Source organism: Pseudarthrobacter sp. B907 (genome assembly GCF_040137805.1).
GTDB lineage: Bacteria > Actinomycetota > Actinomycetes > Actinomycetales > Micrococcaceae > Arthrobacter.
Map to the genome: position 1 here is coordinate 56,371 of NZ_JBEEQE010000008.1, position 56,555 is coordinate 112,925.

The following is a 56,555-nucleotide window of genomic DNA, read 5'->3' on the forward strand; positions in this document are numbered from 1 at the left end:
ATCGGCCTGACCGAGGCCGCATACGGCCTCGGCGCCGGCATCTTCTTCCTGGGCTACGCCCTGCTGGAAATCCCCAGCAACGGCGGCAGGTACCGCTACGGCGCCCGGAAGTGGATCGCCCGCATCCTCATCAGCTGGGGCATCTTTGCCACGGCGATGTTCCTGGTCAACGGCGAGACCACCTTCTACGTCATCCGCTTCCTGCTCGGTGCGGCCGAGGCGGGCTTCTTCCCGGCCATCCTGTTCTACCTGACCCTCTGGTTCCCGGCAGCGCAGCGCGTGACCGTCCTGGGCATCTTCATCCTCGCGCAGCCGATCTCCAACGCCCTCGGCGCGCCGGTGTCCGGCTTGCTCCTGGGCCTGGAAGGGGTCGCTGGCCTGCACGGATGGCAGTGGCTCTACATCATCGAGGGCATCCCCGCGATCGTGCTGGGCCTCGTCACGCCGTTCGTCATGACCGACCGGCCGGAGCACGCCAAGTGGCTCAAGCCCGAGGAACGCGACTGGCTCGCGAGCACCATGAGCAAGGAGCTCGCCGACAAGCAGAAGTCCGGCAACCATAATTTCCTCGCCGGCCTCAAGGATCCCCGCACCCTGGCGTACTCGGCCCTGTACTTCGGCCTGGTCTGCGGCATCTACGGCCTGGGCCTGTGGATGCCCACCATCGTCAAGGCGCTCGGTAAGTTCGACACCACGCAGGTGGGCTTCATCGTCTTCATCCCCTACGCCATCGCCGCCGTGTTCGTCTACTACTGGAGCAAGCGATCGGACCGCACCGGCAACCGGGTCTGGCACGCCAGCGTCAGCATGGTGATTGCCGCCGTCGGCCTGCTCGGCGCAGGCTACCTGCTGCCGGTCAACGCCATCCTCGCCATGGTTTTCCTGACGCTCGCGGCGATGGGCATCTACTCGGCGATCGCGCCGTTCCTGGCCATGCCGTCCGCAGCGCTGACCGGCGCCGCAGCCGCGGCCGGCCTGGCCATGGTGAACTCACTGGGCAACCTCGGCGGCTTTGTCGCCCCGTACATCGTCGGCATCCTCAAGGACACCACCGGCAACAGCCAGAGCGGCCTGACGTTCCTCGCGGCCTGCCTCGCGATCACCGCGGTCGCCACCTACCTCTACGCCCGCAAACGTCCGGAGGGCGTCTCCGCTCCCGCAGCAACCGCCCCCGCCCCAGCAGACAGCCACTAGGAAGCACTTATGACAACCCAGAGCACATTCCCCGCCGAACGCACCGTCGTCCTGACCGGCGCCGCCTCGGCCCGCGGCATCGGCCGGGCCGCGGCCGACCGCCTGGCCCGCGACGGCTGGTCAATCGCGATCCTTGACATCAACGCCGAGGACGCTAAGGCCGCCGCAGCCGAAATCGGTTCAAACCGGGCCGTGAAGGCGATCGGCGTCGGGGCCGACGTCTCGGACGAGGCCTCGGTGGACCGGGCCATCACCGAGGTCGAGGAGTCGCTTCCGCCGATCGTCGGCCTGGCCAACCTGGCGGGCATCAGCTCACCCACGCCATTTATGGAGACGTCCGTCGCCGAGTGGGACAAGGTCTTCGCCATCAACATGCGTGGCACGTTCATCGTCTCTCAGCGGGTCCTTAAGGGCATGATCGAACGGCGGGTCGGCCGGATCGTCAGCGTGTCCTCGATCTCCGCACAGCGCGGCGGCGGAACGTTCTCCAAAGTCGCCTACAGCGCCTCGAAGGCCGGGATCCTCGGATTCACCCGTGCCCTGGCACGCGAAGTCGGCGAATTCGGCATCACCGTCAACGCGGTGGCCCCGGGGCCGATCGACACCGACATCATGGGAGGCACGCTCAGCGATGAGCGCAAAGCCGCGATGTCCGAGGGCATCATGATGGGCCGAGTCGGCACCCGCGACGAGGTCGCGGCCCTGATGTCCTTCCTGCTCAGCGAGGACGCCGGCTACATCACGGCTGCCACCTACGACATCAACGGCGGCCTGCAAGTCTCCTGACCACGGGCCCTTGAAACCATCGCGGGGTCACGTCCGGCCCATTCCACCCTGTGGGATGGACCGGAAGTGACCCCGCGTTGTTCGTCTAAGGACGAGGGCGGTCCTAGACTTTCGCGCCGGCCAGCAGCTCCTCGAGCCGCTCGTAGGCCTCGGTCAATCCGCCCTCCATCCCGGACTGCGCCATACCGTCACGGGCCTCCATGCTGGGGTAGACCGCGTGGGCGCTGAGCCGGGTGCGGCCGCCGCCAAGGTCCTGGAAGGTGATGGCCTCGATGCTGACCACGTCCGGATAGCCGCCGTATTCGAACGTCTGGATGGCGAAATTGTTCTCCCGGACGGTATGGAAGACGCCGCTGAAACGGTGGGCGACGCCGTCGGGCCCGGTGTGCGTGTACCGGTAGCTGCCGCCGGTGCGGAAGTCGTAGTGGTCCACCTCCATGGTGAGGCGCCGCGGGCCGAGCCACTGGGCGACAAGGTCGGGTTCCTTGTGGGCGCGGAAGACCTCGGCGACGGGAAAGTCGAAGTCCCGCTCGAAGTCGATGAAGGGCAAGCCTTCCGGAACCGTGAGTTTCAGGGCGTTGCTCATGATGAGTCCTTTGCCTGGGTGCCGCGTGCAGCGGCCTGGAATTGGAGCACGGCGTCGAGGCTGCGGAACTGCTCTTCGCGGACCAACCGGTACTGGTCGATCCATGCGGTGAGTGCTTCGAGCCGTGCGGGGTTCAGATGGACGGGCCGGCGCTGGGCGTCCCGCGTGCGCGTGACGAGGCCCGCCTGCTCGAGGACCTGGATGTGCTTCGAGACCGCCTGCTTGGTGATCGCGAAGGGTTCCGCCAATTCGTTGACAGTGGCCGGGCCCCGGCTGAGCCGGGCGATAATGCGGCGGCGGACGGGGTCGGCCAGCGCCAGGAAGGCGGAGTCGAGGTGTTCGTCGTCGTCGGCCACGGGGTCCCGTATCACTAGTTACTCAACCTGTAGGTTGATCAATGTGTTGGTTGTTTAAGCGTACGCCGACGCCCAGCAGGCGGCAAGGGCCCTAGTGCCGGCAGGGCCCGCAGCGGCACTGCGCCACGGTTAACTTTCGTTGAACGTCCGGCCAATGGGGCGGAAAAATCGGCATTCTGGCGGGCCAGCGTGGAGATACTGGAATGCATGACTAACTTTACCCGTCGTCAAGTACTGCGCTCCGCGGGGGTCGCCGCCGTCGCCGGCGCCCTGGCCACCAGCACCCCCGCTGGCGCCTTTTCAGCCCCCGCCGCCGGCCCGTTCGGCCATGGCATCGCCTCCGGCGATCCGATGCCCGGCAGCGTGCTGCTGTGGACCCGCGTCACTCCAGCGCCGGATGCCCTGCCCGGCAGCGGCGTAGGGCCTGACGTTTCCGTTGGCTGGGAAGTGGCGGCCGACGCCGGCTTCAAGAAGGTCGTGGCCCGGGGTAAGGCCGGCACCGGCGCGGCGCGGGACCACACGGTCAAGGTCATCGCGGACCGGCTCACCCCCGGTACGAGCTACTGGTACCGCTTCACCCTGGGTGCGGCCGTATCCCCGGTGGGCCGCACCAGGACGGCGCCGGCCGCCGGCGCCGCCGTGGACCGCTTGAAGTTCGGTGTGGTGTCCTGCGCCAACTGGCAGGCCGGCTACTTCTCCTCCTACCGCCACCTGGCCGCCCGGGGCGACCTCGACGCCGTCCTCCACCTGGGGGACTACCTCTACGAATACGCGCCCGGCGACTACCAGGCCCGCGACGTTGTGGTCCGCCCCCACGACCCCGCGTTCGAAATGACCCAGCTGGCGCACTACCGGCGCCGCCACGCCCAATACAAAACCGACCCCGACCTCCAGTCCCTGCACGCGTCCGTCCCCTTCATCGTGACCTGGGACGACCACGAGTCGGCCAACGACGCCTGGAAGGGCGGCGCCGAAAACCACACTCCGGGCGCCGAGGGCACCTGGAGTGAGCGCTTCGCCGCCGCGCACCAGGCCTACGCCGAGTGGATGCCGGTGCGCTACGAGCCGGGCGGCCAGATCTACCGCCGGCTGGACTTCGGCTCGCTGGCCAGCCTGTCCATGCTCGACCTGCGCACCTACCGCGACCAGCAGGCCGCCAACGGGGCGGACTCCTCGATCAGCAGCCCGGCCCGGACCATCACCGGCGCCGCCCAGATGAACTGGCTGCTGGGCAACCTCAACTCCGCGGGCCCGCAGTGGAAGCTGGTCGGCAACCCCGTGATGATCGCGCCGGTCCGGGTTCCCTCCACCCTGAGCACCGCAGAGCTGGCCGGCGTGCAAAAACTGATGGGCGGGACGAGCATCAGCGGCGTTCCGTACAACGTTGACCAGTGGGACGGCTACGAGGCCGACCGCAACCGCGTGGTGCGCCACCTGCGGGACAACAGCGTCAAGGACACGGTGTTCCTCACCGGCGACATCCACTCCGGCTGGGCGTGCGACGTCCCGGCAGATCCGGCCACCTACCCGGCCACCGGCGATTCGGTCGCGGCGGAACTGGTCTGCACCTCTGTCACGAGCGACAACCTCGATGACATCCTCAATGTCCCGCCCCGCACCGGATCCGTCGGCGTCGAAAACGCCATCAAGGCGGCCAATCCGCACGTGAAGTACTTGGACTTCGACTCGCACGGCTATTCCGTCCTGGATGTGACCCCCGCCGGCGTCCGGATGGACTGGTACGTCCTCGCCGAGCGCACCGCCGCCGGATCCGGATCGACCCTGTCCACGTCCTTCAATGTCCAAACCAACACGGGCAAGGTCACGCCCGCCCAGGGAGGTCTCGCATGAGCCGTCTGTCCAACAACCTGCCGACGCCGGGCCGCCGGCAGTTCCTGCAACTCGCCGCCGCGGGCGGCGCCGCCGTCGTGCTGTCCGCCGCGCCCGGGGCCGCCTGGGCCGCTCCCGCTGCCGGACGCACCCGGAGCTACGTCCTTGTGGTGGACGGCTGCCGGCCGGACGAAATCACGCCCGCCCTGACCCCGCGGCTGGCGGCCCTGCGGGCGGCCGGCACCAACTTCCCGTCGGCGCGCTCGCTGCCCGTTATGGAGACCATCCCGAACCACGTCATGATGATGACCGGGGTGCGCCCGGACCGCTCGGGCGTGCCGGCCAACGCCATTTTTGACCGCGCCGAGGGCACGGTGCGGGACCTCGACCGTCCCACCGACCTGCACTTTCCCACCCTCCTGGAGCGGCTGCAGGAACGCGGGCTCACCACCGGCTCGGTGCTGAGCAAAAAGTACCTCTACGGCATCTTCGGCACCCGCGCCAGCTACCGCTGGGAACCCCAGCCGCTGCTGCCCGTCACCGGGCACGCGCCCGACGCCGCCACGATGGACGCACTGCTCGCCATGGTGTCCGGGCCGGACCCGGACTTCGTCTTCACCAACCTGGGCGACATCGACCGCGTGGGGCACTCCGACCTCTCCGGAACCACGCTGCGGGCCGCGCGGGAAGCCGCCCTCGCGGACACCGATGTGCAGGTGGGGCGTTTCATTGACCACCTCAAGAGCGCCGGCAAGTGGGACTCCAGTGTGGTCATGGTGCTCGCCGACCACTCGATGGACTGGTCCCTGCCCAGCAACGTCATCTCGATCGACCTGATCCTGCAGTCCCGGCCGGAGCTGCGGTCCAAGGTCAAGATCGCCCAGAACGGCGGGGCGGACCTGCTCTACTGGACCGGGTCCGACGCCGACCGCGCGGCCGGCCTGGCCGCCGTCGAGCAGCTGGTCGCGGCGCACGAAGGCGTCCTGTCGGTCAACAAGCCGGCGGACCTGCGGCTTGGGGCAGAAGCGGGCGACCTGGTGGCCTACTGCCGCGCGGGCTGGCGGTTCTCCGACCCGTATGTGGCCTCCAACCCGATCCCGGGCAACCACGGCCACCCCGCTACCGAGCCGATCCCGTTCTTTGTGTCCGGCGGCAGCCCTGCCGTGGTCAAGCAGTCCGTATCCTCGGAACCCGCACGCACCGCGGATGTTGCGCCCACCATCGGCCGGCTCTACGGGCTCAAGTCGCCGTCCGGGGGCTACGACGGCACGGCGCGGACTTCGGCCCTGACCGTCTAGCCCCGACCCCGGGCCCCGCGTGGCGCCGGAGGCCAGCTTTCGAGCTGCCTCCGGCGCCTTTGCTGCGTTAAAGCGCCGGAGCCAGGTCTCCTGGGTTCAGACTCCCGCGTTCACACTCCCGCGTGCAGCCGGGGGAGCGCGTCCACCAGGGGAGCGAGCTCCGGAACCTCCTGGGCCTCGGCAAGGGCGCGCTCCAGGGTGGCATCATGGACGGGCCGGGCCTGCTCCAGCAGGGCGATGCCGCTGGGCGTGAGCTCGGTGTAGATCCCGCGCCGGTCGTCTGCGCAGAGGATCCGGGTCAGCAGCGCGCGTTCCTCCAGCCGGTTCACCAGCCTGGTAGTGGCGCTAGCGCTCAGGGCCGTGGCCCGGGCCAGCTGCTGCATTCGCATGTGCCAGCCGTCCTGCCGGCTCAGCGCGTCCAGCACAGTGTACTCCACCACCGAGAGCTGCGCCTCGGCCTGGAGGGAACGCTCCAGCTCCGCCTCAATCAGGCCATGCAGCGCCGCGAGCGTCCGCCACCCTTGCGCCCGGACCTCGACGGCGTCGTCCTTGATGCCCATCAGTTGTGCTCCTTCCAGCTCGGGCATCCGCGTCCCGGCCAGCCGGGAGCGTGAGCCCACCAAGTAGTTGCTTGCGCGCTATAGTTGCGTGTGCAACAATAAATAACGCGTCTGCAACTATTAGCTTACGCCTCGCAAATCTCCCCGTACAGTTTTGAAGGAGTCCCCATGCCCATCGGCCTGATTGCACTCGCCCTCGGCGGGTTCGGAATCGGACTCACCGAGTTCGTCATCATGGGCCTCTTGCCCGAGGTGGCCGCAGACTTCCGCGTCACCGAAGCCACCGCCGGCTGGCTGATTTCCGGCTACGCGCTCGCCGTCGTCGTCGGGGCGCTGGTCCTGACCGCCGCGGTGACGCGTTTTGAGCGCAAGCCGGTGCTGGTGGTGCTGATGGTGCTGTTTATCGCCGGCAACTTCGTCTCCGCGATCGCCCCCGACTACGCCCTGATGATGGCGGGCAGGATCATTGCCGCACTGGCCCACGGCGCGTTCTTCGGGATCGGTGCGGTGGTGGCCGCCAGCATGGTCGCCCCCACCAAAAAAGCCGGCGCCATCGCCATCATGTTCACCGGGCTGACCGCGGCCAACGTCCTGGGCGTGCCGTTCGGCACCATGCTCGGCCAGGCCGCGGGCTGGCGCTCCACGTTCTGGGCCATCACCGGCATCGGCGTGCTGGCACTCGTCGGCATTCTGGCCCTGGTGCCGAAGACCGGCGCGGGGGAGGCGACGGGTTCTGCCGCCGGCGGATTGCGCGGCGAACTCCGCGCCTTCCGCTCCGGCCAGGTCTGGCTGTCGATCTTCGTGACCATCCTGGGCTACGGCGGGATGTTCGGCGCCTTTACCTACGTCGCCTACACCCTGACCGAGGTCACCGGCTTCTCCGCGGCCACCGTGCCGTGGCTGCTCATCATCTTCGGCGTGGGCCTGTTCATCGGCAACACCGTCGGCGGCAAGGCCGCGGACTGCAACGTTGACCGCACCCTGCTCGTGGTGCTCGCTGCCCTCGTGCTGGTGCTGGTCGTCTTCGCCCTCACCTCGGCCAGCCAGCCGATGACCATCGCGTCCATGGTGCTGCTGGGCGGCTTTGGCTTCGCCACCGTGCCCGGGCTCCAGATGCGCGTGATGAAGTACGCCGACGGAGCGCCCACCCTCGCCTCCGGCGCGAACATCGGCGCCTTCAACGTGGGCAACGCGCTCGGTGCCTGGATGGGCGGCGTGACCATCACCGCCGGGCTCGGCTACACCTCGCCGATCTGGGCCGGCGCCGGCATCACCCTGCTGGGCCTGGGCGTGATGGCCTTCGCCGCCATGGCCGCCAAAAAAGGCGCCCCGCGCGGCACTACCCCCGACGACGCCCGGCGGCCTGCGCCGTCCGCCGCGGGGCCGGAAGCCGCCCGGACGGACGCCGAGCTGCAGCGTCTCTAACGCGCGGCCGTACGGTTCCGGCAGACCTCCACAAAGGCCCGGAACGGCGCCAGCCGCTCCGCAGCGGGCAGCTCCTGTGCCTCCGGATGCCACTGGACGGAGGCGACCCAGCGGGCCGGATCTTCCAGCGCCTCCACGGTCCCGTCGCCGGCCACCGCGCTCACCACGAGCCCGTCGGCCACCCGGGCAACGGCCTGGTGGTGGCCCGAGGCGATCTTGACGGTGACCGCGGCCGCGGTGCCACCGGAGTCCCGGTAGAGCCCGGCCACCTTCGACCCGGCGGCAATCCCGACCTCGTGCCAGGCCCAGGGCCCGGCGTCGTGCAGGGGTGCGGGTTCCCGGTGCGCCACGGTGCCCGGGTCCATGTCCTGGACCAGGGATCCGCCGTAGAGCACGTTCAGCAGCTGGTGCCCGCGGCAGATGCCCAGCACCGGCAACCCGGCGTCGACGGACTGCCGGGCGACGGCCAAGTCCAGGGCGTCCTGGCCGTGGTTGACGTCGTAGCAGGCCTCGCCGGGTTCCTCGCCGTACAGCCGCGGGTCCAGGTCCCCGCCGCCGGGGAGCACGACGCCGTCGAGCCCGGCCAGGTCCTCGGCGGAGGTGAGCAGCACGGGGTCGGCGCCGCCGTCGCGGAGCAGGTCGACGATGTAATCGAAGAGCCCGTTGGCCTCGCCCACCCGAGGGTCGGGATCTTCGGAACTGCTGAGCCGGACCGGAACGCCGATGCGGGGGCGGCCGCTGACGGGCCGGGCTGGAGTCTGCATGACTCATTTTGCACCACGACGTCCGCGTCCTCTCGCAGGACTAGGATTGCCGGATGAACAACAGGTATCTCGTGTCCCGCAGCCGCTTCATCGCGGCCGCCCCGGAAGCCGTCTTCGAGGTGCTCGCCACCCCGGCGCTGCACAGCGTGATCGACGGCTCGGACACCGTCAAGGGCGCCCAGCCCCGCGGCCCGGAACGGCTGGGCCCGGGCGCGAAGTTCGGCATGGACATGAAGGTCGGCGTCGACTACAAGATCCTCAACACGGTCAGTGAGTTCGAGGAAGGCCGGCGCATTGCCTGGCGCCACTTTTACGGCCACGTCTGGCGCTACCTGCTGGAGCCCGCCAGCGACGCCGCCGGCCGGCCGGGCACCCTGGTGACCGAGCAGTGGGACGCCCGGCAGGTCCGGGGCAAGATCTTCCTGCGGTTGGCCGGCTACCTCCGCCGCCACCCGGCCAACCTGGAGCAAACCCTGGCTAAGCTCGACGCCTACCTCGGCAGTGCCGGCCGTCCCGCCGGCTCCGCCACAGGCCCCGCCGCGGAGCCCCGGGACTAGGACTGCACGGATGAGCGCTGCCCGAAGCCTGCACCCAAGTCCGCGCACGCTCGAGGTCGAGAGCCTCGGCAGCTTCGACGTGCTGGTCGCTGGGGGAGCCCGGTCCATGCACGGCTGGCACCTCCAGTCGCTGGACCTGCGCGGCCGCCGCGAGCCGCTGGAGTCCCTCGACGCTCAGGGCGCGATCTTCCTCGGCTGCAGCTTCGACGACGGGGTGGAGGAATCGCTGCGCGCCCGCGGGGCCCTGATCTTTCCCAAACTGGAAAGGGTTCCGTTCGACCCCTACCGCGGCCGGCTCTACACCCCGCAGGAGCTTTACGCGGGCGTCGAGGAAACCCGCTACGAGGACACCCTGGACGCCAGGGTGTACCAGTGGAGCATCCGTCCCGGCCAGCGGCACCGGCTGGACGCCACGCTCGCCGCGGCCCTGCACGACCACTCGATCGGCGACGCGCTGGAGGAGCTGACCCGCTCGGAGCTGTGCGTCGGCCGGGCCATGGTGGGCGTGATGGGCGGGCATGCAGCGAGCCGCGGTTCGGCGGGGTTCACCGAGGCTGCGCTGCTGGGCCGGCTGCTGGCCCGGAACGGACGGGTGGTCGCCACCGGCGGCGGCCCGGGCACCATGGAGGCCGCCAACCTCGGCGCCTACCTGAGCGCGGCGGACGACGCGGATTTCCAGCGGGCGCTGGCGGACCTTGCCGTTGTACCCGGGTTCCGGCCATCGGTCTCGGCGTGGGCGCGGACCGCGGCGGCCGTCGTTGAACGCCATCCGGACGGAACGCCGTCGCTGGGCATTCCCACCTGGTTCTACGGCCATGAGCCGCCCAATTTCTTCGCCACGCACATCGCCAAGTACTTCGCCAACGCCATCCGTGAAGCGATCCTGCTGGAGCTGTGCAACGGCGGGATCATCTTCCTGCCCGGCTCCGGCGGCACCGTTCAGGAGATCTTCCAGGACGCCTGCGAAAACTACTACGGCGCCCCGGAGACCATCACGCCCATGGTGCTGGTGGGCAAGGAGCACTGGCTGCGCCGGTTTCCGGCCTGGCCCCTGCTGCAGAGCCTGGCCGCGGGACGGCGGATGGAGAACCGGATTTTCCTGGTGGACAGCGTCGAGGAAGCCCTCGCAGTGCTGGAAGGCTAGGTTCGCTCCGGAAGCTGCGTCCGGTCTTAGAGGTCCTTGCGGCACGCGGCGCGGCCAAGCTCGCGCAGGCCGTTCAGGTCGCCGTCGGCCAGCCCGTCCGGCGCGCCGATCTCCGGGTACATCAGCTGCTTCGGGTCCTCGACGTGCTCCAACCCCATCACGTGGCCCAGCTCGTGCAGGATTACCGCCGTGGCGTACGCCGAGCCGTCCCCGCGGCCCAGGTCTTCGCTGATCTGCGGCGCGTCCAGCTCCAGGCTGCCGGTGACAAAGCTCTTGGGGCCGTCGCCGTAGCTGAAGTGGGTGCTGCCGCCGGTGCCGATCACGGGTCCCTGCAGCTGGGGGGCCTGCTCCGGCGTCGTCCAGGCGATCAGCAGCGGAGCCCAGCGGTCGCCGTACGCTTCCTTTTGGTACGGGGCGCGTGACTGGGACGGCGCCTCGGTGGTGGGCCCGTCGTTAACGAACCTGATCCCGGTCGCCTCGGAGACCGTTTTGATCGCGTTTTCGACCAGCTGCTCGGCACCCTTGGGAGCCAGCGCGGCATTGACCACGTAGTGCAGCGGACGACACGGCGAGTAACCGACCGGGCTGCCATCGGCATTGGTGGCGAGGAACTTGTACGACTTGCTGGCGGACGCCGGCCTGGGCGGCTGCCCCAGGGGTTGGTCCTGCTCCTCGAAAGCCGGCGGCGGGACGGCCATGTGCGACCCGTCCTCGGTAACGCCGGCCTGCCGGCCGCCCGGGACTGCGGCCGGATGGTTCGCCGTGCCGCGCGAGTGCGGGTTCGCTCCGCCGTTGAACTCAAACAGGCCGACAAAACGGGGATCCCCGTACACCAGCCCCGCGGTCAGGAAGGCGGCACCGGCAATCAGGATCACCACGGCAAGGTTCCGGACCGCCCGGAAGGCGCCGCCGGCACGGCTGTGCCGCGGCGAGCGGTCCCGGAACCCGGGATCCTCCACTAGCCGACCACCGCGCCGAACGCCATGCCGAGCAGGTAGGTCACAGCCGCGGCACCAAGACCGATGGCCAGCTGGCGGAGCCCGCGGGTGACGGGGGAGGTGCCGGAGAGCAGTCCGACGACGCCGCCGGTCAGCAGCAGCGCGATCCCCACCAGGGCGGCGGACACCACAAGCGCGGCGATCCCGGTCATCCCGAACAGGAAGGGAATGATCGGCACGATCGCGCCGGAGGCGAAGAAGCAGAAACTCGACGCCGCGGCGCCCCACGCCGTGCCGACAGCCTCGTGCTGGTCCTCGGTCTCGGGAAGCTCCGGCCGCAGGGACAGGCTCGGATCGCAGTCGCAATCCAGCAGGCCCATCCGCTCCGCGACGCGGTGCTCGGCGGCCTCGCGGGACATCCCGCGGGCCAGGTAGACGAGGACGAGTTCGTTGTGTTCGATGTCCAGCGAGGGTGCGGCAGAGAGCGTGATCTGGGTGGGGCGGGTGGCGGCCAGCAGTTCACGCTGGGACCGCACGGAGATGAATTCGCCGGCGCCCATCGAGAGCGCACCGGCCAGCAGGCCGGCCACACCGCTAAGCAGCACCACGGAGCTGCCGACGCCGGAGGCGGCCATGCCCATCACGAGGGAGAGGTTGCTGACCAGCCCGTCGTTGGCGCCGAACACGGCGGCGCGGAAAGTGCCGGCCAGGCGGTTGCGGCCCCGGGTCGCGAGCCCGCGCACAACCTCTTCGTGGATCTGCTCGTCGGCGACCATGGCCGGCGTGGCGGCGGGGTCCTTGGCGTATGGCGAGCGGCTCTCGGCCCGCTGGGCCAGGGCCAGGACAAAGACGGAGCCAAAATGCCGGGCCAGGAAGCCGAGGAGCTGGCTGCGGAGGGAGGCCGGGCGCGGCCGGCCGGCGTGCTCGCCGAGCAACTGCAGCCAGTGCGCCTCGTGGCGCCCCTCCGCTTCGGCCAGGGCCAGCAGGATGTCGCGTTCCTCGCCGCTGCGGTTCTGGGCCAGCTCGCGGTAAACGCGGGCCTCGGCGCGTTCGTCGGCGAGGTACTGCCGCCAGCGCTTGACGTCGGCGGGGCGGGCCGCGGAGTTCGCTGCCGGGCTTACTTCGGGGTTCACGGGAGTTGTGGGGGAGCCCGCGGCAGGGCCGTGGACGGAATGGTTTGGATCAGATGGGGCGTGCTGAGACACGGAAACTCCTGGGCTCGATAGGGCATGGTTCGGCCCCATTGCGAGTCCAGCGTACCCCGTAATTCCGCGGATTTTCGGCTGGCAATCCTCAGCCGAAAGTTTAGGTTGGCCGTAAAGAAGCGGCCGCCACGGGCCGCCGTGAGGCGGGCAGGACGGCCCTTGACCGCCACCCGGTGCGGTGTTCGAATAAAGGCCAGGGCGGGTACTCCGGCAGGCCGGCCCAGCCGTTTACCGGGCGCCGGGTCCGGCCGGCACGCACCACTGCCGCAGCGCGAGCGCACGGAGGTTGCACCATGGACAACACCGGATCGAAGGCCGGCCAGCCGGGCAGGGACTCCGTGGAGTCGGACCCCGCCTACGACTTCGCCGAGGACGCTCCGGTCGGGGCAGCGGAGACCGAGGACGAGGAGCTGCTGGAGGAAGCCGACCGGAACGTCCCCCTGGACACGGAAGATTTCCTCGGTGACGAGCAGCCGATAGAGCCCGTCGATGCCGATGAGTTCCGCGGACCGGAACAGGACGAGGAGTAGGCGTTCCGGTCCAGAAATATTGCCGGACGGCACGACGGCGGCACCTCCGTGGGGAGGCACCGCCGTCGTCCAGAGCCTTGAGCGGGGCCGTGCAAGTCCACGCCCGTGGCTAGAGGCCCGGGATCAGTGGCTCAGGGCCGGAATCTTCTCATCCTCCGTTGCGGCTGCGCCGGCCACGCGACCGCGCCAGGTCGTCATCACGGCGGGATCGGTCGGTTTGGTCAGCAGCGACACGGCGACATAGACCACCGCGGAAGCCAGCAGCCCGTAGTAGATCGGTTCGTTAGCGTAGATGCCGTCCAACGGTACTTCGGCGTTGATCTCCAGGAAGATCATGGTGCCGAGGGTGATCAGAGAGCCGACCGCCATTGAGGCGGCCGCGGCGATGCCGGTGCCGCGTTTCCACACCAGGCCGCCGAGGATAGCGACGAGCAGTCCGCCCACGAGGATGTCATAGGCGATAGTGAGAGCCGCGACGACATCCTTGGTGATGATGGCGATCACGATCGCCACCACCCCGAGTCCCAAAACCCAGAGGCGGTTGGCCTTAACGTCGTGCTCGGGGTTGTCCGTGTCGTCGGTGTTGACCGTCTTGCCGAACCAGCCGGCGACGAACGGCAGGACGTCGGCGCGGGCCACGGTGGCGGCGGCGATCAGGGCGCCGGAGGCGGTGGACATCATGGCGGCGACTGCTGCGGCCAGCACCAGGCCGCCGATGCCGATCGGCAGCAGGTTGGTCGCGACCTCGGCATAGACTACGTCCTTTCCAAGGGCCTTCACGTCGATCGCGGGCAGGGCGACGCGGGCGCCCAAGCCGATCAGGGCGCCGGCGGCCCCGTAAAGAATGCAGTAAACGCCGGCCGTGGCGCCGCCCCACTTTGCGACGGTGGGGGTCTTCGCGGTGAACACGCGCTGCCAGATGTCCTGGCCGATCAGCAGGCCGAGCGTGTAGACGACGAAGTAGGTGATGATCGTCTGGAGGCCGATGCCGTCGATCTGGAAGAACGTGGCGTCGACGCGGCTCCGAACGCCGTCGAGGCCGCCCGCGGCGTTGAGCGTGAACGGCAGCATCAGCAGGAAGATTCCGACCGTCTTGATCACGAACTGGACCTGGTCCGCAAGCGTGATGGACCACATGCCGCCGATGGTCGAGTACACCAGCACGATGGCGCCGCCGATGGCGATGGCGACGGCGCGGTCCCAGCCGAAGAGGACAACGAAGATCGTGGCGTAGGCACCGGTCGAGGTGGCGCAGAGCATCAGCGTGTAGGCCAGCATGACAATGCCCGAGGTCTGGGTGGCCCGGCTGCCGTAGCGCAGGCTCAGCATCTGGGAGACCGTGTAGATCTTGAGCTTCTGGATGGTGCTGGCGAAGAGCAGGCTGAGCAGGAGCACCCCGACGCCGATTGCGACCACGAGCCACATGCCGGAGATACCGAACTTGTAGCCGAGTCCGACGCCGCCGACAGTGGATGCGCCGCCGAGGACCACTGCAGCCATAGTGCCGGTGTAGAGGAGAGGCCCGAGCCGACGGCCGGCCACGAGGTAATCGCTGTTGTTCTTGGTGCGGGACTTGCCCCACCAGCCGAAGGCCAGCATGGCAACGAGATACACCACCACGATGGCAATGTTGACGAAACTTGCGTCCATTGAGGGCTCCTTGGAGCGGTTCAGGAGCAGCTGCCGGCCGCCGGGCCGCGGCATTGCGGTCGGCGTCCGTGGCTGCTTGTCGGTAGTTTGCGGGAGGGTTCACGGTGAAACGCTCCATCATTGCCTAATAGGCAACACTTGTTGCCAAACAGTATGGTGTGATGTTGGTAACAGTCAAGGTATGACGACGGCGTGTCCTTGGCGGCGTCGTGACCGGTGTGTCCGGCTAGGATTGGCTCCAAAGCTGGGGCCGCGCGGCCGGCCGTGAAAGGTTCCCTTATGAAGGCTCTACCCGTTGAACCGAGCAACGTCCCGGTGGCCATCGGTTCCAGGATTCGTGCCGCCCGGCAGTCCCAGCGGCTCACCATCGAACAGGTCGCAGACGCCACCGGCCTGACCAAGGGATTCCTCAGCAGGGTCGAACGTGATCTCACCTCGCCCTCCGTGGCCTCGCTGGTCACACTGTGCCAGGTCCTCTCCATCTCGATCGGCGAGCTGTTCGCCGCCCCGGAAACCCACCTCACCAAGGCCGGCGAGGGGCCCCGGATCTCCCTCGGCGGCGAGGGGATCGTCGAACGCCTGCTGACCGCCCGCTCGGAACGGCGGGTCCAGATCATCCAGGCGGTGATCGCCCCCCGCGGCCGCGGCGAATCGGAGCTCTACGCCGTGGACTGCGACGTCGACGTGCTCCATGTCATCAAAGGCAGGATCAGGCTCATCCTCACCAACGAGGAGTTCGAGCTGGAGACCGGCGACACCGTCACCTTCCCCGGCCGGGAGCCGCACACCTGGGTGAACCCCGCCGACGAGCCGGTCGAGGTGCTCTGGGTGCTGGTCCCCGCCGCCAGCCGGTAGGTCCCGCGCTGCAGCGGGCTCTGCGTTTCCGGGCCAAGCGCTCCCGCCCAGTTACTCGGGCCGGCCCGGGCCGGCGAACCGCCTCGGCCCCGGAAATCCGCGGGCGCAGGGAGCCGGGCCGGGAAGTAACTGGGTGGGAGCGTCAGTGGGCTGGCCGCTGCCGCCCGGTTAGCACGGCCCGGATCGCGGCCACAACGCGTTCGGGCTCGAACCAGATGCGCTCGGGCATATACCGGAGCGCGGCAAAACCGCCCAGGGTCGAGGCGTTGTTCCGGGCCAGATCCCGGCGCAGCGACTCGCGGCTGGAGTGGAACGCGAAGCCGTCCACCTCGACGATCAGGAACCCGGCGATCAGGAAGTCCACCCGGCCGATCCCGGGGAGGTAGACCTGGGCGTCATAGCCGATTCCGTGGCTCCTAAACAGATACTGGGCGTCGACCTCCACGATGGATTCTGCCCGCAGATCCACGAGGTGCAGGGCCTTTCTGACCCGACCCGACCGGTCGGCGGTGAGCTGGGCCGTGAGCAGCTCCATCGGGACGCCGTGCAGCCGCATAGCCGAGGTGGTGATGGCCGCCGCGGCCGGCGGCGCCAGGCACCCCAGGGCATGCAATACCACATCCTCGACGGCGGCCAAAGGCAGCGCCGGGTGGGCGTCAAACCGGACCGTCCGGTGCCGGACGAACCCGCGGCCGTGACCGTGGTTGCAGGCCAGATGGTGCTGCGCCGGCGGCTCCCGAAGCCAGAGCCCATAGTGGCCTGCGGCGCTGGCGCAGCTGAGCCGGGCGTTGTGCCGGAGTGCGGTCTCGAACTCGGGCGGGCATCCCGGCAGGATAAAGACGCCGCGCTTCGGCTGTCGGACGGTCGCGGCCAGCCGGGCAACGTCCGTCCGGGAGTAGCCTGCTGCGAGCAGTTGCCCGGTCCGGGCGACGCCGCCCAGCCGGGCGAGGTATTCCAAGGGTTCCATGGGGCCAGTTCAAGGGCTTGTGAGCGGTCGGGAAACCAGTCACTTGGGCTATCTGGATTACTTTCGGGTGTTCGGGGTGTCCCCACCGTCGGTCAGGCCCGCGCTCCGGCCCAGTTACCGGGCCCGGCACCACTCGATTGCGGAAACGGGCCCCGGATTCTCGCGGTTCTCCGGGCCGCCTGCCGTTTGCGTGAGGTAGTAACTGGGCAGGAAGGCAGTCCCGTGCCGCCGTCGGGGCGCGAAAGTAAACATCTGATGCGCCATAGGCAACTTTCGAGTGTATGATGGCAGTCACACCCGTCGGACAATCCTCGAAGGAGACGCCTCTCTTGGACGAGCTGCGCATCGAGGCCAATGGCAACCTTGGCCCCATCGATTCCTCCCGCATCCCGCGCTACGCCGGCGCCGCCACCTTTGCCCGCCTGCCGCGGCTGGACCAGGTCGGGAAGGCGGACGTCACTGTGGTCGGTGTGCCCTTCGATTCCGGCGTCTCCTACCGCCCCGGCGCGCGCTTCGGCGCCAACCACGTCCGCGAAGCCAGCCGCCTGCTCCGGCCCTACAACCCGGCCTGGGACGTGAGCCCCTTCGAGAACATCCAGGTGGCCGACGCCGGGGATATGGCGGTCAACCCGTTCAACATCCACGAGGCGATCGAAACCATCCAGCAGAACGCGCTGGACCTGACTGCCGCCGGCGGCAAACTCGTGACCCTGGGCGGAGACCACACCATCGCCCTGCCGCTGTTGCGCGCCGCCGCCGAACGCGCCGGCCAGCCCGTCGCCATGCTGCACTTCGACGCGCACCTGGACACCTGGGACACCTACTTCGGGGCCGAATACACCCACGGCACCCCCTTCCGCCGCGCCGTCGAGGAAGGCATCCTGGACACCGAGGCGATCAGCCACATCGGCACCCGCGGCCCGCTTTACGGCAAAAAGGACCTCGACGACGACCACCGCTTCGGCTTTGGCATCGTCACCTCCGCTGACGTCTACTACCAGGGCGTGCTGGAAACCGTCGCCAAGGTCCGCGACCGGATCGGCAACCGCCCGCTCTACATCTCCGTCGACATCGACGTCCTCGATCCCGCGCACGCCCCCGGCACGGGCACCCCTGAGGCCGGCGGCATCACCAGCCGCGAACTGCTGGAAATCATCCGCGGCCTCCGCGGCATGAACCTCGTGGGGGCCGACGTCGTCGAGGTCGCCCCGGCGTACGACCACGCTGAGATCACCGGTGTGGCCGCGAGCCACGTCGCCTACGAGCTCGTCACCCTGCTGGCCGACCGCGCAGTCGACGGCGGCCGGACCGGCGCTCCCAACGGCTACGCGGCCCAGGCCCTCGGCCGGGAGGTCCGCCGCCCGGCCGGCTTCGCCGCGCCCTCCGCACCCGCCGCGCCCGCCGCACCAGAGTCCCGGCCCGTCGAGACCGGAGCCACCCGATGACCGGCGTGCGCAACGGCGGCGACCTCGTCGTCGAAACCCTCGAGGCCCTCGGCGCCAAAACCGTCTTCGGCATCCCCGGCCAGCACGCCCTGGGCCTCTTCGACGCGATGGGCCGCGGGAACCTGCACTTCGTCTCCTCCAGGGTGGAAAACAACTCGGCGTTCGCCGCCGACGGCTACTCCCGCGCCACCGGCGAGGTCGGCGTCCTGTTCCTCTCCACCGGCCCTGGCGCGCTGACCTCCCTGGCCGGGCTCCAGGAAGCCTATGCCACCGGCGTTCCGATGGTGGTCGTGGCCAGCCAGATTCCGCTCGAGGGCCTCGGCGCCCGCCGAAAGGGCATGCTGCACCAGCTCGATGACCAGAAGGCCTCGGCCGCGAACGTGACCAAGAGCCAGCGGCTGATCCAGCACGCCTCCGGCATCCCCTCGGCCATCCAGGACGCCTGGACCGAGGCGATCTCCTCGCCGCAGGGCCCCGTGTGGATCGAAATTCCGCAGAACGTGCTGCTGGATCCCATCATGGTCCCGCCGGTGGAGGACGCACTCGCCGAAGCCGCGGATAACCCGCCGCGTGTGGAGCTGATCCGCGAAGCCGTGAAATGGCTTTCCGAGGCGAACCGCCCCGCCATCATCGCCGGTGGCGGCACCCGCCGCGGCCGCGCCGAGGAGTCGCTGCTCTCCATTGCGGAGAAGCTCCGGGCACCGGTGATCTGCACGCCCGGCGGCAACGGCGCCTTCCCGTGGAACCATGAGCTCTCGCTGCAGTCCTGGATCGAGGACCAGTACATGACCGAGCTGCTCGAAGACGCCGATGTGCTGATTGTCATCGGCTCCTCGCTCGGCGAAGTGACCTCCAACTACTTCACCTTCGAACCGCGCGGCCGGATCATCCAGATCGACGCCGAACCGCGCGTCCTCGAATCCAACCGCCCGGGCCTCGGCATCCGGGCCGACGCCGGCCAGGCGCTCGCCGCCCTCGACGCCGCCCTCGTGGAGCCGCACGGGGAGCGCGCCGACTGGCACGGAACCGCGCCCGAGGACCTGGTCAAGGAGGCCTTGGCCAAGGTCAAGGCCCGGCTGGAATCCCAGGACCTCGGCAAAGAGCTGAGGTTCATGGCCGACATCCGCGAAGCCGTCCCGGCGCAGATGCAGACCTTCTGGGACATGACCATCTCCGCCTACTGGGCCTGGAGCTGCTGGGACTCCCGTGAGGGCCAGTTCCACTCGGCCCAGGGCGCCGGCGGGCTGGGCTTCGGCTTCCCGGCAGCGATCGGCGGCGCCGTTGGCCTGGAAACCACGGGCACGTCCGGCGGTTCGGCCCGGGTGCTTGCCGTCTCCGGGGACGGCTCGGCTATGTACTCGATCTCCGAACTTGCCACGGCCAAGCAACACAATGTCCCGGTCACCTGGCTGATTGTCGACGACGGCGGCTACGGCATCCTGCGCGAATACATGGTGGGCGCCTTCGGCAAGGCCACGGCCACCGAGTTGGCCCGGCCTGATTTCGTGAAACTCGCCGAGGCCTTCGGCGTCCCGGCGGTCCGGGTGGCCCCAGAGGATGTCGGGGACTCGCTCCGGGCGGGCTTCGAGGCCGACGGGCCGAACGTGGTCGTCGTCGAAACCCTGCTCAAGATGTTCGCCCCCACGCACCTGGACGTCTAAGCGCCGGCAGCGCCGGCACGCAGCTCAGGCCCCGAATCCGCCCGGATTCGGGGCCTGAGCTGTTCCCCGGCGCCATCGGCAGGGTTCTTAGTTTCCCAAAGCAATCAATTTAGAGTATTGTTGCTTCAGGCAAACAAGTAAGGGGCGTCCGCACATGTCAGTTGCATCGACCACCGCGGCCAAACTGGTCCACCACATCTTCGATCTCCAGCGAGCCGTTCGCTGCGTTGCCGCGGCCAACCTGCGCGGCGACGATACCGGGGTGGCGCTGCAGGGCGTGCTCCGTTTTGTGGGGGAGGGCGAAACCCGGGCCACACAGCTGGCGGAACGGCTCGGCGTCAGCGCCCCGGTGCTCAGCCGGCACCTTGCCGAGCTCGCCGGCCAGGGCTACGTCCTGCGCCGGCCCGATCCCGAGGACGGCCGGGCGCAGCTGATCGCGCTCTCGCCGTCCGGGGTTGAGAAGCTCCGCTCTATCGAGGCGCAGCGAGCCGCCACCCTGCAAGGCTTCCTGCAGGACTGGAGCGAGGACGACGTCGAGGAGACGGCGCGCATCCTGAAGAAACTAGCTGAATCCCTTCGGAGTTCAGCCCGGGCAAAGACGGCCGGACCCACCAATACGACCACCTTTGTTGAGGAGTAATTACATGGCCAGCCACGCTGCCGCCGCCGGGCAAGCCCCGGTACCCACCCCGAACCCCGCACCCCAGGTGGCCATGAGCCACCGCCAGATCATGGAGGCGTTGACCGGCCTGTTGGCGGCGTTCTTCACCGCGATCATCAGCAGCACCATCGTCGCCAACGCGCTGCCGACCATCATGTCGGAGCTCAAGGGCACCCAGACCGACTTCGCGTGGGTCATCACGGCCGCGCTGCTGGCCAACGCCGCCACCACTCCCATCTGGGGCAAGCTGGCGGACCTGTTCGACAAGAAGTTCCTGGTGCAGCTGAGCATCGTGATCTTCGTCGCCGGATCGGTCATGGCAGGCTTCTCCGAAACCATCCCGCTGCTGCTCACCGCCCGCGTCATCCAGGGCGTCGCCATGGGCGGGCTCACCGCGCTGGCCATGGCCATCATCGGCTCCATCATCCCGCCCCGCGACCGCGGCAAATACTCCGGCTACATGGGCGCCGTGATGGCCGTCGGTACCGCCGGCGGGCCGCTCCTGGGCGGCTTTATCGTCGACAGCCCGCTCGGCTGGCGCTGGACCTTCTTTGTCTGCGTGCCCCTGGCCATCATCGCCCTCATCCTGCTCCAGATCACCCTCAAGCTGCCGCACGTCCGGCGCCCCGCCAGGATCGACTGGCTCGGCTCCATTCTGCTGACCTCCGGGGTCAGCCTGCTGCTGATCTGGGTGTCCTTCGCCGGCAACCCGGACTACTACGACTGGTGGTCCTGGCAGTCGGCCGCGATGGTCGGCGGCGGCGTCGCCCTGCTGGCCCTGCTGGTCCTGGTCGAATCCAGGGTGGCGCAGCCCATCATCCCGCTGAAGATCATCTCCGAGCGCACCACCGCGCTCGCCATCCTGGCCTCGGTGGCCGTTGGCGTCGCCATGTTCGGATCCTCCACCTTCCTCGGCCAGTACTTCCAGGTGGCCCGGGGCGCCAGCCCCACCGAAGCGGGCTTGCTGACGTTGCCGATGATCGCCGGCAACCTCATCGGCTCTGTAGTCTCCGGCCAGCTGATCAGCCGCACCGGCAAGTGGAAGCGCTACCTGATCGCCGGCTCCATCCTGCTGATCGGCGGCCTCGGCCTCGCCGGCACCATCGACCACACCACCGAACTCTGGCTGGCCGGTCTCTACACGGCCGTGCTGGGCCTGGGCCTGGGCCTGCTGATGCAGAACCTCGTGCTGGCCGTGCAGAACACCGTCCGGGCCACCGACATCGGCACTGCCAGCGCCTCCGTTGCCTTCTTCCGCTCCGTCGGCGGCGCCATCGGCGTCTCGGTCCTCGGCGCCGTCCTGGGCAACCGGGTCAAGGAACTGGCCACCGAGGGCCTGGCCGCTGCCGGCATCCCCGCCGCGGGCGGATCCGCCGGCCGCAGCCTGGACCTCAAGGACCTGCCGCCGCAGATCCGGGACATCATGCGCGCCGCCTACGGTGACGCGACGGCGGAGATCTTCCTGATCTCGGCGGTGATCGGCGTCGTCGCCCTGGTCGCCGTGCTGTTCATCAAGGAAAAGCCGCTGCGGCGTACCGTGGACGTCCAGCCGGACGCCACCGCCGCCGCTTCGGTCACCGGTTCCGGGGCCGACGCCGACGCCGGTGCCGGCGCTGCCGCCGTCGCCGCGGCTGCGGGACATGCCGCGGAACCCGCTTCGGCACCCGCCGCGGCCTCCGGCATCGTGGACCTCGACAGCGAGTTCATCGAAGTGCTCAGCCAACAGCGCGCAAGCCAGCGCCGCGGCGACTGAGTGGCCCAAACGGTTACGGTCCCCTTGAAAGGGCCGGGGACGCCACGAGCACGACGTTCTTTCCGAACAAGTCCTCTGTGTAGCAGCTGATAAGGACGACGCGGTTGGGCACGACCCGCCAGATGGGGCTGTCCTTCAGCGTGGACTTGTCTTCGGTGGAAATGGAATCCACGCGGTAGCTGATTGTTCCCGCAGTCGTCGTTACCTCGAAGGTGTCCCCGGGGGCCGCGGCTGAACTGAGCCGGTTGAACGGTGCGTCTACGCCTTCCCAGCTGTGACCCATGATGTAGGTCGTGTTGGCGGAGCCTGCGCCGGGCGTCCCGAAGTTCGTCACCCAATATCCATCGAAGGAAATCGGCGGCACGATGCTTTGGGATTCAATTTCGGCCGGGGTCGGGTCCAATGGGTGCACCGCAACGTCCAGGCCGGCCGACGGGTAGACGATGCGGAGCGGCGCTGCCGCCGCCGGAAGCGCGGGTTGCGGTGCGGCGGTGGCCCGCGTTGGTGTGGGGTTGGCCGTTGGGGTCGCCGTGCCCGACGGCATCGGCGTGGGATTTCCGGGAACCGCCGGCGCCGGGGCAGCCGGCGGGACGGCGGCAAGCTCGGGCCCTCGGGGGAGGACCGGGCTAAACAGGAAGGCCAGGATCAGGAAAGCCGCGAGGCCGCAGGCCAGAATTAGTAGATCACCGAGATTCCTGGCCCGCGGCTTGGCAGTCGGTGCATTCATCGCGGGAGTCCGGGGGAAGGGCATCTGAGCTCCTTCATAGGTTTCCGGTAAAGAGGGGCGCCGCCCCGCGCGGGCCGGCGCCCCTCTGCCACTGCCCTAGACGGCGGCGGCTGATCCGTGCTTGCGTGCCCGGCGCCTCATGGCGACGACCGACGCGGCCGTGAGCAGTGCCGCCTGGCCCGCCGCCCAGCCGGGAAGCCCGGCATCGGTGGTGCTGGCGACGGCGGTCTGCGCATTGAAGCCGCGGTTGACCTCGGCGCCGGCCCCGGCGCCGGACGGTACTACCGCCGCGGCACCCGGTGTCACCACTGCCTCTTCTCCAGCGGGCGGTTCGGTGGTGTCTCCGCCGCCTCCGCCGCCCGGGTTCTCCCCGTTGTCCTCTGCAAGGCAGCCGTTTTCGGGGACGGGATAGATGTCGGCCTTGCCGTTGTGTCCGTCCTTGTGCCCGTGGAGCCATGCCTCTTCGGAGGTCGTGATGACCACGTAGGGGTTCTTCTCGGATCCCGTCGCGTGACAGAAGGTGACCTTCTTCGACTCTGATCCGTTGTTCCCGTGGTCTTTGTCTTCTCCCGACGGGCAGCCCGCCGACGGGGCCGGAACGATGTCGTCGTCGTGCACGCCCTGGGCGTTGTGTCCGTTGAGTCCGTTCTCGCTGATCGTAATTTCAACGTACGGGTTCGTTTCTGAGCCGGTCGCGTGGCAGATGCTGATCTTGTCTTCCGGGTCCGCATGTGCAGGGGCGCTGGCGCCCAGCAGAACAAGGCCGGCAATGCCGACCACTACAGAGACCTTTTTCATGGCGATACTCCATCTGGATCATTGGAACTGACCAGACTGCTGGAGACGGCGGCCCGTGGCGGAGCCGACCGCTGATCGCAGGTTCCCAGATAACCGTTGTTCTTCCTGCAGAAATGTCCAGTAACTGACAACTTTCACGCTAGGCCGGGGGGTGGTTGCGGGCACGAGTGATTGCTACCCGGCCGACTACGGGTCTTTTTGCTGGGACTACTGTGGCAACAGTCCACTACTGTTACTAACGGTGCCGAAGTTCGCCCCGGTGTTCTTGAACGCCGCCGAGCCGCCGGGCCCCGAAATCGGCGCCGTCAGGATGATTTTGCGCGGACGATGTTCCGTGCGGGCGGCTCGTTTCGTAGAGTTGGATGGCTATCGCTGTCTGGCCCCTCTGTTAGTACTAACTGCACCGGGTTGCTTGTGTGCTTCCCGGAGTCTTATCCAGACTCATCTACTCGTCAGTTCCTAAGGACCCCCGGGCATGCTTGTCACCCTCATACGGCGCTATTCCAAGCCGTATCTGCCGTATATTGCGGCCGTCATCGTTTTCCAGCTGGCCTCGACCATTGCGGCCCTGTACCTGCCCAGCCTCAACGCCCAAATCATTGATGAGGGTGTCTCCCGCGGCGACACGGACTACATCTGGCGCACCGGCGCGCTGATGCTCGGCGTCGCGCTGATCCAGGTGGTCACCGCGATCGCCGGCGTCTACTTCGGGTCCAAGGCCGCGATGGCGTTCGGCCGGGACCTGCGCCGCGGCGTGTTCCGCAAGGTCAGCAGCTTCTCGGCCAGGGACGTCAACGTCTTCGGCGCCCCGACGCTGATCACCCGCGGCACCAACGACGTCCAGCAGGTCCAGATGCTGATGCTGATGGCACTGAACTTCATGGTCGCCACGCCCATCATGTGCATCGGGGGCATCGTCATGGCCCTCCGCGAAGACCTCAACCTGTCCTGGCTGGTGTGGGTCTCGGTCCCGCTCCTGGTGGTCGTGGTCGGCTACCTCGTGGTCCGCCTGATGCCGCTGTTCCGTTCCATGCAGGCGAAGATCGACCGGCTCAACGGCATCCTGCGCGAGCAGATTATCGGCATCCGCGTGGTCCGCGCCTTTGTCCGCGAACCCCACGAGGCGCAGCGCTTCGGCTCCGCCAACCAGGAGCTCACCGACGTGTCGCTGAAAATCGGCTCGCTGTTCGTGCTGATGTTCCCGGCGATCGGCATGATCCTGCACGTCTCCACCGCCGCGGTGCTGTGGTTCGGCGGCCAGCGGGTGGACGCCGGGGACATGCAGGTGGGCTCGCTGACGGCATTCCTGCAGTACCTGCTGCAGATCCTGATGGCCGTCATGATGGGCACGTTTATGGCAATGATGATTCCGCGCGCCTCGGTGTGCGCGGACCGCATCGGCGAGGTGCTCGACGTCGAACCCTCCATCCACGAGCCCGCCGCCCCGGTGGCCCCCGCCGCCACGGCCGGCCGGGTGGAGTTCCGCAACGTCTCCTTCGCCTACCCGGGTGCGGAGGCGCCGGTGCTTAGCAATATCAGCTTCACCGCCGAACCGGGCCAGACCGTGGCGATCATCGGGTCCACCGGCTCCGGCAAAACGACCCTGCTGGCCCTGCTGCCGCGGCTCTTCGACGCCGCCTCCGGCGAGGTGCTGCTCGACGGCGTCCCCGTCACCAAGCTGGACCGCTCCGAGATCACCGGACGCGTCGCGATGGTGCCACAACGGCCCTACCTGTTCTCCGGCACCATCGAGCACAACCTGCGCTTCGGCAAGCCCGAGGCCACGGACGCGGAACTCTGGGACGCCCTCACCGTCGCCCAGGCGGCCGACTTCGTCCGGGAGAAGAAGAACGGGCTTGGCGCCCGCATCGCCCAGGGCGGCACCAACGTCTCCGGCGGCCAGCGCCAGCGGCTGTGCATCGCCCGCGCCCTCGTCACCGAACCCAAGGTCTTCCTCTTCGATGACTCCTTCTCCGCCCTCGACGTCGCCACCGACGCCCGGCTGCGGAGGGCGCTCAAGGCCAAAACCGCCGACGCCACGGTGATCATCGTGGGCCAGCGCGTCTCCACCATCGCGGACGCGGACCAGATCCTCGTGTTGGACAACGGCCGGATCGTGGACCGCGGCACCCATGAGGAGCTCCTCGCGAGCTCCGGCACCTACCAGGAAATCGTCGAATCCCAGCTGACCGCGGAGGCAATCGCGTGAGCACCAACGAAAAGCTCAGCAAGGCCCCCAACGGGGCCACCGAAGCCGCGGAAACGACGGACGACGACTTCTACGAGGAGGAATTCACCGCCGGAGAAGCCGATGGCGGCATGTTCGGCGCGGTCCCTGCGAAGAAGGCCCAGCATTTCTGGCCCTCGGCAAAGCGGCTGATGGGCCTGCTGAAACCCGAGCGCGCCGGCATCGTTGCCGTGCTCGCCATGGTGACGGTCGCCGTCGTCCTCAACGTGATCGCGCCGCGCATCCTGGGCCAGGCGATGGACGTGATCTTCGGCGGCGTCGTCGGCAAGCAGCTGCCGGCCGGTGCCACCAAGGACCAGTTCATCGCCGGGCTGCGCTCCCAGGGCCAGGACAACTTCGCCGACATGCTGGCCAGGATGGACGTCACCCCCGGGGTAGGCATCGACTTCCAGAAGCTCGCGTTCCTGATCAGCGTGGTCCTGGTGATGTACTTCGTCGCCAACATCTTCCTCTGGCTGCAGGGCTACGTCCTGAACGTGCTCGTCATGCGGGTGGTCCGCCGGCTGCGGGACGACACCGAAAAGAAGCTCAACAAGCTCCCGCTGGGCTACTTTGACACCCGGCAGCGCGGCGACATCCTCTCCCGCGTCACCAACGACGTCGACAACATCCAGCAGGCGCTGCAGCAGGCCTTCGCGCAGCTGGTGAACTCCGCCCTGACGGTCATCGGCATCGTGATCATGATGTTCATCGTGTCCTGGCAGCTGGCCCTGATCGCCCTGATCGCGCTGCCGCTTTCGGGCGTAGCCGCCGGCATCATCGGCGCCCGCAGCCAGAAGCTCTTCGCCGCGCAGTGGAAGAACACCGGCGAGCTCAACGGCCAGATCGAAGAGTCCTTCTCCGGCCACGACCTGGTCCGCGTGTTCGGCCGCGACGCCGACATGCTGGCCCGCTTCGACGAGCGGAACGAGGAACTCTACAAGGCCAGCTTCGGCGCCCAGTTCGTCTCCGGCATGATCATGCCGGTCATGCAGTTCGTGTCCTACCTCAGCTACGTGGGGATCGCCGTCGTCGGTGGCCTGCGGGTGGCCTGGGGCGGGATGAGCCTGGGGGATGCGACGGCGTTCATCCAGTACTCGCGCGAATTCACCCAGCCGCTGGGGCAGATGGCCGGCATGGCCAACATGCTCCAGTCCGGTGTGGCTTCCGCCGAACGGGTCTTCGAGTTCCTCGACGCCGACGAACAGGACGCCGAGACCGCCACCGACCACCTCCCGGCCAAAACGGACGGGCACGTTGAGTTCCGGCACGTCACCTTCAGCTACACCCCGGACAAGCCGCTGATTGAGGATCTGTCCTTCACCGCCGAGCCGGGCCACACCGTCGCGATCGTCGGCCCGACCGGGGCCGGCAAGACCACCCTGGTGAACCTCGTGATGCGCTTCTACGAGCTCAACGCCGGGAGCATCACGCTCGACGGCGTCGACGTCACCAAGCTCAGCCGCGCGGAACTGCGGTCCAAGGTGGGCATGGTCCTGCAGGACGCGTGGCTGTTCGGCGGCACAATCTACGAGAACATCCGCTATGGCAAGTTGGACGCCACCGAGGAACAGATCATGGCGGCGGCGAAGGCCACCTTCGTGGACCGCTTCGTCCGTGCCCTGCCGGACGGCTACAACACGGTCATCGACGAGGAAGGCAACAACGTCAGCGCCGGCGAGAAGCAGCTGATCACCATCGCCCGGGCTTTCGTCGCGAACCCCTCGCTGCTGATCCTGGACGAAGCCACCAGTTCCGTTGATACCCGCACCGAGGCCCTGGTCCAGAAGGCCATGGCCGCGCTGCGCACCGAGCGCACCAGCTTTGTGATCGCCCACCGGCTCTCCACCATCCGGGATGCCGACACCATCCTGGTTATGGAGGCCGGCCGGATCGTCGAACAGGGCCGGCACGCGGAGCTGCTGGAACTACAGGGCGCCTACTACCGGCTGTACATGTCCCAGTTCGCCGGGGAAGACGCCGAAGCCTCCGTCCTGGAAGAGCCGACGGCGGTGCACAGCTGAGCGCCGCCGGGATGGCGCCGGCGGAGGGACAACCCGCCGGGGCCACGGACCCGCGGCGCCTGGAGGTCAAGGTGCCGATGCGCTGGGGCGACATGGATGCCTACGGCCACATCAACAACGTCCAGCTCGTCCGGATCCTGGAGGAGGCCCGGATCGCCGCGTTCGGGCCGCCCCGCGGAGCCGGCCTGCCCGGCGTCGAACCTGAGGTGTCCCTGTTCAACGAGGTCCCGGAGGGGACGCTGGCGCTCGTTGTGGAACACAAGATCCGCTACGTCCGGACGCTGGAATACCGCAACGTGCCCGCCGTCGTGCAGCTTTGGATTGGTGCGGTCAAAGGTGCCAGCTTCGACATCCACTACCTCGTCCAGGATCCCGTGACCGGCGAGGACTGCGTCAAGGCCAGCAGCCACCTGGCGTTTGTGGACGAGGCCACCGGACGGGTCCTTCGTCTGACCCCCGAGCAGAAGGCCAAGCTGGCCCCATTCACGGCCGCCCACCAGACCCGCTAGGCCCTACCTCGCCGCCGGGATCGGTCCTAGACTGATCAGGCCCGGGGGATGCCTGAACCCGGTTGTCTGGACACCCGAAGCAAGGAGCAGGGCTCATGGCCAAGCGAAGCAAGACGAGGGCACGGAAGAAAACCTGGAAAGAACTCTCGCCGATGGCGAAGTTCGGCACCATCACGGCGGCCGTGGTCCAGCTCTCCCTCCTGGTCGCCGCCCAGCGCGACATCTCGCGGCGCCCGGCGGAGGAAATCCGCGGCAGCAAGGCCCTGTGGCGGGCCGCCACACTCATCAACTTCGTCGGCCCGGGCACCTACTTCACCTTCGGCGTCAAGCGCCGCCCGGCCGCGAAGTAAGTCCCAGCTGGCCGCGTCGCCGGGGCGCTCCGGGCCCGGCGCCGACGGTAGGCCGCGGAAGCTACTGCCAGGTAACTCATGCCCGCCCGTTATGCCTTCGTTCAGTTTTAGGCTGTAAATTGATTGCATGACCCCATCGCCAAAGACCGCCATGCACCGCGCCCTCGGCATCTCAAAAGAGATCGAGGACGCGGCCTGGTTCGTCCTGGGCCCGGGCCTGCACGGCCAGCCGTCGGCCCTGGACGGGCGCACCATGACGTGGACGGCGGACGCCGCCGTCGAGCTGCTCGAACGCCTGGAAGCCGGCGCCGCGGACCCTAAGGCACCCATGATGACCAACCTCCGGCAGAACCTTGAGGGGGCGTCGCGCGGGGCCAAGCAGTTGGCCGTGGAACTGCTGTTCCTGCAGTCGTTGCCGCTGGCCCATGAGGTGAAGTCGCTCAAGGTCAAGCGCGCCCGGGTCGCCGAGGCCGCGTCCTGGCTGGAGCCGCCGCTGGAACTCCCGGAGGAGCTCTACGCCGGGATGACGGACCACGGCGTGATCCGGGACCGCACCGCGGAATTTAACTGGACCATTTGGGACCACCTGAAATGGCTCTGCCGCTTCGTCGCCCACGTCGACAACCAGCCCACCGCCGCAGTGCAGGCAGCCCTCACGGACCCGCTGGCGTTCCACAACCTGACCGCCGGCACCCCCGAGGACCAGCCGGCCATCCGCCGGAGCATCGAGTTCCTGGTCTGGCCCGGCTATTTCGAACCCGTGGTGGCCGACGTCGAACGCCAGGAAATCCGCGACGCCTTCGCCTCGCTGGTCGGCGGTGCCAAGGGTGACTCCGACGAGGAAGTCTCCGCCGACATCCACCGCATCCGGCTGCATCTGGACGAACAGGCCGGGCAGCGGATCGACTGGTACTCCCGGCAGCTGGTCAGCCAGTGGCGGAAGGTGGGAGATCCCGGCCGCCGCGCCTGGCTGCTGCGCAGCCACCACGACAATGCCGAGCTGCTCGCCGCCTGGCAGGACGAGGAAGCCGTGACGCTCGACGTCGAGCACCTCCGCCTGCTGGACCCGGGCGTGACCGCGGGCGTGGTGCAGCACGCCGTGGACGAGGACTACAAGCACCTGAGCTATGTGGAGCGCGAGGACACCAAGACCGCCATCTTCGCGTTCCTGACCGTGATGAAACCGGGCGACCTCACGCTGTACCAGCACTCCGGCGCCGTCCGGGTGGGGGTGGTACTGGGCGAACCTGAGCACCACGAGGACAACCGCCGGCTGCGCCGCAAGGTCCGCTGGTTCGACGAGGTCCACTCGACGGCCGACCTGCCCCGACATGTGCAGCGCCAGCTGGCCAGCTCCGGGCTGATCGTGGACGTTACCAGGGTGATCCAGGCGCTCGACACGCTGCTCCCGGCCGAAGCCGAATCGGAACCGGACGACGGCGCCGAGCCGGACGCCGTCGTCGAACCACCCTGTGAGGGTTTCCGGCCGCTGACGGCCGAGTTCGCCGCGTCCCTGCACATGGACCTCGAGCCCCTGCAGGAAATCGCCGAATTGCTGGAGGAAAACCGCCAGCTGGTCCTGTACGGTCCTCCCGGCACCGGGAAAACCTACCTGGCCAAGCACCTCGCGGCCGAGCTGGCCGGCGACACCGGCGACGAACGGGTCAAACTCGTCCAGTTCCACCCCTCCTATGCCTACGAGGACTTCTTCGAGGGCTACCGCCCGGACAAGACCGACGAGGGTCAGGTGTCCTTCAAACTGGTCGCCGGACCGCTGCGCCGGCTGGCCGAGGAGGCTGCGAAGCCGGGCAACGAGAGCAAACCGTACTTCCTGATCATCGACGAGATGAACCGCGCCAACCTTGCGAAGGTCTTCGGCGAGCTGTACTTCCTGCTCGAGTACCGCGACGACCGCATCTACCTGCAGTACAGCCCCACCGAGCCGTTCTCGCTGCCGGACAACCTGTACATCATCGGCACCATGAACACCGCCGACCGCTCCATCGCGATGATGGATGCCGCCATCCGCCGCCGGTTCTCCTTTATCGAGCTGCACCCCAAGACCGAGCCGGTGAAGGGAACGCTGCTGCGCTTCCTGCAGGCCCGCGGCCTGGACACCACGCCGGCGCTGCTGCTCGATGAGCTGAACAGCGCCATCGACGAGTGGGACCGCGACCTGATGATCGGGCCGTCCTACTTCATGAAGAAGGCCGCCCAGACCCCCACCGGGCTGCGCCGGATCTGGAAGTACGAGCTGATGCCGCTGCTCGAAGAGCACTACCACGGCCAGCTGAACCGGGCGCAGCTGGAGGAGCGGTTCGGCCTGGAGCAGCTGTTGGCCCGCCTTGCGCGCGTCTAGTCCCGCCCTGGCCGGCGCCGTCCGCCACATTGTCCTGGACGAGCTGTCCGGGGGAGTGGTGGAACGGATCGACGCCGGCAGCGCCGCCTACATCAACGGCAGCGGCCTGGCCAAGGCCTCGCCGCTGGGCATGGGCCTGTTCCGGATCGAACCGGTGGGCAAGGTCGGGTCCGTGCGGACCCCCTCCGTGCAGCTGGAGGTCCGGCCCAAGGAACGGCTGGGGCTCGGGCGCCTGCTCTTCCTGCTCGGCTACACGGAGAACCAGGGTTTCCGGGATGACGCCGTGGCCGCCGTCGAAGACACTGACCTCTGGAGCGCCCTGGCCGAGTCACTGGCCCAGCTCGCGGACCGGGCGCTGAGCCGCGGCGTGCTCCAGGGGTACCTGAACGTCGACGAGTCGCTCCGCACCGTCAAGGGCCGGATCCGGATCTCGGACCAGATCTCGCGCCGGCCCGGGATGCTGGTGCCGCTCGAGGTCTCATACGACGAATTCACCGAGGACATCCCGGAAAACCGCATCCTTCGGGCAGCCCTTGAACGGATGTCGAAGGTGCCGGGAGTGCGGGCCGATGTGCTCAGCCGGTTGCGGCGGTTGAAGGGCAAGCTCGACGCCGTGACGCGCCTGCAGTCCGGCGCGCCGCTGCCGCCGTGGCGGGCCAGCCGGATGAACACCCGATACCACGCGGCCCTGCGGCTCGCCGAGGTGATCCTACGCAACGCCTCGGCCGAGGCCGGGGACGGCAAGCAGCACTCGGCGTCGTTTGTGGTGGACATGTCCAAAGTTTTCGAGGACTTTGTCGGCACCGCGCTGCGGGAGGCCATGGCGGCACACCCGGGGGAGATGCGGCTGCGCTACAACTCGATGCTCAACGAGGCGGTGCGGGATTCCGACCGGATCATGGTGCAACCGGGCGCGGTGCATCTGCTCGGCGGCCGGCCCGTGATGGTCTACGACGCGAAGTACAAGGCGGCGTCCGACGTCGGCGCCTCCCTGTCCGCTGACCATTACCGGATGCTGGCGTACTGCACCTCGCTGCGGGTGCCGACGGCGTGGCTGGTCTACGCGGGCGCGGGCGAGATCAAACTTCGGCGGATCCTCAACACGGACATCGACGTGGTGGAGTTCCCGCTGGACCTGTCTTTGCCGCCGGCGGAAATCCTGGCCTCCGTGGCGGACCTGGCACAACAGTCGTGGGGCGAAGTGGTGCGGCAGGCTGCGATCAGCCGCTGAGTGCCGGTTCCGGGGGGAGCCTAGGCGGTGTCGTCCTGCACGGTTGTGGAGATGGAGAGCAGGTGGTTCAGCAGCGCCTTCTCCGGCTGGCCGGGATTGTTGGCTACGTGCCAGCGGAGCTGTTCGCGGACGAGGGCCTCTTCGGGTTTGGTTTCGGAGAGGATTGCGTCGATGATGGCGGACACTTGCCTGCGCAGAGGCTCCAGATCTTCTGATGTCTCGGGGCTCCGGACAGCGTGCCGCGTGCGGGTCTCGGTGGACAACAACAAATGTGGCATCTTGCTTCTCCTGCGGAGTTCGTAGTACCCCCACGTACTGACCAATAGAGTCCTAGTCCCCGAGTTTCGAGTTTAGCCCAGGCGGCCCGGTCTGTCTCGGGTAGGCGGCGAGGCAATTACGATGACTAGTCGTAGGCTGCCTCGCCGGTGCTGCTGAGATTACCGGGATCCGCGATTACATTTCGGATGTCGCGTACGAATTATTTTCGCGTCGCGGGGCGGGTGCGCCTAGGAAGGTGTCCAGCTGCTGCTCGAGGGCGGAAAGGTCCTTCAGCTCGCATTCCCAGACCGTGAGCACCTCCCAGCCCGAGCTCTCGAGCAGGCGCCGCTGTTCGGCGTCGCGGTTCCGGGTGCGGGTCCGCTTGGTCTCCCAGAACTCGGCGTTGGATTTTGGCGCGTGCTGCCCGACCCGGCAGCCGTGGAAATGCCAGAAGCAGCCATTGACGAAGATGACCTTGTGGCGGCCGGCAAAGACCAGATCGGGGTTGCCGGGAAGCCTGCCGCCGCGGGCCGTGCCGTGGAGCCGGTAGCGGTAGCCCTTGGCGTGGAGCATGCGACGGACCAGCAGCTCGGGCTTGGTGTTCTTGCCGCGGATGCGGGACATGTTCCAGCTGCGCCGCTCCGGGGTCAGACTGTCCGCCATGGTTTAAGTCTAGGCCGCGGCTAGCTGGCGGCGGTTGGAGGGGGTCTTGGCGGCGGGGTCGTTGGGGGTGCCGGGCAGCAGGGTCTTGGCGGCGCCCTGGCCTAGATCTCCCGCTCGGGGTGTTCCCCGAACTGGAAGTGGCGGCCGCTGACCGACGTCGGCTCAATCTCGACGTAGAAGTCTTTCAGCGTCGGCACCCACGGTTTGAGCCCCAGCGCCTCCGCGGCCGCAATCTCGGACGACTGCTCGAGGGCTCGAGCCGTGCCGCGGACCACCACCGACCATGCCTCCTCGGAGAGAATGCCGTCCGTTTCGAACAGCACCTTGGAATTGATGGTCAATTCGGCGAGTTTGTTGCCGGGCGCGGTGCGCAGATAGACCTTCCGGTCACTAACCGCGTAATTCACCGGAAAAATGTCCGGTTCCCCAGCCACGGTGACGACGAGTCTGCCGTGTTTGGTCCCTTCGATGAGTTTCCAGATTTGGTCCTCGGTCAGGGTCAGGATCGGGCTGCCTTCTGCGTGTTCGAACATCATGGGCTCATTGTTCTATCCGGCGTAGAAAAATGCCAGAGGCGTAAGGAACTGAAAGCCTCGCTGCGGGCCCCGGTCTTCGGCGCTAGGAACTTGGGTACGGCCAAGCTTCCCCAGCATCCTGCAGCGACCCGGGACATGGCGCCAACTAGGAGGAGCATAAGCCGCGCCGAGGGACCCGGCCAGCCGGACTCGCGCCGTTCGAAAAACGGGCTGTGGATAACTCTTACGGCCCGACGGCGTTCTCAGTTACCCTTAGGCATTGTTTGGATTCAGGGCGTCTTGATTTCTATCGGGGGATTAGCTGAACATGACATCTCGCATTCCAATCTCCAGCCGCAGGCACATAGCCGCAGCCGCACTGCTTATCGCCGCCGTTCTGTCGGCAACGGCCTGCACCGGCGGCCAACCTCCGCCCGGCGTTACGGTCAGTAGCGGTCCGGCTTCCTCTTCGGGTTCCGCAACCCCGACGCCGACCCCGACGCCGACACCGACCGCCAGCTACAAGCCGGCGGATGCCTCGGGCCGGGCACAAAACGTCCCGGTCCCCGTGCTCCCAGAGGCGGCGAAAGCGGAGACGAAGGAAGGGCTGGAGGCCTTCGCGCGGTACTGGTTTGAGCTCCTCAGCTACGGTTATGAGACTGGCGACACGTCCCGGCTCGTCGCCATAACGAGCACCGAATGCCGGTCCTGCGAGAAAGCGAAGACCGTCATCACTGGGTGGCACGCCGATGGGCGCTGGTTGGTAGGAGGTCGGACTCAGACTCCATCTGTCAGCACGACGTTTCGGGCCGACACGCAAGGAAACTACCAGGTTGCAATTCAGGTGTCCCAATCGGCGATTTCCTATTTCAATCCTGATGGCACTATGTATCGTTCCACTCCCAAACCAGATGACACCGGCAATTTAATGCTGGCCCAATACAAGGGCGGATCGTGGTACGTAAACAACATCCAACCGATCGTTGGCTAGCGTAATGCGAACGTATTGGAGGGCTGTCGTTCTCTGGGCCGTGTGGACTCTCGCAAGTTCGATGGGGAGCCTCATCGCGCCCGTGGACGGGCAGACACCGCCGATAACTGGTGATTGGGGCGAAGATACGGTCGACATCGGGGGCTGGATAATCGATCCAATTAAGGGTGGCTTCGTTTGGAGCCCCGCGGGTTCAGTTTTCAATGACCCGAATCAATACAAGTACGAGCTCCAGTGCCACCTTGGCGGCGGTGACTTTGACACCGAGTGTCTGGCGGTAATCGTGGATTGCAAGAACGGACCCGACGGTACTGAGGGGATTCCCGTCGTCTGGCTCAAGGCTCCCGCGGGGGTGCCGAATCCGGTCTGGACCTTTCATTCCGGCCCAACGTGCCTGTTTGATGCGCGGCCTGAAGAGTTGCTGCCGCGCATCGCAGCCCTAATTCAAACGGAGTTCCAAAAACTTCCAATCGCCGCCGGCAAAGCAACCGCGCAACCCAGCCCGCATACTCTTCGCGGTGCGGAAACAAACTTCTTCGCAGAAGCGGATCCGCAGCAGTTCGACATCAAGATCCTCGCTCAGGATGTCCATGTAGATGCCAAACCCGTCCAGTACTCCTGGAACTACGGTGACGGCACCTCGCTGGGGCCCACGACAACGTCGGGCGGCTCGTTGCCCCAGGACCGATGGGGCGAGAAGACGGCCACCAGCCACGTCTACACGCAAACCGGCGACTTCTCCGTGGTGCTGACCACCCATTTCCAGGGAACGTACTCCGTGAACGGCGGCCCGCCGCTGCCTATCCCCGGCCAAGGGCAGTTCAGCTCCGCACCCCAAACCGTCAGCGTGTGGCGGTCCATCACCCGCAATTATGCGGACGACTGCCTCAAGAATCCGCAAGGCCAGGGGTGCCCGGGAGCGTCGCAGCCCTCGCGCTGATCGGGGCGTGATCCGAGTCTCAGCCGGAATAGTTGCAGGCGCCGCGGAGTTTCCGCCAGTGGACAAAATCCACTGTGAAAGGAACTGCGCATGCTGTTTTCCCCCCTGACCATCGGACAACTGGAAGCCCCGAACCGACTCGTGATGGCGCCGCTGACCCGCCTCCGCTCCGGCCGGGAAGGCATCCCGGGACCGCTGGTGGTGGAGCATTACCGGCAGCGCGCCTCGCTCGGCCTGATTGTCAGCGAAGGTACCTTTCCGAGCCCCGCCGGACGCGGTTTCCCGGGCCAGCCTGGCCTCGTCACCGAGGAACAGCTCAAGGGCTGGGCTGACGTTACCGCCGCAGTGCACGCCGAGGGCGGCCGGATCTTCGCCCAGGTCATGCACGCCGGCCGCGTTACACATGAGGACACCACCGGTGGCCACGAGGTTGTCGCCCCGAGCGCCATCGCCATCGACGGCGTCACCCGCACCTACGAGGGCAAGCAGGCGTTCCCCGTTCCGCGGGCCCTGACGTTCGACGAGCTGCCCGGCATCCGTGAGGAGTTCGTCCGGGCCTCGCGCAACGCGATCGAGGCCGGGTTCGACGGCGTCGAACTTCACTCCGCGAACGGTTACCTGCTGCACGAATTCCTGACGCCGGCTGCGAACCAGCGTGACGACAACTACGGCGGCTCAGCTGAAAACCGGGCGCGTTTTGTGATCGAGACTGTCCAGGCCGTGGTCGATGCCATTGGCGCGGACCGGGTTGGCATTCGCATCTCACCCGAGCACAATGTCCAGGGCGCCCTAGAGTTGGACGCCGCCGATGTCCGCGAAACGTACGGCTACCTGGTGGACGCCCTGGCGCCGCTGAAGCTTGCCTACCTCAGCGTCCTTCACAAGGAGCCCACCAGCGAGCTGGTCCAGGACCTGCGCACGCGCTTTGCCGGCACCTTCCTCCTGAACACCGGCTTCGGCGTCATCACCACTGCGGAAGAAGCCAAGTCCTTGGTCTCGGACGGGCACACTGACGGTGTGGTCGTCGGGCGTCCCGCCATCGCCAACCCGGATCTGGTGCGACGCTGGCGCGAAGGCCTCCCCGTCAACGAGCCGGATGCGGCGACCTTCTACACCGACGGCGCCGAGGGCTACACCGACTACCCGGCCTACCAGAACTAGCAGCGCGGCCCGGCTCAATCTCGGGCGGGACATGCCCATTGCATGCCGCGAACAGTGGACAGAATCCTATTCTGTGCACTGTTCGCAATTAAGAATGGGCATGTCCCGCCGACCGGCTCGAAACCGAAGTGCATGTCCAATGGCGCACCCAGAAGATGGGCATGTCCAGCGGTGGCGGCCAAGAATGGGCATGTCCCGCTGAGCGGCTCGAAAGCGAAGCGCATGTCCAATGGCGTGCTTAGAAGATGGGCATGTCCAGTGCTGGCGGCCAAGAATGGGCATGTCCCTAGGGTGACGCCGGCGCGGACCTTTGGCAGAGGCCGATGAAGCCGCCGAGCTGCTCCAGGCCCTCCGGGTGAAGCGGTAGGTAGTTCGTCAGCTCCGGGGCCCTAACGACGACGGCGCGCCACTGCCCGCGCGAGACCGCCACATTGATCCGGTTGCGGGAGAGCAGGAACTCCATGCCCCGCGGCGCCTCGGCCACGGCGGAGCAGGCCATCGAGACGATCACCACCGCCGCTTCCTGCCCCTGGAACTTGTCCACGGTGCCCACCCGCACCCCGGACAGACCGGCCCGGTCCAGCGCCTCGCGAATGAGGTTCACCTGGGCGTTGTAGGCAGCCACCACCAGGACGTCGGCGGCCTCGAGCGGCCGCGAGCCGTCCGGGGTGTGCCAGGCCAGCCCCAGGTGAAGCCGCACCTGCCGGACTACCTCGGCGGCCTCCTCCGGGGACGACGTCGTATTGCCACTGTGCGGCACCATCACCGTCTCGATCCCGGCGGGAACTCCGTCGAGGCGCCGCAGGTCCGCGGACGGCGCGGAGTGCAGACGGCCCTCGTAGGACAGCTCGGAGACGGCCAGGCACAGCTTGGAGTTCATCCGCCACGAGTCGGCCAGGAAGTAGCCCAGCTCCGGCGGGAGCGTGGCGTGCCCTGCCGAGATCCAGCCGAGGGCCGATTCGTCCACCGGCTCCGGGTGCCTGCCCTGGCTCACCTGCGGCAACTGCTGCGGGTCGCCGAGCAGGAGCAGGCGGCTGCTCGCCTGGGCCACCGCGAGCGTGTTGGCCAGGGAGAACTGGCCGGCCTCGTCGATCACCAGCAGATCCAGCGAGCCGGCCGGGACGCCGGCGCCGGTCATGGTCCAGGCCGTGCCGCCGATCAGGGCACCGCCGCCGGAGCCCAGCAGCGCCGCCACATCACCGGCGGAACGCGACGCCCACGGCAAGGGATTGCTGTGCTTGACGTCCTTGGCTACAAGCTCCGGATCAACGCCGGCCGTGGAGACAGCGGTGGTCAGCAGGTTCTCCACCACTGCGTGGGACTGGCCGACGACGCCGACCTTCCAGCCGCGGGCCACCAGCCGGGCGATGACGTGGGAGCCCACATGGGTCTTGCCGGTTCCGGGGGGACCCTGCACGGCGAGGTAGGAGTGGTCGAGGTCCAGCACCGCCGCCGTGATGGCGTCGATGAAGCGGTCCGCTCCGTCGCTGGGCTGCGGCAGGGATGCTCCGGAGGCCAGCCGGGGCGGCAGCCGCCGGACCAGGTCAAGGGCCGGGTGGCGGGGGAGGGCCCCGGAGCCCAGTCCGACGGCCACCGTAGCAGCCAGGGACTCCAGCGCCTGCTCCAGGCTTTTAGTGGCGAGCGGCTGGTTCTCGGTCAGCGCGATGGGCAGCTCATTGTGGGCCGGGATGTTCCGGTGCAGGCGGTCCCGGATGATGACGGTGTCCTGGCCGTCCTCGTCGCCCAGTTCCAGGACCTCCGTGCCGAACCATCCGTTCCGGCCGGCCCCGTGCTTGCCGGTGCCTTCCAGCCCGGCGGGAAGCGGATGGTCGTACATGCGGAACCAGGTGCTGCCCTCCCGCAGGTCCGAGCCCGGGGTCACCGTGCCGGTCAGCTTGACCCGACGCTCCGGGAGCTTCCTGCCTTCCTGCTGCCAGTCGTCGAGGACCTCAGCGGATTCGACCAGGAAAACGTTGCGGTCCCGCTGATGTGCGTCCGGGCCCTGCTCGCACCGGTCGAAGTGAGCCCACCAGAACGACTTGCGCTCCCGGCGGTGGTAGCTCACGGCCGCGGCCAGCATCGCGACGGCTTTGCGGTCCGTCTCGGGCAGGCCGCTTCCGGGCTCGGCAAAAGCCAGCAGGGCTTGCTCCGCCGGGCCTGCTGCGGTCGCCGCGTCCGTGGAGGCGCCGTCGTCGTCCACGTCCGCCGTGTCGGCGCTCGCCGAATCCAGCGGCCCAAAGCCGCCGCGCGGCGTGATCCCGCGTTCCCCGGCCCGTCGCAGCAGCCAGTTCCGCAGCTCCAGGGTTGAGAGGCAGTCGTATTCGTTGTAATCGGAGATGCCCGCGAGGATCCCGGCGGCCTCCTCGACCCGGCCGGCGTCACGCGCGTCGCAGTAGTGGGCGTAGGCCACGACGGAGGCGCCGGCGTCCTTAACGTCGCCGGACCGGAGGTTGGCCCCCATGTAGAGCGGCTCGAGCTTTTTGATGCTGTACGAGTTCTCCGAGATTCGGATGCTGTTGCGGACCGTCTGGTAGAGGTCCACCAGCAGCCCCTCGCGGAGCCACTCGTCCACGATGTCTTCGCCCGCGACGTGCTGCACCGAGAGCTTGCGAAGCGCCGTCTTCTCATAGGCGGCGTAGTGGTAGACGTGCATGTCCGGGTAGTCCCGCCGGCGTTTCTCCACGTAGTCCAGGAACTCCAGGAAGGCCTGTTTCTCAGCCGCCCGGCTGTGCGCCCAGAACGGCCGGAACATCCCCGGAGCGCCTGGCCCGGTGGGCGCCTCGATCACGCCGAACAGGTACTCCAGCCCCCACACCCCCGTGTCGCTCTCCTGCCACAGCGGATCGCCCTCGAAATCGAAGAAGATATCGCCGGGACTCGGCGGCGGCAGTTCGGCCAGGGTGTTCCGCGCCATGACCGCGTAGCGCAGGGTGTGCTCCTCGCCATCCTTGACGTACCGCACCTCGCCGTCGGCCGGGCCGGCGCCGCTCTGGATCCGGGCCTGTTCCTGCAGCCGCTCAAGCACGGGGGTGGGCTTGACGAGCGTGGCGTGCGCGAGTTCCGTGACCGTGTGGATGCCGAGCCCATGCAGGTTCTTGCGCTGCACCGAGTTCATCCGGGCGACGAGGAGCAGGTCGTCGGTGGCTTTGACCTGCTCCTGGCAGTAGTCGCAGCGGCCGCAGGCGGTGACGCCATCCGCGCCCCACCGGACGGTGGCGGCCCCGGCGATGTGCGCGGCGGTCAGGGCCAGGAAGCGCTCGCGCCGCTCCCGGAACACCGGCAGGATCTCGGCGAGTTTGTGGTGGCTCCGGACGTAGTCGAAGCCGCCGCTGGCCAGCTGCACGGTGGCGCCCAGCACAAGCGTCACCGCAGGATCCACCGGGATGCCGGCCTTCAGGAGCTGGTCGCCGTACGCGGCGAGCTGGAGCAGGGCGGTCACCTTGGCGTGGCGGGCGAGCTTGGTGTCGAACACGGCGTAGCCGTCGTCGGGCTGGCGCACCAGGAAGTCGGAGCGGCCGTGGAACTGCCCGTCGAAGAAGGCGGCCTGGAACACGACGTCGGCGCCCGCGCGCAGCGCCTCGATCGATTCGTGGTGCTTGGCCAGCAGGGTGGCGCGGTCCATGGATTTGGCGGGAACGACGTCGTACACACCGCGCCCGCGGGCCGGATCCCAGGTCCCGAATTCTTCGATGAAGCCGGCCAGGACCTTGCGCTCGTGCACCTCGCCCAGGTCCGCCGCGTGCTTGAGCATCTCGTCGGTACCGAAGTCGGCCTTGGGGGCGCGGCCGAGCTTCTCATCGAGCTTCCTCAGCAGCTGGTACTCGCAGTCCACCGCCACCACGAGGTCGCTCGCGGAGTAGACCAAATCCGGTGCCGCGCCGGGTACTTCCGGTTCAAGGAAAAACACTGTGCCCCGCTTTGATTGATGGATCCGCCGCTGATCGATGTCTCTGCTGTCAAGCTACCAAAGCCCTCTGACACCCAGACTCTGGCCGCCGGCGCGGGAGCGGCGTAGGGTCGACAAAACCATGACCGAACAGCAACCGTTTGAACTGCTCCAGCGCTACCCGCACTTCGAGTTGCGCCGCTATCCCGCGCACGTCGTCGCCGAAATACGCGTCACCGCGAGCTTTGACCGTGCCGGCAACGCCGCTTTCCGCCACCTGTTCAACTACATCAGCGGCAAGAACACCGCCTCGCAGAAGCTGGCGATGACGGCCCCGGTCATCCAGGGAACCGGATCGCAGGGGACACCGCAGAAGGTGGCCATGACCGCCCCGGTGCTTCAAAGCGGCCCGCTGCCGGGCAAGGACGAACCAGCCGACTTTGTGGTCGCCTTTGTCCTGCCCGCGGGCCTGACCGCCCAGACAGCGCCGGTCCCGGCCAACCCCGACGTCAAGATCCGGGCGGTACCCGGCTCCCTCGCCGCGGCCGTACGCTTCTCGGGCAGCGGCTCGGAGGCGGCCTTCGAACGGCACACCGACGGCCTGCAGGCGGCGCTTGCCCTCGCCGGGCTGACGGCCGTGGGCCCGCCACGCTTCGCCCGGTTCGACCCGCCGTTCAAGCCGTGGTTCCTGCGCCACAACGAGGTGGTCCAGGACGTGCAGGAACCCGCGACCGCCACGGGGACGCCGGGCGCCGGAGTCGGGTAAGGCAAAATGGCTGGGTGAGCCAACTCCCGCAGCACCCTGCCAAGACCACCCCGATTGAGACCCAGATCGCCGCCGAGCTCGGCGTACAGCCCTGGCAGGTGAAGGCCGCCGTGGAGCTGCTCGACGCCGGGTCCACCGTGCCGTTCATCGCCCGCTACCGGAAGGAAGCCACCGGCACCCTGGACGACACCCAGCTCCGCGGGCTCGAGGAGCGGCTGCGCTACCTGCGCGAGCTGGAGGACCGCCGCCGGACCGTCCTCGAAGCGATCGCCGCCCAAGGTGCGCTGACGCCCGAACTGCAGGCCGCCGTCGTCGGCGCCGACACGAAGTCCCGGCTGGAGGACATCTACCTGCCATTCAAGTCCAAGCGGCGCACCAAGGCCCAGATCGCCCGGGAGGCCGGCCTGGAGCCGCTCGCCGACGCCCTGCTCCAGCGCCCCGAGCTGGACCCGGAACGCGAAGCCGCCAAATACGTGAACGCCGAGCACTCCATCGGAGACGCCGCCGCCGCGCTGGCCGGGGCACGGTCCATCCTGGTCGAGCGCGTCGCCCAGGACGCCGACCTTGCCGCCACACTGCGGGAGCGGCTCTGGACCCAGGGCCGGATGGTCTCGCGCGTCAAGAAGGGCCAGGAAACCGAGGGGCAGAAGTTCAAGGACTACTTCGAGTTCTCCCAGGCGCCGTCCGGGATGCCCTCGCACCGGGTCCTCGCGCTGCTGCGCGGCGAAAAGGACGGCGTGCTGGAGCTGGATCTGTCCGAAGCGGAACCGGACGACGACGCCGCCCTGGCCGCCGCGCGCGGCCGGTACGAGGCCGCCGTGGCCAGATTCCTCGGGGTCGCCGACCGCGGCCGGCCCGCCGACGCGTGGCTGCTGCAGACGGCGCAGCAGGCGTGGCGCTCCCGGGTACTCAGCCGGCTCAGCGGCGACCTGCGCAGCCGGATGTTCGCCGCGGCCGAGGACGAAGCCGTGCGGGTGTTCGCCGCCAACCTCCGTGACGTGCTGCTCGCGGCGCCCGCCGGCAACCGGGCCACCCTGGGCCTGGACCCGGGGCTGCGCACCGGCGTGAAGGTGGCGGTGGTGGACGGCACCGGCAAGGTGGTCGCGACCGACACGGTCTACCCGCACGCCCCGGCCCGGAAGTGGGACGAGGCGCTGCGCACGCTCGTGGGCCTCGCCCGCAAGCACGGCGTTGAACTCGTCGCGATCGGCAACGGCACCGCCTCGCGGGAGACGGACAAGCTCGCGGCCGAGCTGATCAAGCAGCTCGGTGCCGGAGCCGGCAGCGCGCCGCAAAAGCTTGTGGTCTCTGAGGCCGGCGCGTCGGTGTATTCCGCGTCGGCGCTCGCCGCGGCCGAACTGCCCGGCATGGACGTGTCACTGCGCGGCGCGGTGTCGATCGCCCGGCGGCTGCAGGACCCGCTCGCGGAACTGGTCAAGATCGAGTCGAAAGCGATCGGCGTCGGGCAGTACCAGCACGACGTCACGGCGGCGAAGCTGGACCGGAGCCTCGACGCCGTCGTCGAGGACTGCGTCAACGCCGTCGGGGTGGACGTCAACACCGCCTCGCCCGCGCTGCTGAGCCGGGTGGCCGGCGTCGGGCCGCTGCTGAGCGAGAACATCGTGGCCTACCGGAACGAGCACGGTCCGTTCAGCAAGCGCAGCGAGCTGAAGAAGGTGCCGCGGCTGGGCGCCAAGGCGTTCGAGCAGTGCGCCGGCTTCCTGCGGATCACCGGGGGAGCGGAGCCGCTGGACGCCTCCAGCGTGCACCCGGAGGCCTACCCGCTGGCGCGGAAAATCAAGGCCGCCGCCGGGGCGGTCCGGGACCTGTCCGCGCTCAACCCGCAGGACTTCGTGGACGGATCGTTCGGCCTGCCCACCGTGCGGGACATCATCGCCGAGCTGGAAAAACCCGGCCGGGACCCGCGTCCGGCGTTTGCTGCGGCGACATTTCTGGAGGGCATCGAGAAGATCTCCGACCTCAGACCCGGCATGGTGCTGGAGGGGACCGTCACGAACGTGGCGGCGTTCGGCGCGTTCGTCGACGTCGGCGTGCACCAGGACGGGCTGGTGCACGTGTCCGCGCTGGCCAACCGGTTCGTCGCCGACCCGCGCGAGGTGGTCAAGTCCGGCCAGGTGGTTCGGGTCAAGGTGCTGGAGGCCGATCCGGAGCGCAAGCGCATCTCGCTGACGCTGCGGCTCGACGACGAACCGGCGGGCTCTGCGGGGCGGCCGGACCAGCCCAAGCAAGCCTCGCGGCCTACCGCCGGGGGACCGGAGAAATCGCAGCCGGTTCCGGCGCGGGCCAACACCGCGATGGCCGAGGCGCTCCGGAAAGCGGGACTCGGAAAGTAACGCCACCGTTCGTCGCGGATTCCCTACCACTCGGCGCATTAACCCTACGTTTACTGATGATTTGCACCATGATTGCCGGAGGCAACTGCCCAAATTTAGGGCTTTGGCCTCTGGATCGCTGGGACATCGACGTCGCCAGACAAATCGAGGGGAGCAATTATGGGCTGGCTGGACCGGGACCGAACCATCGCACCGCCGGGATTCAACCGCTGGCTGGTGCCGCCTGCGGCACTCGCCGTCCACCTGTGCATCGGCCAGGCCTACGCGACGAGCGTCTACAAAACGGCGCTGGTCAAGCACTTTGGCGCCAGCCTCACCGAAATCGGCGTGATCTTCTCCATCGCCATCGTGATGCTGGGTCTGTCGGCGGCCATCATGGGCACCTGGGTGGACAAAAACGGCCCGCGCAAGGCGATGTTCACCTCGGCCATGTTCTGGGTCAGTGGCTTCCTGATCGGCTCGCTCGGCATCTTCACGCACCAGTTGTGGCTCGTCTACCTCGGCTACGGCTTCGTGGGCGGCATCGGCCTGGGCATCGGCTACATCTCGCCGGTGTCCACGCTGATCAAGTGGTTCCCGGACCGGCCGGGCCTTGCCACCGGTATGGCCATCATGGGCTTCGGCGGCGGCGCGCTGATCGCCAGCCCGGTCTCCACCGCGCTCCTGAAGATGTACGACCCGAACTCCGGCGCCAAGGGCTGGGTGGCCAGCGGCGACTCCGTGGGCAAGCTCTTCCTGACCCTCGCCGTCGTCTACCTTGCCTACATGCTCTTCGGCGCCTTCACCATCAAGGTCCCGGCCGAAGGCTGGAAGCCGACGGGCTTCGACCCAGCGAAGGTCAAGGCCGCCAAGCTCGTCACCACGGAGAACGTCTCAGCCAAGAACGCCGTCAAGACCAAGCAGTTCTGGCTGGTCTGGGTCGCGCTGTTCTGTAACGTCACCGCGGGCATCGGCATCCTGGAGCAGGCCGCGCCGATGATCCAGGACTTCTTCCGCCAGTCCGACGGCGCCTCCCTGGTCAGTGCCGCCGTCGCCGCGGGCTTCGTCGGGCTGCTCTCCATTGGCAACATGGCCGGGCGCTTCGCCTGGTCCGCCACCTCCGACGTGACCGGCCGCAAGCGCATCTACATGGTGTACCTCGGCGTCGGCGCCGTGCTCTACACGGTGCTGGCCCTGGCCGGGTCCACCACCACCATCCTCTACGTGGCGCTCGCGTTCCTCATCATCTCCTTCTACGGCGGCGGGTTCGCGACCGTCCCGGCCTACCTGCGGGACCTCTTTGGAACCTTCCAGGTCGGCGCCATCCACGGCCGGCTGCTGACCGCCTGGTCCGCCGCCGGCGTCGCCGGGCCGCTGATCGTCAACGCCTTCCTGGATGCCCAGGGCACCCCCGGTAAGCTGACCGCCGCGTCCTACCAGCCGGCGCTGCTGACCATGGTGGCGCTATTGGTGGTGGGCTTCGTCGCCAACCTGCTGGTCAAGCCGGTCGACGCACGATTCCACGAACCCCGCCCGGACCGCGAGCGGTCTAACGAACCCGCCATGGAGGCCTGAGATGAGCACAGCACACACCCCCGGCGCGCAGGCAGCCGTCAAAGCGTCCACCGGCCGGCTGGCCGTGGCCTGGGCCCTCGTCGGAGTTCCGCTGGCCTACGGGGTCTACGAAACCCTCACCCGCGTGGCGGCGCTGTTCGGCTGATCCATGACGTTCACCGCGCCGGAGCAGTTCACCACCCGACCCACCCTGCAGGGAACCTTCGGGATGAGTGCCTCCACGCACTGGCTCGCGACGGCGGCGGCCCAGGCGGTGCTCGAACGCGGCGGTAACGCGTTCGACGCCGCCACGGCCGGCGCCTTTGTGCTGCACGTCGTGGAGCCCCACCTCAACGGCCCCGGCGGCGACATGACCGGCGTCTTCGTGACGGCATCGGACCCCGGCAAGCCCGTGGTGCTGATGGGCCAGGGGCCGGCTCCGGCCGCGGCGACGGTGGAGCACTACCGCGCCGAAGGCCTGGAACTGGTGCCCGGCTCCGGGGCGCTGGCCGCCGCGGTGCCCGCCGCCGTCGACGCCTGGCTCCTGCTGTTGCGCGACCACGGGACCTGGGAACTGGACGCCGTGCTGGAGTTCGCGGTCGACTATGCCCGTGACGGGCACCCGATGCTGGGCCGTGTCGGCACCACGATTGCCGCGGTGGCTGAGCTGTTTCAGGAGCACTGGCCCAGCTCGGCTGAGCTCTGGATGCCCGGCGGACGGATCCCGGCCGAGGGCGAGCTCATCCGGAACCCCGCCTATGCCCGCACCCTGGAACGGCTCATCGCGGCCGGGCTGGCCGACTCGTCCCGGGAGGCCCGGATCGACGCCGCCCGGCGGGAGTGGAGTGAGGGCTTCGTCGCCCACGCGATGGTCGAGTCGGTGCAGACCCCGCACCGGCACTCCTCCGGCACCGACCACGCCGGTGTACTGGCCCTGCCCGATCTGGCCGGCTTTGCGGCCGGCTACGAGGCGGCGGCCACCGTCGAGTTCCGCGGGCACACCATCGCCAAGACCGGGCCCTGGGGGCAGGGACCGGCGCTGCTGCAGACCCTCGCCATCCTCGACGGTTTCGAGGACCGCTTCCTCGACCCGTCCACCGAGCTCGGGGCGCACACGATCCTGGAGGCGCAGAAGCTGGCGCTGGCGGACCGCGAGGCCTATTACGGGGACACGGACGTGCCGCTGGATTACTTGCTCTCCGAGGAGTACTGCGCGGGCCGCCGGGCACTGATCACCGAGCGCGCGTCCCACGAGTTCCGGCCGGGACAGGTGCCGGGGCGGGAGCCGTACTTGCCGGTGTTGCGGACCGAGTACACGCCGCCGGCGCTGGCTCAGGTGGGCTCTGTGGGCCTCGGCGTCGGGGAGCCCACCGTGGCGCCGAGCGGAGAAACCAGGGGCGATACCTGCCACATCGACGTCGTTGATCGCTGGGGAAACATGGTCTCGGCCACGCCGTCGGGCGGCTGGCTGCAGTCCTCGCCCGCGATTCCCGAACTGGGATTCTGCCTTGGGACCCGGCTGCAGATGACGTGGCTCGAGCCGGGGACACCGTCGACCCTCACCCCCGGCAAGCGGCCCCGCACTACGCTGACCCCGACGCTGGTCCTCCGTGAGGGCCGCGCCGTGACAGCGCTGGGTTCGCCCGGCGGAGACCAGCAGGACCAGTGGCAGCTGCCGTACCTGCTGCGCACGATCGTGGGCGGCTACTCACCGCAGCAAGCCATCGACGCACCCACGTTCCATACGACGTCGATGCCCGGATCATTTTGGCCGCGGACCTGGGAACCCGGAGGCGCCGTGGTCGAGGACCGGCTGGGCGGCGACGTCATCGCCGGGCTCGAGCGCCGCGGTCACGTGGTGACGGTGGCCGGCGGCTGGACGCTGGGCCGGTTGTCTGCCGTCGTCAGGGATCCGGCGACCGGGGTGCTGCAGGCAGCGGCCAACCCCCGCGGCGCCCAGGGGTACGCAGCGGGTAGGTAGCTCTGCTCAACCGAAGGAATTCCCGCCGCGCAGAACCCGCGGCCAGCCAAACTGCGTCCGGACGCCCGGCGAATACAACACCGATTCGGGCGGTCCGGACACCGTGATGCCGGCCGCCGCGACGAGTTGGTCCTCCAGCACGGTCACTTGTGCCCGGAACAGCGGCCAGGGGCCGTGGGTATTGGGAACGTAGAGCGTCTTGCCGCGGAAGCGGGTGTGGAGTCCGAACCGGGCCGTGAGGTGGACGGACAGCGGATCGCTGGCCTCGGCGTCGAACTCTGGTGTTACCGCGAAATCGGTCCGCGCACCGCCCCGGAAACGCTGCACCGAATACCCGGTCGAGGGGTCGGACGGGCTCGCTGCACGGAACCGGTTCCGGGACCACACGTACGGGATGCCGGCTGCCCGGGCCGCTAGAACCACCGCCAGCCGCGACGCGTCCAGGCTCAGGAACACGACGCCCCTGGTCCCGTCAGCCTCCCGGGAGTAGAGCCGCACGTTGATCTCGTTGAAACTGCCGAAGTAGGGAACCCCCGGTCCGTTGCCCAAACCGGCGCCTTGCATGCGAAAGCCGATGAGCCCCACCCTGGCCGATCCGTCAAACACGTCCGGAACGACGCCGCGGGGCATAAAAGCCGCCGCAACGGCCTCCGGGATCCGCCAGTGCAGGAAGACGGCGTCGGTCCAGCGCTGGTCCATGATGACCGGCCGGGGCAACTCCGGCGCGTTGGGCCACGGATCCGTCTCCATTAGTTCAGGGCCCGGGTTCCTTCCGGAAGCGCTCCGCCGGCCAGCAGCGACGCCGCGGAGTCGGCCAGGGCCGTCAGTGCCACTCGCTGGGTCCACGGGCCGTAGGAGATGCGGGCCACGCCGAGTTCCTGGAGTCGGGCCGGGGCGAGCGATCCGGGAACGTTGATGACTGACACTTTGTTCCACCCGATGCCGTCCACCAGCGCTATAACGGTGGCTTCGTCCAGCAGGCCAGGTACAAACACCGTGGTTGCGCCGGCGTCGAGGAACGCCCGGCCGCGCTCAACTGCGTCGGCGAGCACGGAGCCGGGGTCCCGGTCCTTGCCTTTGAGGAACGCGTCCGTGCGGGCGTTGAGGACAAAGTCGATGCCCTCGGCCTCGGCTGCCCGCACCACGGAACTCATCTGGTCGACTGCGTCGGCGAGGGGGCGCATCTGGTCCTCGATGTTGGCACCCACAATGCCGACGCCGATCGCCTTGCGTACTGCCTCGCCAGGGTTCCCGTAGCCCGACTCAAGGTCGGCGCTGACCGGAAGGGAAGTCGCGGCGGCGATGCGGCCGACGGCGCTGATCATCTCGTCCAGCGGGATCTTCTCGCCGTCTTCATAGCCCAGCGAGGCGGCGATGGAGTGGCTGGCCGTGGCCAGGGCCGTGGTGCCCGGGATCTCAGCGACCACCTTTGCGGTGATCGAATCCCAGACGTTGATGACTTGAAGAATATCGGGGGCTCGGTGCAGACTCAGAAATTCGGTGGCTTTGGAGGCAAGGGAATTAGTCATTTCGCGAGCCTAGCCGGAGGCAGCAACAGCCGAGAAGGGTTTTCCGCTCTCGGGGGAACCAGTCAGCTGGCCGTCGACGCCGCTGGGGCGCCTGCGGGCTGCTTCTGCCAGGGCCAGCGGCCGGTGATTTCGAGCTCGAGGGAGAAGCTGAGGAAGGTCCGGATCAGCACGATGACGGCCAGCACGGCGACGCTCTCGAACGTCGGGGTGATGGCCACCGTGCGGATGATGTCCGCGGCGACCAGCAGTTCGAGGCCCAGCAGGATAGACCGACCCAGCAGTTGCCGGTAGGAGCGGTATTTGGAGAGCGGCTCCGAGTCGGCCGGAAGCCCGCGCGGTTGGACACCCCGCAGCGCCATCGGCAGGGAAACCAGCGCGCCCACCACCATCACGGCCACCCCGGCAAAGTCCATGAGGCCGCCGATTGCCTCGATGATGCTTCTAAAGTCCATGCTGCTCCTCGTTGGGGATCGTGGTCTGCCGTCGTCTGTACGTCAGGGGTGCCGCTCGCCGACGCCGGCCAGGATGGCGCGGTAGCCCTCGCGGAAGCTCGGATACTCAAACTCGAAGCCGGTGCCGCGCAGGAGCGCGTTGCTGACGCGCTTGTTCCCACCCCGCGACGGCTCGCCGACGCGCGATCCGGCACCAGATCCGGCTCCAACCCCCGACGCCGGTTCAGCCCGGCCGGGCTCCGGCAGCCCCAGCTCGCCAGCCAGGAACCGCAACACCTCGCCCAACTCAGCAGGCTCGTTGTCCACACCCAGATACACAGGCGCGGGCTCCGCAGCCATCAAACAGAGATGCACGATCGCGGCAGCGGCGTCGTCGCGGTGGATCCGGTTGGTGAAGCGGGACTCCGCCGGGATTACCGCCGAGCCGCCGCGTACCTGGTCGATCAGCCGGGTGCGGCCGGGCCCGTAAATGCCGCCAAGACGCAGCACCACGGGGGAAATTCCGGTCCCGCGAAGACGGCTATAGAGCAGCTCCTCGGCCTCGCGGATGATGCGGCCGGAAAATCCGCCGGGACTCGGCGTCGTCGCTTCGTCCACCCAGCCGCCGTCGGCGTCGCCGTACACTGCGGTGGAGGAGACGAACAGCATCCGGCGGACCGGCGCCCCGGACGCCGCCACGGCGTCGAGCACATGCGCCAGGCCGTCCACGTACGCGGCCCGGTACGCCTCCTCGGTGGGCGCATCCGCCGCAATGGATACGACGACGGCGGTGGTGTCCGCCGGGATGGGCGGCAGTTCGCCACGGCTCAGGTCAGCCGCGGCGCCCTCGATGGCCGCCGGCAGTTTCTCCGGCGAGCGTCGCCAGCCCACCACACGGTGTCCGGCCGCGGCAAAGCGCAGCCCGGCCTCGGTCCCCAGATCGCCGCAACCGGCCAGCAGTACAGTCATACCGGCCAGTCTGCCAGCAATTGCGCAGTGATGCCGCGAGCGGGGCAGCTAACGGGCAGGGACAGTTTGGGTGACGGCCGGGGAGGGGCGGGGAGCCGGGGTAACTGCGGGCCGGTAACTGGACAAGAAGTTGATCAGCAGGGACGCCACGGCGATCAAGAAGACAAGCTGCATCAGGGCGGCGGCGATGCTTGTCCGTTTCTTCCGGCCGCGGGGGCGGCGGGTCCTGGCCGGAGCCGGTGCCGGCCGCGTCCGCCACTGCCGGAGGGAGGCAGCAGGAGCGTCGCTCGACTCGAACCTTCCCGCACTGAACTGCGCCGTGGTTAGAAGCCGGGGACTCGTGGTTCCGCCCAGCAGCTGCTGCAAATGCGCGTGGATTGTGGGTACCAGCTCCGGATCCAGGACGGCGGGAAGGCCCGCGACGGCCGCGGTAATTGTGTTCAGACCCTCGACCCTGATCCGGCTGGTTGTCGTGCCGCGGAGCTCAGGTTGGCCCACCAGGCAGATCCATCCTTGGACAAGTCGCCGGTGGTTCGGCTCAAGAAGCGCCGCAACGGCCGAGGCCTGCTGGAGCACACCCTCAATTTCCGGTTCTCGACTGTAACCGTTTTGCCGGAGGCTGCCCTCCCAAAGACGGACCTCGCCGCTCCAGTGTTTGGCGTCGACAATCACGATGCCACCGGGTCCAACGAGGAGGTGGTCAAGGTTGGCTTTCGGCCGACCCGGCCAGTGCACGTCATGGAGGGCCAGCCAGCCGTCGGGCTCGAGCGCCTGCAATTTCTCGGCGACCAGTACCTCGCCGGCCGCGCCCGTTGACCAGGCGTGGGCGTTGCGTTCGGCGCGTTCCAACTCCCGGCGCAGCCGCGTGACGCGATCTGCGGCTAGGCGAGACTGTTCGGCAGCTCCGTCTCCTGCGGCCATGACTTCCCCCAAGTAGCTCTGGCGTGGCAACACCACCCCGGAAAGCGGGGCGGTGGCTGCCACCATATGCCAAAGAACGGCAGTTGCCCAGAGTTGGGGAAGCAACCGCCGGAGGCGGTGCGGTGGGCAGCGGCGCCCCGCTCGCGGGTTCCGGTCCGCCTCGATGTTTGGAAACGTCGACGTCGAACGGAACCCGCGAGGGGTTGGCCAGCCAGCCGGCCAGCCCCGCCCGGAGCTACCGCGCCGCCCGGAGCTAGCGCGCCGCGATGGGGAAGAAGACCCGCGGATCCTGCAAAAGTGCCGGGTAGTCGAAGTCCCGGCGCGCAACGATCTCGTTGACGTGGAAGTTGCGGGCAAACACACCGTCCACGGTGATGGGCCGGCCCTGGACCTCGCCGACGGCGAAGGACTGGCCGCCGTCGAACGGGATCGCCACCACGGACTTCCCGGGCAGGGTGGTGAAGGCGTCTTCCTGGGCCTGCCGCTTGCGGGTGGGCTTCTTCACCAGCGGCTTGGCCGGGCGCTTGCGGGCGTTTTTGTCCGGCCGGCGCGAACCGTTGTCCGCGTAGACAAACTGGTACTCGTCGTCGCCGGCGGGAGCGGCGGAACCGCGGACCGGGGGCAGGCTGATGGTGTCCAGCTGCTGCGGGTCGGCGTCGCCCAGCGGCAGGCGCAGGACCCACATGCGCTCACCCGCGGGATCTTCGGGCAGCAGTTCGTGCTTGGGTTCGGGCCACACGTACTCAAGATCCGGGTCCGTGCCGGGGAACACCGACGCGTAGAACCGCTCGTCCTTTGCGAGCAGCCGGGAGCGGTGGCTCAGGTGGAAGTCCGGGTTCCCCAGCCAGTACGGCATCGGGATCTTGGCCGCGTAGTCCGGGTGCGCGGCCTGCGGGGCGAACTCCATGATCTTGTCCCGGGTGGCATCCTCGCCGCCGCGGGCGGTCCATTCATCCACCATGGCCAGGCCGTACATCGTCAGGGCCGGGACGTGGCCCATCCACATCCGGACGGCCGGGTGGGACTGCCATCCGTACTCGGGAATTACCAGCGCGCGCAGCATTTGCAGCGCCTCGACGCGCTGCTTGCCGAGCCGCGCGTCGTCAAGGGCCGCGGCGCTCTGCCGGAAATCGGGGAAGGGGAGGAAAGTCTGCATCTCTCCAGTTTGGGGCCACGGCGCCGCATCACCAATTGCTGGGCCTCGCGGGTGAGCGTGTTCACATTGCGGATACCTACAGACAGTTCCCAGCTCCGGGTTCTACCATTTACGGGAACCACCCCAGCCGCACGGAAGACCCGCCATGACCCCTAAATCACCGGCGCCCTTTGCGCCCAAGTACGGACAAATGCTCGGCCCGGAAGCCAACGGAATCCTGGTCCTAGAGGAGTTCACCCTTGACCCGGCCGAGGCCCGCAAGGAACAGAGCGGCTTCCGCGCCGCCCTGGCCTCGGTTGCCTTGACCATGCGCCGCCTGCTCGCGTTTCGGCTCCTCATCGCGGTCGTCGCGATCGCCAACCTGCCGCTCTTCCTGCTCTCCAGCGGCTGGGAAATCTACGCGATCTCCCTCGCCGTCGTGGTGGCCGTCCACGCCGCCGTCTCCTGGCTCAACCGGCACGAACCGCGGCTGCGCCAGCGCCGGATGCTCGAGCTGCACCTGCACCGGGAGCGCAGCGCCAACTACCGCAAGGTCCGCGACGCGGTGAAGTACGTCATCGACACCCCCGCCCGGATGAACGAACAGCTCTACCTCGAACTCCTCGCCGCCAAGCGCGTCGCCCTGCACCTCGCCCAGGGCACCGTGGCCCTGCTGGACACCAGCGACGACGCCGCGTGGAAGGTCCGCATCATCCGCGAACTGCCCAAGGCCGCCTGAAGACGGCGGTCTGAAAACGATTGAACGACGACGCCGGAGCGGCCCGCACAGGGTGCCCCGGCGTCGCCGCTTAATCACCTTTCGTCGGCTCAGGCGGGGAGTTTCAGGACCTGGCCCGCCAGCACGAGGTCGGGGTCGCTGATGGTGTCCGCGTTGGCGTCGGCCAGGAGCTGCCAGCCGCCTGTGATGTTGAGCTGCCCGGCGATCTTGCTCAGGCTGTCGCCGTTCTGAACCGTGTAGGTCTCGCCGCTCAAGGCCACTGCGGCAACGTGCCGGGGCGCCGTTTGAACAGGGGCCCGCTGCACTGGAACGGACCGGACCGGAACGGACTGGACCGGAACGGACTGGACCGGAGCCTTGGTTGCCGGAAGTTGCGCAGGGGCCGCTGCCGCGCCGCCGCTTAGGCCCAGCTGCGCCGAGCAGGCCGGCCACGCGCCCCAGCCCTGGCTTGCCTGGACCTTCTCCGCGACGGCGATCTGCTGCTCACGGCTGGCGCTGGCCGCCGAGCCCGTGCCTCCGTGGGCGGCCCACGTGCCCGGGCTGAACTGCAGCCCGCCGGAGTAGCCGTTGCCGGTGTTGATGCTCCAGTTGCCGCCGCTCTCGCACTGGGCCAGCGCATCCCAGGTGGAAGTCGCGGTCGCGGCGGGGGTGGAGGCGCTGGCTCCGGTGGCGGAGAGGGCGATGCCGGCGACCGAGATGGCGGCCAGGGTGGCGCCGCGGCGCGCGGCAGTAGTGAGGGTTGAGGTCTTCATGGGTTCGGCTGCTCCTGAGGGCCACCGGCGCTCGGTCCGTCCCCGGACGTTATCGTGCCACTGCCCACCCCTGACGTCTAGAGGTCATCTGCGGTGGCTGCCAGTCGGGCAGTTCTGGTGGTGGCAGCACCGGGCATGCAAACGCCCGATTGCGGGCGTGCGTCCACGGTAGGGCAGCCCCGGGCGCGGATCAACCCCCCGCCGGAACTTTTCGGCGGTTCAGCCGCCCAGCGCCAGCCCAAGGTACGGGGCGGTCCTGCTTTGTTTGGAACGGGCGACGACGGCGGGCTCGCCGGCGGCGATGATCTTCCCGCCGGCGTCGCCCCCGGCGGGTCCCAGATCGATCACCCAGTCCGCGGCGGCCACCACGTCCATCTCGTGCTCCACCACCACCACCGTGTTGCCGGCGTCCACCAGCCGCTGCAGCTGCGCCATCAGGAGTTCGACGTCGGCCGGGTGCAGTCCCGTGGTGGGCTCGTCCAGCAGGTAGAGCGAGTGGCCGCGCTGGGCACGCTGCAGTTCCGTGGCGAGCTTGATCCGCTGGGCCTCCCCGCCGGAGAGCTCGGTGGCGGGCTGGCCCAGCCGGAGGTAGCCCAGGCCCACCTCGCGCAGGGTCTGCAGGGCCCGAGCTGCGGACGGGATGTCGGTCAGGAAGTCGGCGGCCGCGTTGACTGTCAGGCCCAACACTTCGGCGATGTTCTTGCCGCGGTAGCTGACCTGGAGGGTTTCCGGGTTGTAGCGCGAGCCGTGGCACTCGGGGCACGGGCCGTAGCTGCCGGGCAGGAACAGCAGTTCGACGGCCACAAAGCCCTCGCCCTGGCAGGTTTCGCAGCGCCCGCCGGCCACGTTGAAGGAGAACCGTCCGGCGCCAAAGCCCCGGGCCTTCGCCTCGTCCGTGGCCGCGAATTCCTTGCGGACGGCATCGAACAGCCCGGTGTAGGTGGCGAGGTTGGAGCGCGGGGTCCGGCCGATCGGCTTCTGGTCCACTTTCACCAGCCGGTCGATCTGCTCCAGCCCGGACACCGGGCCCACGCTCAACGGGGCGCTGCTTTCCTCGTCTCCCTCGGCAAGGTCTTCCGGCGCCGCGGCGGCCGTGTCCGCGTCGGGGTGCAACCACGCATTCGCCACCTCGGCCAGGACCTGGCTGACCAGCGTCGACTTGCCGGACCCCGAAACACCGGTGACGGCGGTCAGGACGCCGAGCGGGAAGTCGGCGTCGAGGTTTTGCAGGTTGTGCCGGCTGATGTCGCGCAGCTCGAGCCAGCCGGCGGCCTCCCGGCGGGCTTTGGAGCGGGGCGCGCGCGGACCGCCGGCGTCCGCCCTCTTTTCGGCATCCTCCGGGAACAGGTACGGCCGGGTGACGGAGGCTTCCACTTCGGCGAGGCCGGCCACCGGGCCGCTGTACAGGACCTCGCCGCCGCCCTCGCCGGCGCGCGGGCCCACGTCCACGAGCCAGTCGGCGCGGCGCACCACGTCCATGTTGTGCTCCACCACAAACACCGAGTTGCCGGCGGACTTGAGCTGGTCCAGGACCGCGAGGAGGGGTTCGGCGTCGGCCGGATGCAGGCCCGCGGAGGGCTCGTCGAGGACGTAGATCACGCCGAACAGCCCCGAGCGCAGCTGGGTGGCGATCCGCAGCCGCTGCATTTCGCCGGGGGAGAGGGTGGGGGTGGAGCGGCCCAGCGCGAGGTAGCCCAGGCCGAGATCCAGGAGCACGGTGACGCGCTGCAGCAGGTCGCGGGTGATGGCGACGGCCACCTCGTTGGACTCGCCGGAGGGCTGCTTGCGCGAGGCGGTCCCGGCCTCGGTGAGTTCGGTGGTGGGGCGGAGGACCGCGGCGAGTTCGGTCATCGGGACGGCGTTGAGCTCGGCGATGGTCTTCCCCGCGAACGTCACGGCGAGGGCCTCGGGGCGCAGGCCGCTGCCGCCGCAGCGCGGGCACGGCCCGGTCTCCATAAAGCGCAGCACCTTCTCGCGCATGGTGGCGCTCTTCGAATCGGCGAGTGTGTGCAGGACATAGCTGCGCGCACTCCAGAACCGGCCCTTGTACGGCTTGGCCACCCGGTCGCGCTGCGGCGTCACCTCCACCACGGGCTGTTCCTCGGTGAAGAGGATCCAGTCGCGGTGCTTCTTGGGCAGCTTCCGCCAGGGGGTGTCGACGTCGTAGCCCAGGTGGGTGAGGATGTCGCGCAGGTTCTTGCCTTGCCAGGCGCCGGGCCAGGCGGCGATCGCGCCGTCGCGGATGCTCAGCGAGGTATCCGGGACCAGCGAGGATTCACTGACCGTGTGCGCGATCCCCAGCCCGTGGCATTCCGGGCAGGCGCCGGCAGCGGTGTTGGGCGAGAACGCGTCCGAATCCAGTGGCGCGGCGCCGTCGGGGTAGCTGCCGGCGCGGGAGAACAGCATCCGCAGCGAGTTGGACAGTGTGGTCACCGTGCCCACGGTGGAGCGGGAGCTGGGGGTGCCGCGGCGCTGCTGGAGCGCGACGGCGGGCGGCAGGCCGGTGATCAGCTCCACCTTCGGATTGTGGCCCTGCTGGATCAGCCGGCGCGCGTAGGGTGCGACGGATTCGAAGTAGCGGCGCTGGGCCTCGGCGTAGATGGTGCCGAACGCCAGCGACGACTTGCCGGAACCGGAGACG

At 68.4% G+C, this 56,555-nt stretch carries 50 protein-coding genes (2 of these 50 only partly in view); 28 read left to right on the top strand and 22 right to left on the bottom strand.

Features of this window, described 5'->3' with window-relative positions:
* Both ABLI39_RS08995 and ABLI39_RS09000 read left to right on the top strand, forming a co-directional pair.
* Positions 1-1,194, top strand: partial view of an MFS transporter gene (locus tag ABLI39_RS08995; protein WP_349413074.1) — the 3' portion only. 159 nt of this gene lie to the left of the window's left edge; 1,194 of the gene's 1,353 nt are visible here — the last part of the coding sequence; its start codon lies off the left edge, out of view; its stop codon occupies positions 1,192-1,194.
* A 9-nt stretch (positions 1,195-1,203) separates the two neighbouring features.
* Complete coding sequence (locus tag ABLI39_RS09000; protein ID WP_349413075.1) at positions 1,204-1,980, top strand: SDR family NAD(P)-dependent oxidoreductase; 777 nt, start codon at positions 1,204-1,206, stop codon at positions 1,978-1,980.
* A gap of 103 nt (positions 1,981-2,083) precedes the next feature.
* Here ABLI39_RS09000 and ABLI39_RS09005 read toward each other — a convergent pair whose 3' ends face one another.
* Together ABLI39_RS09005 and ABLI39_RS09010 are read right to left on the bottom strand one after the other, a co-directional pair.
* The gene (locus tag ABLI39_RS09005) at positions 2,084-2,566 is read right to left on the bottom strand and encodes an SRPBCC family protein (protein ID WP_349413076.1); all 483 of its coding nucleotides are present in this window, start codon (positions 2,564-2,566) and stop codon (positions 2,084-2,086) included.
* On the bottom strand, positions 2,563-2,937 hold the full coding sequence (locus ABLI39_RS09010) for an ArsR/SmtB family transcription factor (protein ID WP_502935211.1): 375 nt from the start codon (positions 2,935-2,937) through the stop codon (positions 2,563-2,565). Before ABLI39_RS09010 ends, ABLI39_RS09005 begins: the two co-directional genes overlap by 4 nt.
* 192 nt (positions 2,938-3,129) lie before the next feature.
* On the opposite strand from ABLI39_RS09010, the gene ABLI39_RS09015 reads away from it, so the two are divergent.
* Positions 3,130-4,773, top strand: a complete 1,644-nt coding sequence (locus ABLI39_RS09015) for an alkaline phosphatase D family protein (RefSeq protein ID WP_349413077.1) — start codon at positions 3,130-3,132, stop codon at positions 4,771-4,773.
* On the top strand, positions 4,770-6,050 hold the full coding sequence (locus tag ABLI39_RS09020) for an alkaline phosphatase family protein (RefSeq protein ID WP_349413078.1): 1,281 nt from the start codon (positions 4,770-4,772) through the stop codon (positions 6,048-6,050). Before ABLI39_RS09015 ends, ABLI39_RS09020 begins: the two co-directional genes overlap by 4 nt.
* Before the next feature lie 110 nt (positions 6,051-6,160).
* Here ABLI39_RS09020 and ABLI39_RS09025 read toward each other — a convergent pair whose 3' ends face one another.
* Positions 6,161-6,610: a MarR family winged helix-turn-helix transcriptional regulator gene (locus ABLI39_RS09025; protein ID WP_349413166.1), complete on the bottom strand. Its 450-nt coding sequence runs from the start codon at positions 6,608-6,610 to the stop codon at positions 6,161-6,163.
* Positions 6,611-6,778: 168 nt separating this feature from the next.
* Between ABLI39_RS09025 and ABLI39_RS09030 the strand changes: the two genes are divergently transcribed.
* The gene (locus tag ABLI39_RS09030; RefSeq protein ID WP_349413079.1) at positions 6,779-8,035 is read left to right on the top strand and encodes an MFS transporter; all 1,257 of its coding nucleotides are present in this window, start codon (positions 6,779-6,781) and stop codon (positions 8,033-8,035) included.
* On the opposite strand, the gene ABLI39_RS09035 is transcribed toward ABLI39_RS09030, so the two are convergent.
* Complete coding sequence (locus ABLI39_RS09035) at positions 8,032-8,799, bottom strand: gamma-glutamyl-gamma-aminobutyrate hydrolase family protein (RefSeq protein WP_349413080.1); 768 nt, start codon at positions 8,797-8,799, stop codon at positions 8,032-8,034. The two genes, ABLI39_RS09030 and ABLI39_RS09035, sit on opposite strands and share 4 nt — an antisense overlap.
* Before the next feature lie 53 nt (positions 8,800-8,852).
* Here ABLI39_RS09035 and ABLI39_RS09040 point away from each other — a divergent pair, with 53 nt between their 5' ends.
* Entirely contained in the window at positions 8,853-9,356 is a 504-nt protein-coding gene (locus tag ABLI39_RS09040) for an SRPBCC family protein (protein ID WP_349413081.1), read from the top strand.
* Positions 9,357-9,366: 10 nt separating this feature from the next.
* Entirely contained in the window at positions 9,367-10,500 is a 1,134-nt protein-coding gene (locus ABLI39_RS09045) for an LOG family protein (RefSeq protein WP_349413082.1), read from the top strand.
* Between the two features lie 26 nt (positions 10,501-10,526).
* Here the strand turns inward: ABLI39_RS09045 and ABLI39_RS09050 are convergent, their stop codons facing one another.
* Positions 10,527-11,459 (bottom strand): matrixin family metalloprotease, encoded by a 933-nt coding sequence (locus ABLI39_RS09050; protein WP_349413083.1) that lies wholly within the window; start codon positions 11,457-11,459, stop codon positions 10,527-10,529.
* The gene (locus ABLI39_RS09055) at positions 11,459-12,643 is read right to left on the bottom strand and encodes a VIT1/CCC1 transporter family protein (RefSeq protein ID WP_349413084.1); all 1,185 of its coding nucleotides are present in this window, start codon (positions 12,641-12,643) and stop codon (positions 11,459-11,461) included. The genes ABLI39_RS09050 and ABLI39_RS09055 overlap by 1 nt, the downstream gene beginning before the upstream one ends.
* Positions 12,644-12,936: 293 nt before the next feature.
* Between ABLI39_RS09055 and ABLI39_RS09060 the strand changes: the two genes are divergently transcribed.
* A complete protein-coding gene (locus ABLI39_RS09060; protein ID WP_349413085.1) occupies positions 12,937-13,173 on the top strand; it encodes a hypothetical protein in 237 nt (78 codons plus the stop codon).
* A gap of 123 nt (positions 13,174-13,296) precedes the next feature.
* On the opposite strand, the gene ABLI39_RS09065 is transcribed toward ABLI39_RS09060, so the two are convergent.
* Entirely contained in the window at positions 13,297-14,823 is a 1,527-nt protein-coding gene (locus ABLI39_RS09065; RefSeq protein WP_349413086.1) for a sodium:solute symporter family protein, read from the bottom strand.
* A 279-nt stretch (positions 14,824-15,102) separates the two neighbouring features.
* Here ABLI39_RS09065 and ABLI39_RS09070 point away from each other — a divergent pair, with 279 nt between their 5' ends.
* Positions 15,103-15,678 carry a helix-turn-helix domain-containing protein gene (locus ABLI39_RS09070; RefSeq protein ID WP_349413087.1) on the top strand — a complete coding sequence of 192 codons (576 nt, stop codon included), beginning with the start codon at positions 15,103-15,105 and terminating at the stop codon, positions 15,676-15,678.
* A gap of 142 nt (positions 15,679-15,820) precedes the next feature.
* On the opposite strand, the gene ABLI39_RS09075 is transcribed toward ABLI39_RS09070, so the two are convergent.
* Positions 15,821-16,645 carry a DUF559 domain-containing protein gene (locus tag ABLI39_RS09075; protein WP_349413088.1) on the bottom strand — a complete coding sequence of 275 codons (825 nt, stop codon included), beginning with the start codon at positions 16,643-16,645 and terminating at the stop codon, positions 15,821-15,823.
* 329 nt (positions 16,646-16,974) lie between these two features.
* On the opposite strand from ABLI39_RS09075, the gene speB reads away from it, so the two are divergent.
* The 4 genes from speB (at position 16,975) to ABLI39_RS09095 (ending at position 22,165) form a co-directional block, all read left to right on the top strand.
* Entirely contained in the window at positions 16,975-18,090 is a 1,116-nt protein-coding gene (gene speB / locus ABLI39_RS09080; protein WP_349413089.1) for an agmatinase, read from the top strand.
* Entirely contained in the window at positions 18,087-19,751 is a 1,665-nt protein-coding gene (locus ABLI39_RS09085) for a thiamine pyrophosphate-binding protein (protein ID WP_349413090.1), read from the top strand. Before speB ends, ABLI39_RS09085 begins: the two co-directional genes overlap by 4 nt.
* 154 nt (positions 19,752-19,905) lie before the next feature.
* Positions 19,906-20,391, top strand: a complete 486-nt coding sequence (locus ABLI39_RS09090; protein WP_349413091.1) for a MarR family winged helix-turn-helix transcriptional regulator — start codon at positions 19,906-19,908, stop codon at positions 20,389-20,391.
* Positions 20,392-20,464: 73 nt separating this feature from the next.
* On the top strand, positions 20,465-22,165 hold the full coding sequence (locus ABLI39_RS09095; protein ID WP_349413167.1) for an MFS transporter: 1,701 nt from the start codon (positions 20,465-20,467) through the stop codon (positions 22,163-22,165).
* Positions 22,166-22,178: 13 nt separating this feature from the next.
* Here the strand turns inward: ABLI39_RS09095 and ABLI39_RS09100 are convergent, their stop codons facing one another.
* Together ABLI39_RS09100 and ABLI39_RS09105 are read right to left on the bottom strand one after the other, a co-directional pair.
* A complete protein-coding gene (locus tag ABLI39_RS09100; RefSeq protein WP_349413092.1) occupies positions 22,179-22,892 on the bottom strand; it encodes a class F sortase in 714 nt (237 codons plus the stop codon).
* Between the two features lie 96 nt (positions 22,893-22,988).
* Positions 22,989-23,690, bottom strand: coding sequence for a hypothetical protein (locus tag ABLI39_RS09105; protein WP_349413093.1), 702 nt, complete (start codon positions 23,688-23,690; stop codon positions 22,989-22,991).
* Positions 23,691-24,165: 475 nt separating this feature from the next.
* On the opposite strand from ABLI39_RS09105, the gene ABLI39_RS09110 reads away from it, so the two are divergent.
* From ABLI39_RS09110 to ABLI39_RS09135, 6 genes are all read left to right on the top strand, one after another.
* The gene (locus ABLI39_RS09110; RefSeq protein WP_349413094.1) at positions 24,166-25,899 is read left to right on the top strand and encodes an ABC transporter ATP-binding protein; all 1,734 of its coding nucleotides are present in this window, start codon (positions 24,166-24,168) and stop codon (positions 25,897-25,899) included.
* Positions 25,896-27,941: an ABC transporter ATP-binding protein gene (locus ABLI39_RS09115; RefSeq protein WP_502935212.1), complete on the top strand. Its 2,046-nt coding sequence runs from the start codon at positions 25,896-25,898 to the stop codon at positions 27,939-27,941. Before ABLI39_RS09110 ends, ABLI39_RS09115 begins: the two co-directional genes overlap by 4 nt.
* Positions 27,942-28,018: 77 nt before the next feature.
* Positions 28,019-28,450: an acyl-CoA thioesterase gene (locus ABLI39_RS09120; RefSeq protein WP_349413169.1), complete on the top strand. Its 432-nt coding sequence runs from the start codon at positions 28,019-28,021 to the stop codon at positions 28,448-28,450.
* A gap of 95 nt (positions 28,451-28,545) precedes the next feature.
* Positions 28,546-28,800 (top strand): hypothetical protein, encoded by a 255-nt coding sequence (locus ABLI39_RS09125; protein WP_146335602.1) that lies wholly within the window; start codon positions 28,546-28,548, stop codon positions 28,798-28,800.
* A gap of 127 nt (positions 28,801-28,927) precedes the next feature.
* Positions 28,928-31,159, top strand: a complete 2,232-nt coding sequence (locus ABLI39_RS09130; RefSeq protein WP_349413095.1) for an McrB family protein — start codon at positions 28,928-28,930, stop codon at positions 31,157-31,159.
* Positions 31,146-32,390, top strand: coding sequence for a 5-methylcytosine restriction system specificity protein McrC (locus tag ABLI39_RS09135; protein WP_349413096.1), 1,245 nt, complete (start codon positions 31,146-31,148; stop codon positions 32,388-32,390). Before ABLI39_RS09130 ends, ABLI39_RS09135 begins: the two co-directional genes overlap by 14 nt.
* Positions 32,391-32,410: 20 nt before the next feature.
* On the opposite strand, the gene ABLI39_RS09140 is transcribed toward ABLI39_RS09135, so the two are convergent.
* The 3 genes from ABLI39_RS09140 to ABLI39_RS09150 form a co-directional block, all read right to left on the bottom strand.
* The gene (locus ABLI39_RS09140; RefSeq protein WP_349413097.1) at positions 32,411-32,575 is read right to left on the bottom strand and encodes a hypothetical protein; all 165 of its coding nucleotides are present in this window, start codon (positions 32,573-32,575) and stop codon (positions 32,411-32,413) included.
* Between the two features lie 268 nt (positions 32,576-32,843).
* Entirely contained in the window at positions 32,844-33,311 is a 468-nt protein-coding gene (locus ABLI39_RS09145; RefSeq protein ID WP_349413098.1) for a very short patch repair endonuclease, read from the bottom strand.
* Positions 33,312-33,412: 101 nt separating this feature from the next.
* A complete protein-coding gene (locus ABLI39_RS09150; RefSeq protein ID WP_349413099.1) occupies positions 33,413-33,847 on the bottom strand; it encodes a pyridoxamine 5'-phosphate oxidase family protein in 435 nt (144 codons plus the stop codon).
* A gap of 307 nt (positions 33,848-34,154) precedes the next feature.
* On the opposite strand from ABLI39_RS09150, the gene ABLI39_RS09155 reads away from it, so the two are divergent.
* The 3 genes from ABLI39_RS09155 (at position 34,155) to ABLI39_RS09165 (ending at position 36,918) form a co-directional block, all read left to right on the top strand.
* The gene (locus ABLI39_RS09155; protein ID WP_349413100.1) at positions 34,155-34,817 is read left to right on the top strand and encodes a DUF6318 family protein; all 663 of its coding nucleotides are present in this window, start codon (positions 34,155-34,157) and stop codon (positions 34,815-34,817) included.
* 82 nt (positions 34,818-34,899) lie between these two features.
* A complete protein-coding gene (locus ABLI39_RS09160; protein WP_349413101.1) occupies positions 34,900-35,757 on the top strand; it encodes a PKD domain-containing protein in 858 nt (285 codons plus the stop codon).
* Between the two features lie 90 nt (positions 35,758-35,847).
* The gene (locus tag ABLI39_RS09165) at positions 35,848-36,918 is read left to right on the top strand and encodes an alkene reductase (protein ID WP_349413102.1); all 1,071 of its coding nucleotides are present in this window, start codon (positions 35,848-35,850) and stop codon (positions 36,916-36,918) included.
* A gap of 286 nt (positions 36,919-37,204) precedes the next feature.
* Here ABLI39_RS09165 and ABLI39_RS09170 read toward each other — a convergent pair whose 3' ends face one another.
* Positions 37,205-40,825 (bottom strand): TM0106 family RecB-like putative nuclease, encoded by a 3,621-nt coding sequence (locus tag ABLI39_RS09170; protein WP_349413103.1) that lies wholly within the window; start codon positions 40,823-40,825, stop codon positions 37,205-37,207.
* Between the two features lie 121 nt (positions 40,826-40,946).
* Here ABLI39_RS09170 and ABLI39_RS09175 point away from each other — a divergent pair, with 121 nt between their 5' ends.
* The 5 genes from ABLI39_RS09175 to ABLI39_RS09195 all read left to right on the top strand — a co-directional run bounded on the left by ABLI39_RS09175 (position 40,947) and on the right by ABLI39_RS09195 (position 47,438).
* Entirely contained in the window at positions 40,947-41,570 is a 624-nt protein-coding gene (locus ABLI39_RS09175; protein WP_349413104.1) for an SOUL family heme-binding protein, read from the top strand.
* 14 nt (positions 41,571-41,584) lie between these two features.
* The gene (locus tag ABLI39_RS09180) at positions 41,585-43,924 is read left to right on the top strand and encodes a Tex family protein (RefSeq protein ID WP_349413105.1); all 2,340 of its coding nucleotides are present in this window, start codon (positions 41,585-41,587) and stop codon (positions 43,922-43,924) included.
* Positions 43,925-44,083: 159 nt separating this feature from the next.
* The gene (locus ABLI39_RS09185; protein ID WP_349413106.1) at positions 44,084-45,478 is read left to right on the top strand and encodes an OFA family MFS transporter; all 1,395 of its coding nucleotides are present in this window, start codon (positions 44,084-44,086) and stop codon (positions 45,476-45,478) included.
* Position 45,479: 1 nt separating this feature from the next.
* Positions 45,480-45,623 (top strand): MFS transporter small subunit, encoded by a 144-nt coding sequence (locus ABLI39_RS09190; protein ID WP_349413107.1) that lies wholly within the window; start codon positions 45,480-45,482, stop codon positions 45,621-45,623.
* Between the two features lie 3 nt (positions 45,624-45,626).
* Complete coding sequence (locus ABLI39_RS09195; protein ID WP_349413108.1) at positions 45,627-47,438, top strand: gamma-glutamyltransferase family protein; 1,812 nt, start codon at positions 45,627-45,629, stop codon at positions 47,436-47,438.
* A 6-nt stretch (positions 47,439-47,444) separates the two neighbouring features.
* Here the strand turns inward: ABLI39_RS09195 and ABLI39_RS09200 are convergent, their stop codons facing one another.
* The 6 genes from ABLI39_RS09200 to ABLI39_RS09225 all read right to left on the bottom strand — a co-directional run bounded on the left by ABLI39_RS09200 (position 47,445) and on the right by ABLI39_RS09225 (position 52,444).
* A complete protein-coding gene (locus ABLI39_RS09200) occupies positions 47,445-48,188 on the bottom strand; it encodes a YqjF family protein (protein ID WP_349413109.1) in 744 nt (247 codons plus the stop codon).
* Entirely contained in the window at positions 48,188-48,967 is a 780-nt protein-coding gene (locus tag ABLI39_RS09205; RefSeq protein ID WP_349413110.1) for an isocitrate lyase/PEP mutase family protein, read from the bottom strand. Before ABLI39_RS09205 ends, ABLI39_RS09200 begins: the two co-directional genes overlap by 1 nt.
* Positions 48,968-49,029: 62 nt before the next feature.
* A complete protein-coding gene (locus tag ABLI39_RS09210) occupies positions 49,030-49,419 on the bottom strand; it encodes a DUF1622 domain-containing protein (protein ID WP_349413111.1) in 390 nt (129 codons plus the stop codon).
* A gap of 42 nt (positions 49,420-49,461) precedes the next feature.
* Positions 49,462-50,367: an SDR family oxidoreductase gene (locus ABLI39_RS09215; RefSeq protein WP_349413112.1), complete on the bottom strand. Its 906-nt coding sequence runs from the start codon at positions 50,365-50,367 to the stop codon at positions 49,462-49,464.
* A gap of 48 nt (positions 50,368-50,415) precedes the next feature.
* Positions 50,416-51,288: a nuclease-related domain-containing protein gene (locus tag ABLI39_RS09220; RefSeq protein WP_349413113.1), complete on the bottom strand. Its 873-nt coding sequence runs from the start codon at positions 51,286-51,288 to the stop codon at positions 50,416-50,418.
* Between the two features lie 253 nt (positions 51,289-51,541).
* The gene (locus ABLI39_RS09225) at positions 51,542-52,444 is read right to left on the bottom strand and encodes an MSMEG_6728 family protein (RefSeq protein ID WP_349413114.1); all 903 of its coding nucleotides are present in this window, start codon (positions 52,442-52,444) and stop codon (positions 51,542-51,544) included.
* Positions 52,445-52,589: 145 nt separating this feature from the next.
* Between ABLI39_RS09225 and ABLI39_RS09230 the strand changes: the two genes are divergently transcribed.
* The gene (locus tag ABLI39_RS09230) at positions 52,590-53,162 is read left to right on the top strand and encodes a hypothetical protein (RefSeq protein WP_349413115.1); all 573 of its coding nucleotides are present in this window, start codon (positions 52,590-52,592) and stop codon (positions 53,160-53,162) included.
* A gap of 89 nt (positions 53,163-53,251) precedes the next feature.
* Here the strand turns inward: ABLI39_RS09230 and ABLI39_RS09235 are convergent, their stop codons facing one another.
* Together ABLI39_RS09235 and uvrA are read right to left on the bottom strand one after the other, a co-directional pair.
* Positions 53,252-53,914 (bottom strand): transglycosylase family protein, encoded by a 663-nt coding sequence (locus ABLI39_RS09235; RefSeq protein WP_349413116.1) that lies wholly within the window; start codon positions 53,912-53,914, stop codon positions 53,252-53,254.
* Between the two features lie 219 nt (positions 53,915-54,133).
* Positions 54,134-56,555: the 3' portion of an excinuclease ABC subunit UvrA gene (uvrA, locus tag ABLI39_RS09240; protein ID WP_349413117.1), read on the bottom strand. Its footprint extends 149 nt past the window's final position; the window shows 2,422 of its 2,571 coding nt (coding positions 150-2,571); its start codon lies beyond the right edge, outside the window; the stop codon is at positions 54,134-54,136.

Bases quoted from the DNA above. Each gene is read 5' to 3' on its own strand.
- ABLI39_RS09185 (WP_349413106.1), top strand. From the start codon at position 44,084: ATGGGCTGGCTGGACCGGGACCGAACCATCGCACCGCCGGGATTCAAC.
- ABLI39_RS09045 (WP_349413082.1), top strand. From the start codon at position 9,367: ATGAGCGCTGCCCGAAGCCTGCACCCAAGTCCGCGCACGCTCGAGGTC.
- ABLI39_RS09200 (WP_349413109.1), bottom strand. From the start codon at position 48,188: ATGGAGACGGATCCGTGGCCCAACGCGCCGGAGTTGCCCCGGCCGGTC.
- ABLI39_RS09030 (WP_349413079.1), top strand. From the start codon at position 6,779: ATGCCCATCGGCCTGATTGCACTCGCCCTCGGCGGGTTCGGAATCGGA.
- ABLI39_RS09210 (WP_349413111.1), bottom strand. From the start codon at position 49,419: ATGGACTTTAGAAGCATCATCGAGGCAATCGGCGGCCTCATGGACTTT.
- ABLI39_RS09025 (WP_349413166.1), bottom strand. From the start codon at position 6,610: ATGGGCATCAAGGACGACGCCGTCGAGGTCCGGGCGCAAGGGTGGCGG.
- ABLI39_RS09120 (WP_349413169.1), top strand. From the start codon at position 28,019: ATGCGCTGGGGCGACATGGATGCCTACGGCCACATCAACAACGTCCAG.
- ABLI39_RS09195 (WP_349413108.1), top strand. From the start codon at position 45,627: ATGACGTTCACCGCGCCGGAGCAGTTCACCACCCGACCCACCCTGCAG.
- ABLI39_RS09020 (WP_349413078.1), top strand. From the start codon at position 4,770: ATGAGCCGTCTGTCCAACAACCTGCCGACGCCGGGCCGCCGGCAGTTC.
- ABLI39_RS09215 (WP_349413112.1), bottom strand. From the start codon at position 50,367: ATGACTGTACTGCTGGCCGGTTGCGGCGATCTGGGGACCGAGGCCGGG.
- ABLI39_RS09035 (WP_349413080.1), bottom strand. From the start codon at position 8,799: ATGCAGACTCCAGCCCGGCCCGTCAGCGGCCGCCCCCGCATCGGCGTT.
- ABLI39_RS09100 (WP_349413092.1), bottom strand. From the start codon at position 22,892: ATGAATGCACCGACTGCCAAGCCGCGGGCCAGGAATCTCGGTGATCTA.
- ABLI39_RS09110 (WP_349413094.1), top strand. From the start codon at position 24,166: ATGCTTGTCACCCTCATACGGCGCTATTCCAAGCCGTATCTGCCGTAT.
- ABLI39_RS09015 (WP_349413077.1), top strand. From the start codon at position 3,130: ATGACTAACTTTACCCGTCGTCAAGTACTGCGCTCCGCGGGGGTCGCC.
- ABLI39_RS09105 (WP_349413093.1), bottom strand. From the start codon at position 23,690: ATGAAAAAGGTCTCTGTAGTGGTCGGCATTGCCGGCCTTGTTCTGCTG.
- ABLI39_RS09145 (WP_349413098.1), bottom strand. From the start codon at position 33,311: ATGGCGGACAGTCTGACCCCGGAGCGGCGCAGCTGGAACATGTCCCGC.
- ABLI39_RS09070 (WP_349413087.1), top strand. From the start codon at position 15,103: ATGAAGGCTCTACCCGTTGAACCGAGCAACGTCCCGGTGGCCATCGGT.
- ABLI39_RS09065 (WP_349413086.1), bottom strand. From the start codon at position 14,823: ATGGACGCAAGTTTCGTCAACATTGCCATCGTGGTGGTGTATCTCGTT.
- ABLI39_RS09060 (WP_349413085.1), top strand. From the start codon at position 12,937: ATGGACAACACCGGATCGAAGGCCGGCCAGCCGGGCAGGGACTCCGTG.
- ABLI39_RS09165 (WP_349413102.1), top strand. From the start codon at position 35,848: ATGCTGTTTTCCCCCCTGACCATCGGACAACTGGAAGCCCCGAACCGA.
- ABLI39_RS09225 (WP_349413114.1), bottom strand. From the start codon at position 52,444: ATGCAGACTTTCCTCCCCTTCCCCGATTTCCGGCAGAGCGCCGCGGCC.
- ABLI39_RS09230 (WP_349413115.1), top strand. From the start codon at position 52,590: ATGACCCCTAAATCACCGGCGCCCTTTGCGCCCAAGTACGGACAAATG.
- ABLI39_RS09085 (WP_349413090.1), top strand. From the start codon at position 18,087: ATGACCGGCGTGCGCAACGGCGGCGACCTCGTCGTCGAAACCCTCGAG.
- ABLI39_RS09095 (WP_349413167.1), top strand. From the start codon at position 20,465: ATGAGCCACCGCCAGATCATGGAGGCGTTGACCGGCCTGTTGGCGGCG.
- ABLI39_RS09150 (WP_349413099.1), bottom strand. From the start codon at position 33,847: ATGATGTTCGAACACGCAGAAGGCAGCCCGATCCTGACCCTGACCGAG.
- ABLI39_RS09155 (WP_349413100.1), top strand. From the start codon at position 34,155: ATGACATCTCGCATTCCAATCTCCAGCCGCAGGCACATAGCCGCAGCC.
- ABLI39_RS09090 (WP_349413091.1), top strand. From the start codon at position 19,906: ATGTCAGTTGCATCGACCACCGCGGCCAAACTGGTCCACCACATCTTC.
- ABLI39_RS09175 (WP_349413104.1), top strand. From the start codon at position 40,947: ATGACCGAACAGCAACCGTTTGAACTGCTCCAGCGCTACCCGCACTTC.
- ABLI39_RS09040 (WP_349413081.1), top strand. From the start codon at position 8,853: ATGAACAACAGGTATCTCGTGTCCCGCAGCCGCTTCATCGCGGCCGCC.
- ABLI39_RS09190 (WP_349413107.1), top strand. From the start codon at position 45,480: ATGAGCACAGCACACACCCCCGGCGCGCAGGCAGCCGTCAAAGCGTCC.
- ABLI39_RS09205 (WP_349413110.1), bottom strand. From the start codon at position 48,967: ATGACTAATTCCCTTGCCTCCAAAGCCACCGAATTTCTGAGTCTGCAC.
- ABLI39_RS09235 (WP_349413116.1), bottom strand. From the start codon at position 53,914: ATGAAGACCTCAACCCTCACTACTGCCGCGCGCCGCGGCGCCACCCTG.
- ABLI39_RS09220 (WP_349413113.1), bottom strand. From the start codon at position 51,288: ATGGCCGCAGGAGACGGAGCTGCCGAACAGTCTCGCCTAGCCGCAGAT.
- ABLI39_RS09125 (WP_146335602.1), top strand. From the start codon at position 28,546: ATGGCCAAGCGAAGCAAGACGAGGGCACGGAAGAAAACCTGGAAAGAA.
- ABLI39_RS09130 (WP_349413095.1), top strand. From the start codon at position 28,928: ATGACCCCATCGCCAAAGACCGCCATGCACCGCGCCCTCGGCATCTCA.
- ABLI39_RS09075 (WP_349413088.1), bottom strand. From the start codon at position 16,645: ATGGAACCCTTGGAATACCTCGCCCGGCTGGGCGGCGTCGCCCGGACC.
- ABLI39_RS09000 (WP_349413075.1), top strand. From the start codon at position 1,204: ATGACAACCCAGAGCACATTCCCCGCCGAACGCACCGTCGTCCTGACC.
- ABLI39_RS09005 (WP_349413076.1), bottom strand. From the start codon at position 2,566: ATGAGCAACGCCCTGAAACTCACGGTTCCGGAAGGCTTGCCCTTCATC.